Annotated in this window: 47 protein-coding genes (1 of these 47 running past the window's edge); 15 read left to right on the top strand and 32 right to left on the bottom strand. The window is 56.9% G+C overall.

The window, feature by feature from the left end:
- The 6 genes from nudC to ACNKU7_RS11585 form a co-directional block, all read left to right on the top strand.
- Positions 1-731 carry the 3' portion of an NAD(+) diphosphatase gene (gene nudC, locus ACNKU7_RS11610; RefSeq protein ID WP_418297154.1) on the top strand. The gene continues 88 nt to the left of window position 1, outside the view, so 731 of the gene's 819 nt are visible here — the last part of the coding sequence; the start codon falls outside the window, past its left edge; the stop codon is at positions 729-731.
- Between the two features lie 85 nt (positions 732-816).
- Complete coding sequence (locus ACNKU7_RS11605) at positions 817-1467, top strand: cation/multidrug efflux pump (RefSeq protein ID WP_418297153.1); 651 nt, start codon at positions 817-819, stop codon at positions 1465-1467.
- Positions 1468-1491: 24 nt separating this feature from the next.
- Positions 1492-2703, top strand: coding sequence for a protease SohB (gene sohB / locus ACNKU7_RS11600; RefSeq protein ID WP_418297152.1), 1212 nt, complete (start codon positions 1492-1494; stop codon positions 2701-2703).
- Between the two features lie 96 nt (positions 2704-2799).
- Positions 2800-3804 carry a YhdH/YhfP family quinone oxidoreductase gene (locus tag ACNKU7_RS11595; protein WP_418297151.1) on the top strand — a complete coding sequence of 335 codons (1005 nt, stop codon included), beginning with the start codon at positions 2800-2802 and terminating at the stop codon, positions 3802-3804.
- 155 nt (positions 3805-3959) lie between these two features.
- Complete coding sequence (locus ACNKU7_RS11590; protein WP_418297150.1) at positions 3960-5222, top strand: patatin-like phospholipase family protein; 1263 nt, start codon at positions 3960-3962, stop codon at positions 5220-5222.
- Positions 5203-5886, top strand: a complete 684-nt coding sequence (locus ACNKU7_RS11585) for a DUF4919 domain-containing protein (protein ID WP_418297149.1) — start codon at positions 5203-5205, stop codon at positions 5884-5886. The genes ACNKU7_RS11590 and ACNKU7_RS11585 overlap by 20 nt, the downstream gene beginning before the upstream one ends.
- A gap of 85 nt (positions 5887-5971) precedes the next feature.
- On the opposite strand, the gene ACNKU7_RS11580 is transcribed toward ACNKU7_RS11585, so the two are convergent.
- The 5 genes from ACNKU7_RS11580 to ACNKU7_RS11560 all read right to left on the bottom strand — a co-directional run bounded on the left by ACNKU7_RS11580 (position 5972) and on the right by ACNKU7_RS11560 (position 11329).
- Positions 5972-8230 carry an ATP-dependent helicase gene (locus tag ACNKU7_RS11580; RefSeq protein WP_418297148.1) on the bottom strand — a complete coding sequence of 753 codons (2259 nt, stop codon included), beginning with the start codon at positions 8228-8230 and terminating at the stop codon, positions 5972-5974.
- Positions 8231-8296: 66 nt separating this feature from the next.
- Positions 8297-10042, bottom strand: coding sequence for a SulP family inorganic anion transporter (locus ACNKU7_RS11575; RefSeq protein ID WP_418297147.1), 1746 nt, complete (start codon positions 10040-10042; stop codon positions 8297-8299).
- A 93-nt stretch (positions 10043-10135) separates the two neighbouring features.
- Positions 10136-10567, bottom strand: coding sequence for a DUF6691 family protein (locus tag ACNKU7_RS11570; protein WP_418297146.1), 432 nt, complete (start codon positions 10565-10567; stop codon positions 10136-10138).
- Positions 10568-10570: 3 nt separating this feature from the next.
- Positions 10571-11005, bottom strand: coding sequence for a YeeE/YedE family protein (locus tag ACNKU7_RS11565; RefSeq protein WP_418297145.1), 435 nt, complete (start codon positions 11003-11005; stop codon positions 10571-10573).
- A 9-nt stretch (positions 11006-11014) separates the two neighbouring features.
- Positions 11015-11329, bottom strand: coding sequence for an ArsR/SmtB family transcription factor (locus ACNKU7_RS11560; RefSeq protein ID WP_418297144.1), 315 nt, complete (start codon positions 11327-11329; stop codon positions 11015-11017).
- 102 nt (positions 11330-11431) lie between these two features.
- On the opposite strand from ACNKU7_RS11560, the gene ACNKU7_RS11555 reads away from it, so the two are divergent.
- Genes ACNKU7_RS11555 through ACNKU7_RS11545 form a run of 3 tightly spaced genes read left to right on the top strand, consistent with a single transcriptional unit; the run spans position 11432 to position 14569 of the window.
- A complete protein-coding gene (locus ACNKU7_RS11555) occupies positions 11432-12310 on the top strand; it encodes an MBL fold metallo-hydrolase (RefSeq protein WP_418297143.1) in 879 nt (292 codons plus the stop codon).
- A 32-nt stretch (positions 12311-12342) separates the two neighbouring features.
- The gene (locus ACNKU7_RS11550; RefSeq protein ID WP_418297142.1) at positions 12343-12750 is read left to right on the top strand and encodes a protein tyrosine phosphatase family protein; all 408 of its coding nucleotides are present in this window, start codon (positions 12343-12345) and stop codon (positions 12748-12750) included.
- Between the two features lie 25 nt (positions 12751-12775).
- Positions 12776-14569, top strand: coding sequence for a SulP family inorganic anion transporter (locus ACNKU7_RS11545; RefSeq protein WP_418297141.1), 1794 nt, complete (start codon positions 12776-12778; stop codon positions 14567-14569).
- 34 nt (positions 14570-14603) lie between these two features.
- Here ACNKU7_RS11545 and ACNKU7_RS11540 read toward each other — a convergent pair whose 3' ends face one another.
- From ACNKU7_RS11540 to ACNKU7_RS11500, 9 genes are all read right to left on the bottom strand, one after another.
- Positions 14604-15155, bottom strand: a complete 552-nt coding sequence (locus ACNKU7_RS11540; RefSeq protein WP_418297140.1) for a DUF1415 domain-containing protein — start codon at positions 15153-15155, stop codon at positions 14604-14606.
- 4 nt (positions 15156-15159) lie between these two features.
- Positions 15160-15705: a DUF2058 domain-containing protein gene (locus tag ACNKU7_RS11535; RefSeq protein ID WP_418297139.1), complete on the bottom strand. Its 546-nt coding sequence runs from the start codon at positions 15703-15705 to the stop codon at positions 15160-15162.
- A gap of 216 nt (positions 15706-15921) precedes the next feature.
- Entirely contained in the window at positions 15922-16536 is a 615-nt protein-coding gene (locus tag ACNKU7_RS11530) for a YceI family protein (protein ID WP_418297138.1), read from the bottom strand.
- A 285-nt stretch (positions 16537-16821) separates the two neighbouring features.
- Entirely contained in the window at positions 16822-18405 is a 1584-nt protein-coding gene (gene ahpF / locus ACNKU7_RS11525) for an alkyl hydroperoxide reductase subunit F (RefSeq protein ID WP_418297137.1), read from the bottom strand.
- Positions 18406-18632: 227 nt separating this feature from the next.
- Positions 18633-19199, bottom strand: a complete 567-nt coding sequence (gene ahpC, locus ACNKU7_RS11520) for an alkyl hydroperoxide reductase subunit C (RefSeq protein ID WP_418297136.1) — start codon at positions 19197-19199, stop codon at positions 18633-18635.
- A 243-nt stretch (positions 19200-19442) separates the two neighbouring features.
- Positions 19443-24743 (bottom strand): S8 family serine peptidase, encoded by a 5301-nt coding sequence (locus ACNKU7_RS11515; RefSeq protein WP_418297135.1) that lies wholly within the window; start codon positions 24741-24743, stop codon positions 19443-19445.
- 425 nt (positions 24744-25168) lie between these two features.
- Complete coding sequence (locus tag ACNKU7_RS11510) at positions 25169-25753, bottom strand: exopolysaccharide biosynthesis protein (RefSeq protein ID WP_418297134.1); 585 nt, start codon at positions 25751-25753, stop codon at positions 25169-25171.
- A 31-nt stretch (positions 25754-25784) separates the two neighbouring features.
- Positions 25785-28955: an efflux RND transporter permease subunit gene (locus ACNKU7_RS11505; RefSeq protein ID WP_418297133.1), complete on the bottom strand. Its 3171-nt coding sequence runs from the start codon at positions 28953-28955 to the stop codon at positions 25785-25787.
- A gap of 8 nt (positions 28956-28963) precedes the next feature.
- Positions 28964-30073: an efflux RND transporter periplasmic adaptor subunit gene (locus ACNKU7_RS11500; RefSeq protein WP_418297132.1), complete on the bottom strand. Its 1110-nt coding sequence runs from the start codon at positions 30071-30073 to the stop codon at positions 28964-28966.
- 359 nt (positions 30074-30432) lie between these two features.
- On the opposite strand from ACNKU7_RS11500, the gene katG reads away from it, so the two are divergent.
- Positions 30433-32667, top strand: a complete 2235-nt coding sequence (katG, locus tag ACNKU7_RS11495; RefSeq protein ID WP_418297131.1) for a catalase/peroxidase HPI — start codon at positions 30433-30435, stop codon at positions 32665-32667.
- Positions 32668-32823: 156 nt separating this feature from the next.
- Positions 32824-33930, top strand: coding sequence for a MipA/OmpV family protein (locus ACNKU7_RS11490; protein WP_418297130.1), 1107 nt, complete (start codon positions 32824-32826; stop codon positions 33928-33930).
- Between the two features lie 29 nt (positions 33931-33959).
- Here the strand turns inward: ACNKU7_RS11490 and ACNKU7_RS11485 are convergent, their stop codons facing one another.
- Complete coding sequence (locus ACNKU7_RS11485) at positions 33960-34835, bottom strand: DUF72 domain-containing protein (RefSeq protein ID WP_418297129.1); 876 nt, start codon at positions 34833-34835, stop codon at positions 33960-33962.
- A gap of 133 nt (positions 34836-34968) precedes the next feature.
- Here ACNKU7_RS11485 and ACNKU7_RS11480 point away from each other — a divergent pair, with 133 nt between their 5' ends.
- Positions 34969-35544 (top strand): GIY-YIG nuclease family protein, encoded by a 576-nt coding sequence (locus ACNKU7_RS11480; RefSeq protein ID WP_418297128.1) that lies wholly within the window; start codon positions 34969-34971, stop codon positions 35542-35544.
- Positions 35545-35782: 238 nt separating this feature from the next.
- On the opposite strand, the gene ACNKU7_RS11475 is transcribed toward ACNKU7_RS11480, so the two are convergent.
- From ACNKU7_RS11475 to ACNKU7_RS11460, 4 genes are all read right to left on the bottom strand, one after another.
- Positions 35783-36988, bottom strand: a complete 1206-nt coding sequence (locus ACNKU7_RS11475) for a hypothetical protein (RefSeq protein ID WP_418297127.1) — start codon at positions 36986-36988, stop codon at positions 35783-35785.
- Positions 36989-37019: 31 nt separating this feature from the next.
- The gene (locus tag ACNKU7_RS11470; protein ID WP_418297126.1) at positions 37020-37490 is read right to left on the bottom strand and encodes a DUF6942 family protein; all 471 of its coding nucleotides are present in this window, start codon (positions 37488-37490) and stop codon (positions 37020-37022) included.
- Between the two features lie 105 nt (positions 37491-37595).
- Positions 37596-38522, bottom strand: a complete 927-nt coding sequence (locus tag ACNKU7_RS11465) for a glycosyltransferase family 2 protein (protein ID WP_418297125.1) — start codon at positions 38520-38522, stop codon at positions 37596-37598.
- A gap of 554 nt (positions 38523-39076) precedes the next feature.
- Positions 39077-39559 (bottom strand): hypothetical protein, encoded by a 483-nt coding sequence (locus tag ACNKU7_RS11460; protein WP_418297124.1) that lies wholly within the window; start codon positions 39557-39559, stop codon positions 39077-39079.
- A 276-nt stretch (positions 39560-39835) separates the two neighbouring features.
- Here ACNKU7_RS11460 and ACNKU7_RS11455 point away from each other — a divergent pair, with 276 nt between their 5' ends.
- From ACNKU7_RS11455 to ACNKU7_RS11445, 3 genes are all read left to right on the top strand, one after another.
- Complete coding sequence (locus tag ACNKU7_RS11455; RefSeq protein ID WP_418297123.1) at positions 39836-45475, top strand: choice-of-anchor U domain-containing protein; 5640 nt, start codon at positions 39836-39838, stop codon at positions 45473-45475.
- Positions 45476-45507: 32 nt separating this feature from the next.
- A complete protein-coding gene (locus ACNKU7_RS11450) occupies positions 45508-45744 on the top strand; it encodes a hypothetical protein (RefSeq protein ID WP_418297122.1) in 237 nt (78 codons plus the stop codon).
- A 75-nt stretch (positions 45745-45819) separates the two neighbouring features.
- Positions 45820-47487 carry an Ig-like domain-containing domain gene (locus ACNKU7_RS11445; RefSeq protein WP_418297121.1) on the top strand — a complete coding sequence of 556 codons (1668 nt, stop codon included), beginning with the start codon at positions 45820-45822 and terminating at the stop codon, positions 47485-47487.
- A 220-nt stretch (positions 47488-47707) separates the two neighbouring features.
- Here the strand turns inward: ACNKU7_RS11445 and ACNKU7_RS11440 are convergent, their stop codons facing one another.
- From ACNKU7_RS11440 to ACNKU7_RS11380, 13 genes are all read right to left on the bottom strand, one after another.
- A complete protein-coding gene (locus ACNKU7_RS11440) occupies positions 47708-48007 on the bottom strand; it encodes a YkvA family protein (RefSeq protein ID WP_418297120.1) in 300 nt (99 codons plus the stop codon).
- A 152-nt stretch (positions 48008-48159) separates the two neighbouring features.
- Positions 48160-48546: a VOC family protein gene (locus tag ACNKU7_RS11435; protein WP_418297119.1), complete on the bottom strand. Its 387-nt coding sequence runs from the start codon at positions 48544-48546 to the stop codon at positions 48160-48162.
- A gap of 89 nt (positions 48547-48635) precedes the next feature.
- Positions 48636-48899: a hypothetical protein gene (locus ACNKU7_RS11430; protein WP_418297118.1), complete on the bottom strand. Its 264-nt coding sequence runs from the start codon at positions 48897-48899 to the stop codon at positions 48636-48638.
- A gap of 454 nt (positions 48900-49353) precedes the next feature.
- Complete coding sequence (locus ACNKU7_RS11425) at positions 49354-51675, bottom strand: xanthine dehydrogenase family protein molybdopterin-binding subunit (RefSeq protein WP_418297117.1); 2322 nt, start codon at positions 51673-51675, stop codon at positions 49354-49356.
- Positions 51668-52165 carry a (2Fe-2S)-binding protein gene (locus ACNKU7_RS11420; RefSeq protein ID WP_418297116.1) on the bottom strand — a complete coding sequence of 166 codons (498 nt, stop codon included), beginning with the start codon at positions 52163-52165 and terminating at the stop codon, positions 51668-51670. Before ACNKU7_RS11420 ends, ACNKU7_RS11425 begins: the two co-directional genes overlap by 8 nt.
- The gene (locus tag ACNKU7_RS11415) at positions 52162-53475 is read right to left on the bottom strand and encodes a cytochrome c (protein WP_418297115.1); all 1314 of its coding nucleotides are present in this window, start codon (positions 53473-53475) and stop codon (positions 52162-52164) included. The genes ACNKU7_RS11420 and ACNKU7_RS11415 overlap by 4 nt, the downstream gene beginning before the upstream one ends.
- A gap of 246 nt (positions 53476-53721) precedes the next feature.
- Positions 53722-54012: a sll1863 family stress response protein gene (locus ACNKU7_RS11410; RefSeq protein WP_418297114.1), complete on the bottom strand. Its 291-nt coding sequence runs from the start codon at positions 54010-54012 to the stop codon at positions 53722-53724.
- 137 nt (positions 54013-54149) lie between these two features.
- Positions 54150-54353, bottom strand: a complete 204-nt coding sequence (locus tag ACNKU7_RS11405) for a GDCCVxC domain-containing (seleno)protein (RefSeq protein ID WP_418297113.1) — start codon at positions 54351-54353, stop codon at positions 54150-54152.
- A gap of 51 nt (positions 54354-54404) precedes the next feature.
- On the bottom strand, positions 54405-54908 hold the full coding sequence (locus ACNKU7_RS11400) for a GFA family protein (protein ID WP_418297112.1): 504 nt from the start codon (positions 54906-54908) through the stop codon (positions 54405-54407).
- Positions 54909-55014: 106 nt separating this feature from the next.
- The gene (locus tag ACNKU7_RS11395) at positions 55015-55488 is read right to left on the bottom strand and encodes a DUF3291 domain-containing protein (protein WP_418297111.1); all 474 of its coding nucleotides are present in this window, start codon (positions 55486-55488) and stop codon (positions 55015-55017) included.
- 124 nt (positions 55489-55612) lie between these two features.
- Positions 55613-56335, bottom strand: coding sequence for an alpha/beta fold hydrolase (locus ACNKU7_RS11390; protein ID WP_418297110.1), 723 nt, complete (start codon positions 56333-56335; stop codon positions 55613-55615).
- Positions 56336-56453: 118 nt separating this feature from the next.
- Entirely contained in the window at positions 56454-56798 is a 345-nt protein-coding gene (locus ACNKU7_RS11385) for a hypothetical protein (protein WP_418297109.1), read from the bottom strand.
- 193 nt (positions 56799-56991) lie between these two features.
- Positions 56992-57462, bottom strand: a complete 471-nt coding sequence (locus ACNKU7_RS11380; protein WP_418297108.1) for a hypothetical protein — start codon at positions 57460-57462, stop codon at positions 56992-56994.
- Positions 57463-57671 lie beyond the last annotated feature (209 nt).

Below are 57671 nucleotides of genomic sequence, written 5' to 3'. Positions count from 1 at the left end.
GTGCCGGAGGCTTTATTTTCTCCCGGTTGCCATTCGAATCCGGAAAAGATAACCCGATCAGCAGTCATTATCTGGGGGAATGGGCGGGTCTTGCCTGTGGAGTCCATGGGCTGTCCCAAAAACTGCCAGTTGAGGGCGCCGAATGGCAGTCACTGCGAAGCCTGCTTGGGCGGGTGAGCGATGCGGAATTTGCGCTCGCCGGCCGGGCTATGCAGGTGGTCACCTGGGATGCGGATCATCGGTATTGCGGACGCTGTGGTGGCGCGACCGAGTACCACCCAAGTGATCGGGCCCGTGTCTGTCCCCAGTGTGAATTTACCGTATATCCGCGGATTTCCCCCTGTGTCATTATGCTGTTGACCCGGGGCGACGAATGCCTGCTGGCGCAGCATGCCCACCATCGCCATCCCATGTTTACGGCTCTCGCCGGTTTTATTGAACCCGGGGAGAGTGCCGAGCAGGCCCTTATCCGCGAGGTGCGAGAAGAAGTGGGACTGGAGGTTGGAGCCCTGCGTTATGTGGGTAGCCAGTCCTGGCCATTTCCCGGCCAGTTAATGATCGGTTTCCTGGCCGAGGTCACTGGTGGCGAATTGCGTCCAGACCCGGCGGAAATCAGTGATGCGCGCTGGTTCCCGAGAGTGAACTTGCCCGAGGCGATCCCTCCCCAGCAGACATTGTCCGGGCAGTTGATCCGCACATTTGCTGCGGAAGTAAAGAATGAACCAAACTAGATCAGCCTGTGGTTTGCAACCGCAGGTCATGCACAAACTCCTCGGAGTTGAAACTGAAGCAGGATAGAGAGGGAGCTTAATAAAAATGTATATCGCCATTACCTTTCTAATCGCGTTTATCGCCCTTTTACTTGTTTTCTGGGGCGGCAAGGTGCTGTTGGGTGGCACCTGGTTTCTGGGTTTTTTGCGGGGAACCATCGGGCTGGTGTTGCTTGCCGGCGCGTTGCTTATAGTTTTGGTCGCTATGGATGTTTATAGCTACCGCAACCTGGGGAACGAGCACAGTGTTGGAACGGTGTCTTTCGAGCGCCTTGGTGACCAGCACTTTATGGTGAAGCTTGCGGATGAGGATGGCCTTGCCCGCGAGTTTGAGCTCCACGGAGACCAGTGGCAGCTGGATGCGCGCATGCTGAAATGGAAGGGTGCTCTGGCTCGCTGGGGTATTGAGCCCGCTTACCGCCTGGACCGCTTGAGCGGTCGTTACCTTACGCTTCAGGATGAACGGAACAAAGAGCGATCCGTATATGCGCTGGCAGAGAGTGGTAATGTTGTAGATGTCTGGAGCACCCTGCGAGACTTGGGCGGGCGCTTGCCTTTAGTGGATGCAGTTTACGGCAGTGCAACTTTCCTGCCGATGCAGGATGGTGCCGTCTACGAAGTGCGTATCAGTCATACAGGCCTGTTGGCCAAACCGCTCAATCAGCAGGCGCAAGCCGCCTTGAATGACTGGCAATAATTAAATACCGATTTTGGGGGATAAGTGGAGTTTCTCAGTGAATACGGCCTGTTTCTGGCCAAAGTAGTCACCATCGTTGTTGCAATTCTGGTGGTGGTCGGCTTTATCGTGGCCAATCGCGCCCATATGAAGGAACGCCAGCCCGGCCATATTAGCGTTTCGCGCCTGAATGACCGCTATGAAGACATGAAGGAAACCCTTCTCGAAGCGGTAATGGATAGTGGGGAGTTCGCGCACCGCCAGAAGCAGATGGCGAAAGAGAAAAAGGCCAAGGAAAAGGCCTTGGCGAAGCAGCGCAAGGCAGAGCTTAAGGCTGCCGAAAAGGAAAGAAAAAAGGCAGCCAAAGGCCAGCCTGATGCGGTGGCCCTGGAGGGCGCAGTTCCGGAGCAGGCCGAAGCCGATGCCGAAGCTGGGCAAAGCCTGTCACCGCAGGAGCGCACCGACGATTTGTCACTGAAGGGAGAAGAACCGGCCCGTAAACGTGTATTTGTCGTGCACTTTGAAGGTGATATCAAAGCGAGTGCGCTCAGCAACCTGCGCGAGGAGATTACTGCGATTCTGCAGGTGGCTGACAAGAATGATGAAGTGGTTGTATGCCTTGAAAGCCCCGGCGGCATGGTCGCCAATTATGGCCTGGCTGCAAGCCAACTGGCGCGCGTGCGCAGTGCCGGTGTGAAGCTGACCATCGTGGTCGATAAGGTCGCCGCGAGCGGGGGGTACATGATGGCATGCGTGGCCGACCGTATCCTTGCTGCCCCTTTCGCGATGCTGGGTTCTATCGGTGTTGTTGCACAACTGCCGAATTTCCATCGTCTGCTCGAGCGTAACGATGTCGATTTTGAGTTATTCACTGCTGGTGAATACAAGCGCACGGTCACCATGTTTGGTGAAAATACGCCAGAGGGGAAAGAGAAGTTTCAGGACGACCTGGAAGAGATTCATACCCTGTTTCAGCATTTCGTTGCCGAATACCGCCCGCAGCTGGATATCGCCAGGGTTGCGACCGGGGAGGTATGGTTTGGACAGCGGGCTCTGGATCTCCGTCTCATTGACGAACTCAAAACTTCGGATGAATACCTGACTGCGCGTGCGGAAAACTCTGACCTGTATCAGGTGGAGTACAAGGAGCGACAGAATATCGCCAAGAAAATCGGTATTGCTGCGCAGGTCAGTGTGGAGTCGGCACTGTCCCGCCTGTTTTCACGCCTGGCTGCCTGGCGCCACCAGGCTCAGTGATTGTTTAAGGTTTGCCTGTTCAATTTACAGGAGCGGCCAGACACAACGCTACCGGTGTCTGGCCTGGACGTGGCATTCAAGAAAGGGACATGAACAATGAGTGACAAGTGCTTTAGGGCCGTGCAGGTTGAAGAGGTCGCGCCGGGCAAATACGACCAGATCATTGTAGAGCGCACGGTGGCGTCCTTACCTGAAAATCCTGTTTTGATTGCGGTCTCCCATTCGTCACTGAACTACAAAGATGCCCTGTCAGCTTTCGGTAACAAGGCGGTCACCCGGGAATATCCGCATACGCCAGGTATCGATGCCGTGGGGCAGGTTGTTCACGATGCGTCGGGCGCTTTCAATGCTGGCCAGCAGGTTTTGGTGACCGGCTATGACCTGGGCATGAATACCTCCGGTGGCCTGGCTGAGCGCATTGCGGTTCCTGCCGGATGGGTTGCGCCGCTGCCGCAAGGGTTGACACCCCGGGAGGCCATGACCCTCGGTACCGCGGGGCTGACCGCGGCCCTGTGCGTGGAGAAACTGTTGGAGTCTGGCGCGCGGCCGCAAGACGGCGAAGTTCTGGTAACTGGTGCCACTGGCGGCGTTGGCTCAATCGCGGTTGCCTTGCTGGCAAAACTTGGTTTCCGCGTCGCCGCGGTAACAGGGAAGTTGGAGTCGGCCGAGTTCCTCACCTCACTTGGCGCCTGGAAAGTACTGGATCGGGAAACCCTTGCTCCATTTGCTGACAAGGCTATTGCCAAGCCGTTATGGGCCTGGGCTGTCGATACGGTCGGCGGCGAGACGCTGTTTAATGTGGTCAAGTCCCTTGCCTATGGTGGCGGTGTTGCCGCCTGCGGCATGGCATCAGGTGCGCAGTTTCAGGCAAACGTATTTCCTTTCATACTGCGCGGAATCAGTTTGCTGGGCGTTGACAGTGTCGAGCTTCCTCTGGATAAAAAATCGGCAGTTTGGGAAAAGCTCGCTGGTGATTGGTACATTGGCGAGCAGTTGCAGAAAATCGCCGAAGACATCGCGTTGGAGCAGGCCCCTGAGTTTTTGGCGCGATTGCATCGGGGGCACGGGATCGGTCGCTATGTGGTCGATATGAGCCGGTGAACACACAGTCGCTTTTGGCTGCGGTTCCCGCAGGTGAATTTTGGCGGCCGCTGCTATGCTGAATGGCCCGCAAAAGTTATTCTGTTGGGAGTTGTCCGTTTCTTTCTGTACCTGATCGGTAGAACACTTTTCTTTGAGCGAGTCGGTAGCAAACCTTGTCGGCGAAAAAAACACCACCGCCCCAGACCGCAGATGTCGGCGCCCTGGTTCTTTCGGGAGGCGGGGCGCGCGCGGCCTATCAGGTGGGCGTCCTTAAGGCGCTGGCGGAACTCACGCCCGACAGTGAGCCAAACCCCTTCAAAATTATTTGTGGCACTTCTGCCGGTGCGGTCAATGCACTTCTGATCGCATCGCACCCCGGAACCTTCAAGGAAGCGGTTAGCCGGTTGTGTGATCTCTGGATGGGACTCACGGTTGACGATATCTATCGCAGTAGCTGGACCAGCCTGCTGGGTAATATTTCCACGATCACCCTGTCGCTGTTTAATCACGGGGTAGCCCGCCGCAGGCCACTGGCCCTGCTCGATAACAGTCCGCTCAGGCAGCTGGTAAACGACAGCATCCCCTTTGCGAATATCCAGCGCAATCTGGATGAAGGCCGACTGCGCGCGGTTTGCGTCAATGCCATGTCCTATAACCAGGGGGAGTCGGTCAGCTTCTTTCAGGGAAGCGAAGAACTGACAGAATGGCGGCGCTTTCGCCGATGCGGAGAGCGCACGCGCCTGACCGTGGATCACTTGATGGCATCGGCGGCCATCCCGACGCTCTTTCCGTGTGTGAAGATCGGTGATGAATACTTCGGTGATGGCGCGGTGCGGCAATTGGCGCCTATTAGCCCGGCACTGCACCTGGGGGCCAGTCGGGTGTTCGTGGTCGGTGTATCCGACAACCGGTCTCCGGTACATTGGGGCAAGCGCCGGCAAGCGCCCAAGCACTCCCCCTCTCTGGCGCAGATCGGCGGCCAGCTTTTCAATGCGGCATTTATCGACAGCCTGGAGGGGGATCTGGAGCACCTGGATCGGGTCAATTTACTGTTGGGTTCGGTGGATGATAAAGGGTTGATAGGTTTGTCCCCCCTGCGTCCGGTGGAATCCGCAGTCATTGAGCCGAGTCAAAGCCTCGACCGCCTCGCGGGCCGAAAAGTGCGCTATCTGCCCCCGGCCCTGCGCTGGCTATTCCGTTCGACGGGCGCGACGACCTCAGGTGGGGGCGCATCGGCCGCCAGTTACCTGCTATTCGAGAAACCCTATCTCGGAGAACTGGTCGAACTGGGGTATCAGGATGCGATGTGGGAGCGAGATAAATTACGCGATTTCCTGCGCCCGCGGACACAGTTGGTGGAAGTGGAGCACAAGAGTTTATTTGGTATCCGGGTAAAACCGGCAGCGGAAGCAAGCAATGGCAATACACCTCAATAATATTTCTTTGCGATTTGCCCTCCTTGGCTATGCGGTACTGTTGGCGGCCTGTGCCGGCAAGAGTGGCGCACCGTCAGGACAGCCGGATGTGGTATTGCGCCAGAATCAGGAAAGTGAATATCACCAGCTGCTGGAAGAAGCGCAGCAGTTGTCTTTCACCCTCGACTTTAACCGGTTGCGGCGGGCTTTTGTCGAGTCACCCGAATACAACCCTTATGGCGGCGTGAAGCTGAAATGGTTGCCCGAAGCGTACAAGGCCGTTGAGCAGGGCGACTTTGACGGCTGTCTTCAGAATGTTGGCAAGGTGCTTTCCTACAACTACATGAGCCTCGAAGCCCATATGATTGGCGTGGTCTGTAGTGGTCAGAAAGGCGCTTTTGAGATGGAAGACCGCCACCGTTATATGGTGGAGGGCCTGATGGCCTCGATTGAGGGCAGCGGGGATGGCAGAAGTCAGCAAAGTGCTTTTCGAACCATTAGCACCTCAGAGCTGCGCGGTTTTGTGCGCTTGAAGGGGCTGCAGGTGCTGGATCAGTCCATCGTGTACGATCAGCAGGGAATTTACGACAAAATGCAGGTTCGTGATCCTGAGTCCGGGGATGAATACGCGCTGTATTTTGACGTTAGCCAGCAGTTTGTGCGGGATGGTGAGCTGGAAGATTGACTCGCGACATGGCGAACTGTTTTCCGGAAAAATGCACGCTCCAGGCGTGCATTTTTTTTGAGAGAGCGCTCCTGCCAGAGGCGGCTCACATCAGGAATTGCGCCAGTTTGTCCCAATCAAACCGGCGTGTCTGGCGATCGCTGAACAGAACTTCCACGCGGTTATCCTCCCACTTGGTCACTCTTCCATAGCCCAGTTTCTGGTGTCGAATGCCTTCGCCAAGTTGCGGGCGGCGCTGAACAGCCCTGGGTGCATTGATATCCGGGTTGTAATCGCAGGCCTCCAGGTAGCGCAGCCCGAGTCGGGTTACCGGCACTGTAGTGGTTATGGTGTCGGGCTTGTCCTGCAGGCTCTGTCCGAGCAGGGTGCTCAGCGGCAGTTGCATCTCCTCGATAAACAATGACGGTTTCTGCTCCTGTGCTGGTGCGCGCTGGGGTGTGCCTTGCCTGTCTGGCACCGCAGTGGGCGGGGTCAGCAGGTACAGCTGCTTGCGGGCGCGGGTCATGGCGACATACATCAGGCGGCGCTCACTTTCCGTGGAGGCTGGTGTCGAGAAATCCCTTTGCGGCTGGTAGGGCATGTTGTGCACAGAGAGGCCGGGGATAATCACCTGATCCCACTCCAGACCTTTGGCCTGGTGCATTGTGGTGATCTGAATGGCATCCGACGCCGGATCTTCCGAGCTGTCGGTCTGCAGGTGCTGCTGTTGCAGTTGCTGAAGGTGTTCCAGGGCTTCCCGGGGGGGCGTGCGCAGCTGATCGAGGTACTGGCAGAAGGCGAGCACCGTTTGCTGTCGCTCCTCGCCTTGCTGGCGGTTGAAACAGTCTTCAGCGATACCGCTCAGGTAGTCGAGCTCACCGATATGCCTGCGCAGCAGTTCACCGGCCAGGCCTCGCCACTCCTCGATTTGCGTCAGCAGTTCTGCCCGCTGGCGGAGACGTTTGCATTGGGCCTGGCTGAGTGAATCCTCAGGGATATGGCGAATAAGTGCCTTGCCCCAGCCGCTTTCCAGCTTCGCGAGGGCATCACACAGCGGTGTCAGAACGGTTCGCGGGATTCGAATATGTGGTGCGGTAAACCACTCGTACAGTCCCTGGCTGCGGCGCTTGACGGGCTGTGCTGCAAAGCGGCCGGCCGCAATGTTCAGGCTCCAGAATAGCGGGCGCAGCTCCCGTCGGGAAAGCACGGTGTTGCGGCTGCCAGAGCGGTAGGGGATGTTGTTGGCGAGCAGCGCCAACTCCAGCGGTGCCGCCAGAGACCAGAGCCGAACCAGGATCGCGATGTTTTTCAGGGCGTGGCCCTGTTTCTGGCAGCGGCGAATATGTTCCACCAGCCACTTGCCCTCATTCTCGCTGGCAACATGATTCAATTCGGTGGCGGCAGCCGGGTTTCCGGATACGCAGAAGATATCAGCCCGCTCGCGGTTGTTTTCAATGAAATGGTTGGCCGCCAGCGACAGGCTGTGGCCATAGCGGAAGGTGCGGCTCAGCTGATAGACATTTGAGGGCGGGAAGTCTCCGTCAAACAGCTTCAGCAAAAACGCAGGACGCGAGCCGCGCCACTCGTAAATGGTCTGATCCGGATCGCCGATGGCAATGACGTTGCCCGACTTCCCGTACAGGACACGCAGCAGGAAGTGCTGAATTTCATTGATGTCCTGATATTCGTCGACGAGGATGTCTTCGTAAAAACTGCCGTACTGTTCCGCCAGATCGGGCCGAAGGCTGAAGAGTATCGCGGGGTCATAAATCAGGTCTGCGTAGGTGACGGCGCTCTGTTCCTGCCGCCACCGCTCGAAGTGGCGGAACACCTTGAGGAAGTACATATACTCGTCGCCGAGCTTGAGTTGCTGGAAAGCACTCAGGTCACCGGTGAGAATGGTTTTTGTGTAGTCGATAAAAAATTCGGCAGCTTCCGTTTCCGACTGCTTGCGCGCGCGGATGTCTTCCAGTTCTGCAGGAGGGGCACAGGCTTCGATGGCCTTCCATATCTGCAGCTGCACCACCGACTGCGGCAGCGGGGAGAGATTGGCGGGTGCAATATGCCCGCGTGCAATCAGCTGCTGGTAGAGTCGGTAACCGAGGCTGTGGAAAGTCTGTACGGCGGGCACCTGGTGCCCGCAGAGCTGCTGCAGGCGGCGGTGGAAGTCATCCCGCGCGCTGCGGTTATACATGACGGCAAGAATTCGCTGCGCCGGGATGCCCGCGTTGAGGCGGTTTCTGATGTAGTGGAGCAGGGCAGTCGTTTTCCCTGAGCCTGCAACCGCGATGATCTTGGCATGGCCTCCGGGGTGATTGGCTATGGCCTGTTGTTCATCGGTAAGATGGGACACTTCGCCTGACATGGGTATTCCGACCGCTCGCTAAAACACTGGATATATTGCCAGTATTGGCGCGGTGCGTACAGATTTTTATACCGGCTCCGCGGCAGCGTCCGGGTCGTCATCCCCTTTGCTCAGCGCCAGCTCCGCAATGTATGAGGAAAGGAAAATGCGTCCGGTGAGGTGCTCGAGTAACTTTGAGCGGCTGAGTCGATCCAGCACTGGGCCCTTTACCTCGGACATGTGCAGCCGGATTTTGCGATTCTTCAGATCCTTGTTGATTTGGTCCAGGCGCTCCAGCGCGGTGCCGTCGATACGGCTGACCGAGGACAGGATCAGTACCAGTTCGCGGGTATCCGGGTGACGCTTCAGCTCCATCAGCAGTCGATCTTCGACGGCACTGATGTTGCTGAAAAACAGGCTTTCGTCGATACGCAGAAAAAGAAGCTCCTTGTGCGTTTCCACATCGTGCCGCAGTACGTTGCGGAAATGCTCGGTGCCCGGCACCCGCCCGACCACGGCAATGTGTGGCCGGCTGCTGCGCCAGATCAGCGTGGCGAAGGACAATCCGATACCGAGCGCGATACCAACTTCTACCCCGAACAGCAAAACACCGAGAAAGGTGAACAGCATCGCCAGGCCATCGGTTCTGTCATAGCGCCAGTTGTGAATGAACCCCCTGAAGTCAAACAGGCCCGCTGCGGCGACGATAATGATCGCGGCCAGTACCGTCAGCGGCAGCTCACTGAATACACCGGTGAGAAACAGCAAGATCGGGATCATCAGAAATGCAGAGAGCACACCGGCCAGGGGGGAGCGCGCGCCGGCTTCGGCGTTTACCGCAGTGCGGGAAAAACTGCCCGCAACCGGTAAGCCCCCGCAAAAGGCACTTGCCGTGTTGGCTGCCCCGAGCCCCAGGAGCTCGCCGTCTGCGTTGAGGCGCTCGCCGCGTCGTGCGGCCAGTGACTGTGCAATCGAGAGGCTTTCCACAAAGCCGAGCAGGGCGATGATCAGCGCTGGCAACAGCAGCCGGTAAATCAGGCTCCAGTCGAAATCTGGCACAGTGATCTTGGGCAGTCCCGCGGGAATGTCGCCCACGATGTCCAGTTTGTCGCCGAGCTTGAGCCAGTGCACCAGGGCAATGGCACACAGAACCAGTAGCATGGGCATCAACTTGGCCGCCAGGCGGGCAATCTGTTTTGGGGTGCCCAGGCGGAAAAGGGCCATTGGCAGCCAGATTCTGCTCACGATGAGCAGTACCGCGGTGGCAACACCAAAGGCCATGGTCGGCAGGTGTGCCTGTGGCAGGTGTTCCAGGACGTGCAGCAGCTTTACCGATGCGGTATTGCCGTCTGCTTCGACGCCGAGCAATGCGGGCAGTTGTCCGACGATGATCAGTGCCGCCGCGCCCGATACAAAGCCGCTGATTACCGGGTGGCTGAGCAGGTTCGAAAGCAGGCCCAGCTTGAGAAGCCCCATGGCAAACAGAAACAGTCCGCTCAGCAGGGTGAGCATGATTGCCGCGGCTATATATTCTGCGCTGCCTTGAGCCGCCAGGGGTGAGAGGGCAGACAGCGTCATCAGGGAAAGAACGGCCGCAGGGCCGACAGACATGGCGCTGCTGCTGCCGAAAACGGCGTACGCAATCAGGGGCAGCAGGCTGGCGTAGAGTCCGACATGGGGCGGCAACCCTGCAAGCAGTGCATAGGCGAGGCCCTGGGGTACCAGCAGCATGCCGGATACCAGGGCTGCGGTTATGTCAGCGGGCAGGTTTTGGCGGCGGTAGTTTCGCAGCCACTTGGGGATCAGGTTTTTTACCCGCATTGCTCGCGTCAAGAGATTCCGGAGGGATAGGGGATCTCAACAGGATAGTTGCTGGCGCCGAGACGGCGCCAGCCCCGCTGCGGGCAAGGTGGTATGGGTGGCGGGTTACGCCGCCGAAATTTTTCGGCGCTCCAGCACGTGGAAGATCCACATGCCGGCGACCATCGACAGGGTAAAGATCAGGGCGCCAACTTCCAGTGCGCCGGTTGCCACAATGCCTGGGCCCGGGCAGAAACCGGCGAGTCCCCAGCCCACGCCAAAGGCGAGGCTGCCCAGCAGCAGGGGGCGATCAACTTCCCGCTTGTTCGGCAGCTGCATAGGCGCGCCGAGAATGGATGTCTGGCGACGTTTTGCGAGCGTGAACAGGGGAAGCCCTACGGCGATGGCGCCGCCCATGACCAGTGCCAGGGATGGATCCCAGGCACCAAAAATATCCAGGAAGCCCAGTACCTTTTCCGGGTTGGCCATTCCGGAGAGCAGTAGCCCGAAGCTGAAGATCAGGCCGGAGATAAATGCTGAAATTGAAATCTTGTTCATGGCTCAGGCTCCCAGCAGGTGGCGTACAACGTAAACGGTGGCGAAACCGCCGGCCATGAAGGTCATGGTGGCGGCCAGGGAGCGCGGTGAGAGTCGCGACAGGCCGCAAACGCCGTGACCGCTGGTGCAACCGGCGGCATAGCGGGTACCGATACCCACCATAAGCCCAGCGGCGACCAGCATCGGAACACTGGAGCGGATCTCAATCGCGGGCAGGGCGTGAAACAGCCCCCAGATCGCCGGACCTGCGAGCAGGCCAAGGATGAACGCCACTCGCCAGCTGCGGTCGCCCTTGGTTCCGTCAAGCACGCCGCCGAGAATGCCGGAGATCCCGGCTATTCGTCCGTTCATCAGAACCAGCCAGGCGCTGGCCAGGCCGATAAGTACACCGCCAGCAAGGGCGGTGTAGGGGGTAAAAGCATTCCAGTCGATGGTCATGGTGGCAGCTTACTCCGCGCAATAAAGTTGATAGAGCGTTTGTAACAGAGTGAGAACTTTCGGGTCAGCTACTCGATAGTAGACCCGCTTGCCTTCCTTGCGAGTGGTCACGAGCCCTTCCCGGCGCAGCACGCCCAGCTGCTGTGACAGGCTGGGCTGGCGAATGTCGAGGCGCTCTTCCAGATCACTGACGCAGAGCTCTTCCTGGCTCAGCTGGCACAGCAGAAGAAGGCGATCCTGGTTGCCCAGTGAGCGCAGCATAAGCGAAGCGTCACTGGCGGAGGCGCGCATCTTGTCGAGGCTGATGTCGGTTGTGTCCGGCATGCATTGATCCCTGGTCAAACACTCTGTGTGAAAACATTATATTGAAATATATAATATCAGCAAGTATATTGATTTCAGATCTAATGCAACGGGATGTTTTCCATGAGCCAGAGCAAAGTTTTTCCTCAAGTACAGCCCTTCCTTGACGAGATGACGGAAACCTGGAGTTACGTCGTGTATGACCGGGAAGGCGGTAGTGCTGCGGTAATCGACCCGGTGCTGGACTTTGATCAGCCCTCGGGTCGTACGGCCACCGACGGGGCGGAAAAAATAGTCGCCTTTGTTAAACAGAAAAACCTGACGGTCGAGTGGGTGCTGGAGACCCATGCCCATGCCGATCACCTGTCGGCGGCGCCGTTCATTCGCGAGCAATTGGGTGGAAAGATCGGCATCGGCGACCACATCACCCAGGTGCAGGGCATCTTCCGCAGCGTGTTCAACCTGGAAAAAGAGTTCCTGGTGGACGGTTCCCAGTTCGATCACCTGTTTGCCGAGGAAGAGACCTTCCGTATTGGTGATCTGGAAGGTCGGGTCATCTATGTGCCCGGTCACACCCCGGCAGATATGGCATGGCTCATTGGCGATGCGCTGTTTGTAGGCGACACGTTATTCCTGCCGGATGTGGGCAGCGCCCGCTGCGATTTCCCCGGTGGTGATGCGCGTATGCTCTACCGCTCCGTACGTAAATTACTGGAGCTGCCGGAGGAGACGCGCATGTTCATGTGTCACGATTACCCACCAAATGGCAGTCGCCCGCACCAGTGCGAAACCACCGTCGGCGAACAGAAGCGCAGCAATATTCACCTGAAAGATGGCGTTTCCGAAGAGCAGTTTGTAAAGATGCGCACCGAGCGCGACGCCACTCTGGGCATGCCACGGCTGATTATTCCCTCTATCCAGGTCAACATCCGCGCTGGCCAGATGCCCCCTGCGGAAGATAATGGCACCGTGTACCTGAAGGTACCCGTCAACAAACTGTGATACCGGACAAATAAATACAGAGTGAGGTAATTATGGATTTCAAAACATTGGATCAGCAGGTCAGCGTTTCCGAAGAATTGGCGCCGGGCGCTGTCCAGGCCCTGGCCGATGCCGGTGTCGAATTGCTGGTTTGCAATCGCCCTGAACACGAGTCCGAAAACCTGGCGACTTTTGCCGAGCTTGAACAGGCGGCCAGGGATGCGGGGATGGAATTTGCGGCTATCCCGTTTTCCCGGGGCCAGATGCAGCCGTCACACAGCGAAGCCTTCGCAGACCTGTTGAGCAGCGGTAAACGTGTGCATGCATTCTGTCGTACCGGCAACCGCTCCTGCAATCTGTGGGCCGCAGCGCGCTGTACCCAGGGCGCGGACAAGCGTGAGCTGCAAGCGGCTGCGCAACAGGCCGGATACGATATCTCTGGGGTACTGGTGACCTACTGATCGACAACTTGGCGGTATTGAAGAAGTGGCGACAAAACAGCGGGTAACGACGGGTACAGTGGGCGAGCGTGTTGGCGGGGGGATACGCCGCTATCTGCCGATAGCGGGGTGGCTCCCTGCATACTCCGGGGGCGCATTGCGGCGAGATCTGGTGGCGGCACTGGTGGTCACCGTCATGCTGATACCCCAGTCCCTGGCTTACGCACTACTGGCGGGCCTGCCCGCGGAAGTCGGGCTTTACGCGAGCATTGCGCCATTAATGGCGTATGCGGTGTTTGGCAGTAGCCGCACCCTGTCGGTAGGCCCGGTGGCGGTTGCGTCGCTGATGAGTGCGGCGGCGCTGGGCCAGGTTGCGGCGCAGGGTACGGAAGATTACCTGATGGCGGCCGCCGTGCTGGCGCTGCTCTCCGGCGGCTTCCTGGCACTGCTGGGGGTATTACGCCTGGGCTTTCTCGCCAATTTCCTGTCCCACCCGGTGATCTCGGGATTTATTACCGCATCCGGAATCCTTATTGCCTTCAGCCAGCTCAAGCACCTGCTCGGTATTTCTGCCAGCGGTGAAAGCCTGCCAGAGCTGCTTCACGGTATGGCGCAAAACATTGCGGGCTGGAATCCCGTGACCCTGGTACTCGGCGTGGCGGTTGTGCTGTTCCTGGTATGGGCGCGCTCTGGTGCAGTCAAACTGCTGCAACGGCTTTCACTGCCTCGGGATACCGCGTCGCTACTGGTGAAGGCCGCGCCGGTTGTCGGTGTGCTGGCGACCATCGTCCTGGCTGCCGGGCTGGGTCTCGAAAGCAGGGGCGTGCAGCTGGTTGGTGCCATTCCCAGTGGGCTGCCGCAGTTGCAGTGGCCAAACTTCAGTTGGTCGCTGGTCGAACAGCTGGCGCTGCCTGCGGTCATGATATCTGTGATTGGCTATGTGGAATCCGTGTCCGTGGGCAAGACACTGGGCGCCAAGCGACGACAGAAAATTGACATGAACCAGGAGCTGATCGGGCTTGGCAGCGCCAATCTGGCTTCCGGTATTTCCGGTGGATTCCCAGTGACTGGCGGCTTTTCCCGCTCCGTGGTCAACTTCGACGCGGGTGCGGAAACGCAGCTGGCCAGTGTATTTACGGCCATAGGTATCGCCTTGGCGGCGATGTTCCTCACGCCGTTTCTCTACTACCTGCCAAAGGCGACCCTGGCGGCGACCATCATCGTTGCCGTGCTCTCGCTGGTGGATTTTTCCATCCTGAAAAAGACCTGGCGCTACTCACCCAGCGATTTCTTTGCGGTGCTGGTTACCATCATTGTCACGCTGCTGTTTGGTGTGGAAATCGGCGTGTCCTGCGGGGTGCTGGCCTCCATTGTGTTGTTCCTGTATCGCACCTCCAAACCGCACATCGCAGAAGTCGGGCTGGTGGAGGGTACCGAGCATTTCCGCAATGTCGAGCGGCACCCGGTGATGACCATGCCGCAGATCCTCAGCATTCGCGTGGACGAGAGCCTGATGTTCTCCAACGCCGCGTTTCTCGAAGAGCGGATTTACCGGGATGTGGCGGCAACGCCGGAGCTGCGGCACGTGATTCTGATGTGTAGTGCCATCAATGAGATCGACTGGAGCGCACTGGAAACCCTCGAGTCCATCAACGAGCAATTGCGGGAGGCCGGTATCTGCCTGCACCTGTCGGAGGTGAAAGGACCGGTGATGGATGCGTTGCAGCGCTGCGGGTTTCTCAAGGAAATCTCAGGGAAGATTTTCTTTACCCAGTTCCAGGCATTTACCGAGCTGCGGGAAAACTTCCACGGTTGCGACCACACCGGCCCGGCAGCCTAGTGCTGCCGCCAGGGAAGGCTTTCAGGAAAGGCTCTCAGGAAAACAGGTAGGGAAACAGCGCGCGCTTTTCCTCTTCCGTGAGTGCCTCGACCCGCAGGATGTTGTTGTGGGGGATGCTCTCGGGATCCGGATAGTTGCGAAGCCCCCGCTCCAGGCTCTCCTCCCGCAACAGGTGCAGGATGGGGTAGGGGGAGCGGTTAGTCAGGTTTTCCTCGTCATCCGGTTGCGAGTCTGCAAATTGGTAGTGAGGGTGGAAACTGGCGACCTGGTAGATGCCCTCGTAGCCCTGGCGTTTGAGTAGCCACTCCGCCTCGTCGAGAAAAAAGTTGTAGTCGTGAAAGTCTCGTAAATAGGTGGGCAGGATCAGCAGGGTAGTTTCCACTTCCTGTTCCGAGGTGCGATCCAGCACCTGAAATTCATCCAGTAGTTCTTCGAGTAGAACTTCGTTACTGTTGGCTTCGCTGACCACAAAGCGAATCTGCCCTGCGCGCAGGGGTTTGCGCGCGAAGGGGCACAGGTTGAGCCCGACCACCACATCCTGCAGCCATCTCTCGACGTGGGCGATTACCGGGTCGCTGTCAGTCATGGTATTACCACATAAGGTCATCGGGGATTTCGTAGCCCGCGTAGGGATCATCTTCGTCCACAGAGGTATTGTTTTCCGGCGGGGCCACGACCGTATTGGGATTGCGCTCGGCAATCTTTTCCGCGATGACACGTGGCACCAGGTCGAACTGCTCGCCGTCGCCGACAATCTGCAAGCGCCCGGCAACCAGGTGATCCTGAACAGCGGCCGATACGTAGATTTTCTTTACCTTCTTGTCGAAGGTGAAATGATAGGCGATATCGTCCTTGCCTGCTTCGCCCTTCGGCTGCTTGTTGTGTTCGATCATCTGCTTGATCTGCGCGGCGATAGCCTTCTGCCGTTGCGCGGCTTCACGCTCGGCGTTGAGGGCCCGGTCGCGGGCGACCTTTTCTGCCCGCGCGCGCTCAGCGGCCTGCTGGGCCTCGCTCTGGCGGGACTCCCCGGTTTTTTTCGCCACTTTGTCCTGCTTGCGCTTTTCCTTGCCGACTTTTTTGGCGGTTTTTTTGTCTACCAGGCCTGCCTTGAGCAGCTGATCCTGTAGTGAAGCCATGACGGAGATCCTGTCGTTAATAGGGGGTAAGGATTTAGCCGACATTTTAGCGGATCCTGCCGGTGCATGTTAGCCAGCGGTCGTGGCGGGCGAGAGAGGTGGGCGAGAGAGTTGGGCGGATGGTGGCTACAGAACCAAGGCGGTGCAGTCAGTCGGATAGGGCGTGCGGAATAGACCGGCGCAGGATCACGCTGGATCCTGCGCCGTTGCTGTTTGTTACTGCTTGGTGAATACCAGTTTGACAGTAACAGGTACGATCGGGCTGATGCTGTCGAGGCCGGCGATTTCGCGCAATTTTTCAATCCCCTCCAGCAGCTGGAAGTCGCCTGCATTAATTACGATCGGTGCGGTGGAGGTGACCAGCAAGCCGCCGTTTTCAAGACCGGTGACCTGAAGTTGAGCCTTGTGGGTTTTCTGTGCGCCGTGCACGTCCAGGGACAGGTCGGTGGTGACGGACAGGGATTTGCCGGGCGCCAGCGCTTTCAGCTGTTCAGCGTCTACCTGTGCGGTGATCGCGGCGCGGGCGTATTTGGCCGTATCAAACAGCATTTTCTGCATGCGCTCGTTGCGGATCGGAATATTGGTTTCCACACTTGCCAGCTCGATGTCCACATTGGCATTGCCGCTGTCGGAGATCTTGCCGCTCAGGCCCTTGAAGTGATGGGTTTCCGCGATAGTGGATTTTTTTACCGAGACAAATTGGACGCTGGAGTTGCCGCCGTCCAGTTGCCAGTCAGCCAGCGCAGTGAGCGGCAGGCACAGCAGGGAAATCAGGGCGACGGATTTGAATGGCTTGGCTAGCAGCATGGGGTTCTCTCCCGGTAATTCCATGTGGTTCCGTGTGGAAGACGTGTAGTGTGGGCATATCGACCGCTCTGTACGCACCGCGACAAGCGGTTCGAAGAAAGCGGACTGCCCAGTTTCAGGTTTCTAACCCTATCAGCCAGCGCTTCGGGAAACCAGTTGCTTAACAAAAATTAAAAAAAGGCCGGTTGGGGAACCGGCCAAAGCTTGGGATGGTTCCCAGTTGTTGGCGAACGTGGCTCGCCGGGGAGAGAACCGGACATCGCTGGGAGGCCAATACCCGGTTTGGGGATCATGCAGCTGGAGAGGTGATCAACTCGCCATGGACAGTGACTCGCTTTCCTCTGCCGGCACGGAGCTCCGGATCAGGTGGTCGAAAGCGCCCAGGGCGGCCGTGGCACCGGCGCCCATGGAGATCACGATCTGCTTGTAGGGCACGGTGGTGGCATCGCCAGCGGCAAAGACACCGGGGATCGAAGTCGCACCGCGTGCGTCGATTACGATCTCGCCCATGCGGTTCATTTCCAGGCCGCTGTCTTTCAGGAACTCGGTATTCGGTACCAGCCCGATCTGTACAAACACACCGGCCAGTTCCACAGTCTTGCTCGCGCCGCTTATGCGGTCGGTGTACTGGAGGCCATTTACCTTGCTGCCGTCGCCGAGAATTTCGGTGGTCTGTGCATTGGTGATGATGTCGATATTGGGCATGGAGCGCGCCTTGCGCACCAGGACTTCATCCGCGCGCAGGGTGTCAGCAAATTCCAGCACGGTGACGTGCTTGACGATACCAGCCAGATCAATGGCCGCCTCGATCCCAGAGTTACCACCGCCGATGACGGCGACATGTTTGCCCTTGAAGAAGGGGCCGTCACAGTGCGGGCAGTAGGCCACACCCTTGGTACGGTACTTGGCTTCGCCGGGAACCCCCAGTTCTCTCCAGCGGGCGCCGGTGGCGAGGATCACCGAGCGGCTTGCGAGGGTCGCACCACTCGCCATTTCCAATTCAATCATCTGGTTGCGCTTCAGTTGCGCAGCGCGCTGGCCGGTGATGATGTCTACTCCGTACTCATTAACGTGCTGCTCCAGGCTCGCGGCCAGTTTCGGGCCTTCGGTATAAGGTACGGAGATGAAGTTTTCGATACCCACGGTATCCATCACCTGACCACCAAAGCGCTCGGCGACCAGTGCGGTGCGGATGCCTTTACGCGCAGCGTAGATGGCTGCCGCCGCACCTGCGGGGCCACCGCCCAGCACGAGCACATCGTAAGGATCGCGCTCGCTGAGTTCTGCGGCCTTGCGCTCTTCCGCACCGGTGTCCAGTTTGCCCACGATCTCTTCGAGGCTCATGCGGCCCTGGCCAAAGTGTTCGCCGTTCAGGTACACGGAGGGGACGGCCATCACCTGGCGCTGGTCTACTTCTTCCTGGAACAGGGCACCGTCAATCATCACGTGGGTGATGTTCGGGTTCAGGGTCGCCATCAGGTTCAGCGCCTGAACCACGTCCGGGCAGTTCTGGCAAGACAGCGAGATATAGGTTTCAAAGTGGAATTCACCCTTGAGGTTGCGCACCTGCTCGAGCACTTCCGGGTCGGCCTTGGACGGGTGGCCGCCGGCCTGCAGCAGGGCCAGTACCAGGGAGGTGAATTCGTGCCCCATGGGGATGCCGGCAAAGCTTACCCGCGGTGCTTCGCCTACCGGGGCGATTGCCATGCTGGGGGTGCGCTCGCGGCTCTCCTGTTTGAGGGAAATTTTGTCTGACAGCTCGGCGATTTGTTCTGCCAGGCTGCTCAGTTCAGCAGACTTGGCGCTGCTGTCGGCGGACACACTGATCTCGATCGGAGTGACGATATTCTGCAGATAGGTGTCCAGTTGTTTCTTTACGTTTGCGTCCAACATCGGTGTGTCCTGAAATTCTTTGGAGGTTTGGAATTCGTGGTTCTGTTCGGGGTTGTGTTGCGGTCCTGCTACCGGGTACAGCCTTGTGAGACACGCCGTGAACCCATCCCTGGGGGCTCTTCCGCGAGATCCCTCTCGCGGAAGGTCTCACAAGGCTGTACCCGGCATCAGGACCTTCCCGGAAAATTCAGATCACTTAATTACCAGAGATACAGCTCGGTGCTTGGTTAGATTTTGCCAACCAAGTCCAGGGACGGCGCCAGAGTAGCTTCACCTTCTTGCCACTTGGCCGGGCACACTTCACCCGGGTGGGCGGCTACGTACTGAGCGGCCTTGATCTTGCGCAGCAGATCCTGAGCGTCACGGCCGATGCCGCCAGCGTTGATCTCCACGATCTGGATTTTCCCTTCCGGGTCGATCACGAAGGTGCCGCGTTCAGCGATGCCTTCTTCTTCAATCATCACATCGAAGTTGCGAGTGATGGTGCCGGTCGGGTCTCCGATCATCGGGAACTGGATCTTGCCGATGGTTTCGGAAGAGTCGTGCCACGCTTTGTGGGTGAAGTGGGTGTCGGTAGACACGGAGTAGATCTCAACCCCCAGTTTTTTGAACTCTTCATAGTTGTCGGCCAGGTCGCCCAGCTCGGTTGGACATACGAAGGTGAAGTCGGCCGGGTAGAAGAACACTACAGACCACTTGCCTTTAAGATCCGCGTCGCTGACGTCGAAGAAGTCACCTGCCTGGTAGGCTTTGGCGTTGAATGGCTTGATCTCTTTGTTGATGTAGCTGGACATAGTCATTTCCTTGTTGCTTTGCCTTGGTGGTGTAAGGCGTGGGTTGCTTGGTACGGGGGGAATACTATTAGCCGGCATTCCTTAATAGAAATGATCGATTTCAATGGCTTTGATTGTTCTGGCCTATTGGTTGGCCGAATTCGATAGTCGATTTTGGGGCGGGATAGTGCTTCGGCGGGCCAAAAAAAAGCGGGCCCCGAAGGGCCCGCTTATAAGGTTCAGACTAAAGCTATGCGCCTGTTATCAGGCTTGCTTGCGTCTTCTGAACAGACCAGCCGCTGCAAGCAGAGCCAGCAGGTAGTACACAGAACCACCTTTTTTCTTTTTCTTTGTGGGCTCGGGTTCCGGCTCTACCGTGGTTGTGCCACCGGAAGAGCTGCTGGAACTGCTGGAACCGCCAGATGAGCTGCTTGAGCTGGAGGAACTGCTGGAACCACCAGAAGAGCTGCTGGAGCCACCAGAGGAGCTGGTCGCAGCGGCCTCAACGGTTACAGTCACGCTGGTTTCTGCGGTCATGGCGCCATCGCTTACGGTTACAGTAAACGTGTGTTCACCTTCGGTCAGGTCGGTAACCGTCGGAGTCGCAGTGTCCGCACCTTCGATGTTGCCCGGGCCGCTCCAGCTGAAGCTCAGTGCATCGCCGTCAGCATCGAAGCTTGCACTTGCATCGAGCTTCGCGCTCTGGCCTTCGGTGATGGTGACGTTGCCTGCGGCAGCTGCCACAGGTGCGTCAGCAACCGGGTTTACGGTCAGCATGAAGGTTACGCTGCTGGCATCGGTGGCGACGTTGTTGTCGCGCACGGTGACGGTTACTTCGGTTTCACCGGAGAAGTTGGCTTCCGGGGTGATATCGAAAGTAGAACCGGCTTCGTGGCCGTTAACGGTAGCAGTGATGTGCTCGCCGCTGACTTCGATGGTGTTACCCACCTTGTCTGCGTCTACGAACAGTACCTGGATGCCCTCGAGGGTTTCATCCTCGTTCACCACCTGGTCAGCGATAGCGGACAGCGCGATGTTGCCGTTTACCTTGATTTCCTGGGTGGTGGACTTGGTGTCAGCAAACTCCATGGCGTTGTCGAGGTTGACCACCAGGGTCTGTCCAGCGGCAGACTCGTTTACACGGGCCTTGAACTTCACCTGCATGGCGCTCTGCTCAGGACCGCGATAGTCGTAGCAGACTACCAGGTCATTGTGCAGCTTCTGATCCAGGTTGTTGTAGCCGAAGCTCTCTCCGAGGTAGCCGTTCATCGGGCCGCCTGAGGTGAGGAAACCGTCACCCTGCTCGATACCGATGGCGCCGTCTTTGAGGTCACCGCTCAGGTTGTCATAGGCCATGACAATCTCGGGCATGCCTTCACGGAAGTCGATGCCATTACGCATGATCACCTGGAAGTCCACTTCGGTACCGGTGGCTTCATCGACGATATTGTCGTACTCCATGAAGACCAGGTCACCGAGATCCGGACGCTCACTCGCATACTGGTTGGCAATGGTCAGGCCGCGTACTTCATCCGGGGAGTTGAAGTAATCGGCGGTGAAGTTACCGCGCCAGAACGGCATCACACCGGACATCACGAAGCCAGCGCCGGCAGGACGGTGCCAGTTCCATACCCACCAGTTCTCATCCATGTGCAGGAGACCGTTCGGCAGGATGTTGACGAAGCCCTTGTGCGGCAGGCCAAACAGCGGAATCTCCGCACCTTCCATCCAGAACAGCCACTCGGTGGAGACCTGAACAACGTAGTTGGCGTTGGCGCCACCTTCCCACAGGCCTGGTAATGGGCGAATGTTGAACTCCAGCAGGTCGATGTACTTGCCGTCGGAGTATTCGTCGATCATCGGCGTGTGACACATCTGGTCGGTGTCGTTGGTGGTTACCACGTATTCGCGGGCCACTTCACGGGTGCTTGGCTGCAGGCCGGCCAGGCTGATCAGGCCGTTTTCGCTACCGAGGTTCTCGACGTTGGCGGTCGACTCTACCGAGCCTTCTACCAGGGTCAGTCCCTTGGGCAGGGTTGCCTTGATGTCGTAGTTGCGGTCGCTGGACTCCAGGTTCTGGCGTACATCGAGCACAAAGTCGATGACGTCGCCCGGCTTGGCGGTTTTCTGGCTGATATCCAGGTTGACCTCGTCTTTACCGCGCTCAACACGTACGGCAGACAGGCCAATGCTGCCCGGGGCACCGGTAACACCCAGGTCGAAGGCACCGTAGTACACGTCGCCATTGGTCGCTTCCGGCAGGTTCCAGTCCAGGATGATGTCCACTGCGCCGGCGCCATCGCTGGAAGCCGGGGTGGTGATGGTCATGTTGTCCGCGTTGGATTCCGCACCCACCACAGCGTAACCACCAGTTACTTTGCCCGCTTCATGTCTCAGAAGGCCGTCGCCGGCAACCGAGGAGTTATGAATCACAGCCCAGTAGCTGCCGGGTTCCGGATTGTTGATTACACAGAAGTTGTTTACACCGGGGTGGAAGGAGGTACATACCAGCTCTTCCCGGTACTCGTCGGTGCTCGCGAAGTCCGCGCCATTACCGTTGCGGTCGATACCAACCATAACGGAGGCATTGCGATCCAGGTTTGCGGGATCGGTGGCTTCATAGCTGTAGGACTCGACCACCAGCTGCTTGGTGCCTGCCGGTACATCGATCAGCATCCAGCCCCAGCCACTTGCTTCATTCATATTGCCGGGAGACACATTGACGTTGCCGCGTCCCAGGTCAAACTCGTGCACATTGGCCTTGGTGAGGCCGTACTTGCGCACTTCAAATGAGCCGGTTTCGGGCAGCTGCAGACCGCCGATGATTTCGCGACCCTGTTCGCGGTGAACTTTCATGGCAACCTGGTTCGGCAACGCCCCGCGATCAAATGCGGCGACAACCGGCAGGTGGCTGCGAGGCGCAGCGCCACTGGTTTCGGTCAGCACTACATCGCCGAAGAAGAACAGGTGATTGGTGTCGATGGACGGCATGTCTTCAAACGGGGTCTCGGCGGCCGCGTCGAACATGTCTGCGTTCACGTTAACCGTAACCATGATGGTCTGTTCTTCGCCGGCACGCAGTGTGAACTGCTCCGGAGTTACGGTAACTTCAGCGTCAGAGCCATATTTGCTCTCGCCGGTTGCCGTCCAGGTACCGTCTTTGGTCGCCTTCAGAGTGCGAATCCAGGAGCAGGTGGTCTGGCAGTCTTTGTTCACCATGGAAGCGGTATTCAGCCACTCCGCGCGACCGCCTTCAGCCGGGTTGGCGGCCAGGTAGTTCTCGATGGTTTCATTCATCACCAGGCCGGCCTGGGCCGCAGCGGCGATGTTCAGGCTACCAGCGCCCTGACGGAAGGAGTTATCCAGCGCCAGTTTGCGGCCGTAGGCGTCGCTGCCGTATGCCTCACCCGCGGTCATCATCAGCGCCGACTGGATTTCCGCCGGAGTCCAGCTGGGGTTTGCCTGCTTCACCAGAGCCATGGCACCGGCTACCTGAGGAGACGCCATGGAGGTGCCGCTCATGAAGGTCCAGTCGCTGGGGAATGGGAAGTTGGTGAACGGCTGGTCGTCCGCATTCGCCGCGTACACGTCCACACCCGGTGCCGCGATCGCCGGTACCAGGTAGTTGGTGTTAGTGCGGCTCGGGCCGGCGGAGCTGAACGGCGCCATCACGTGGCCGGCTTCCGGATCCGTGGTGTAGGTAGTCACACCGGCAGTGATCTCTGCCATGTTGACCGCGTTCTGGTTGGCATTCAGCCACCCGTACAGATTGTTGCGGTCATTGGAACTGATGTGAATGCCCGGGATTACATACGGGTCGGCAACCAGGGTTTCGCTGTAGCTTACGTTGCCCAGCACAAAACCTTCCGCGCCACCGGCTGCCACGTTTTCTGCCTTGGCAACACGCGCGTTTTCACCGCGGTCACACAGGACGATCACAGGCAGGGTGCTCTCATCTACGTCCAGGGTGTTGGGGTCGTCGGCGAAGTCGAAGGTGTTGGCAGGAAAGGGCTGCTCACACAGCTCAGGAGCCATGCTGGAGTTCGGGTTTTCGTAGTGGCCTGCGTAAACAATGCGACCGCTGATACCCTCGGAGTAGCTGACACCGTTGAAGGTTTTGCCGTTAACCCGCCAGGTCTGGTTGGTACCGCCGGTGAAGTTGCCGATGGTTTTTTCTGCTTCTTTCAGCACGCGATCGTGGGTCAGGGCGCCAACTGAGGTCAGCCACGGAGAGGTGTGGTCGGTGCTCCAGTAAGCGCCGGCATTACCTGCAGCTACTGCAACAGAGATGCCTGCTTCCCGTGCGGACAGGAACGCCAGTTCCATCGGGTCTTCCCACGGGAAGGACTCGGCGCCGCCGATAGAGAAGTTGATCACGTCGACGCCATCGGTGATTGCGTCTTCGATTGCGGCGAGGATGGCTTCTTCTGGACAGCCTGTATAGGTGTCACCAGCGCCACCGTTGCCTGCGTAACACACCTGGTAAGAGATGATGTTGGCGTGCGGTGCAATACCGGATGTTTTCGGGAATGCGAACGGCAGGTCGATGCCGTCAGAAGTAACGGTGTTTTCCGGAGCCTGCAGCGGGGTGTCCATAATGACGTTGCCGCCGGCCGTGCTCGCCGTGTGGGAACCGTGGCCGTGGTAGTCCTCACCGTTGCTCGGGCGACGGTTGGCACGTGGGTTCCAGTACTTGTAAACATCGGTAATGACCGGGTAGGAATGCACACCGATCAGCTTGTCGTTACACAGGGTTGCGTCCGTAGCACAGTCGCCCACGTATACACCTTCACCCAGAGGGTTGGTGTGTTCGTAGCCGTCGCCGCCGACTTCCGCGAAGGCGATGTGGTCGGTATTGATGCCGGTATCGATGATACCGAGGATCATACCTTCACCCTGGTAGGGCAGGCCGCCGGTTACTGAGCCGTCGTGCACTTTATCTGCGCCGAGGAACTCTACAGAGCGGTCAGAATTCAGCTGGAAAATGCGCGACTGGGTGATGCGCTTCACACCCGGCATTTCTGCCAAGCGTGCCGCTTCATCCTGGGTCATGCGAACCGCCATGGCGTTGGTTGCCATGGTGAATTGCTGCTGAACCTCAAAGCGAATGCCACGCGCCTTGGCGGTGCTCACCAGGTCAGACTGGGCGCGGCTCAATTTTTCGCGGTATTGCGCAACAGTGCGGTTGTTTTTCAGGTTCTTGAAGGTGTCGGCAGAACCCTGAAGCGGGGAAATGTCGCTACTGAAGTTCACTACCGGTTCGTCACTCAGCTGGACGATGTAGGAAACCTCGCCGGATACATTGCCCTGCGGTTCGAAAACCGGACGGGTGCTGCCGTCGCGCACCTGATTCACACCAGGCTGGCGGTTCTCGTAAATGCTGCCCTGGATCTCTGCGGTATCCTGCTGCGAACCGCGAATCATGTCGAGGGTCAGTTTGGAAGCGTGAAGCCCGGTACGATGATCCGGTACAGCGTCAACCGCCGCGGTACCACCGGCGACATACAGCGCGGTAATACTGGCGATAAGACACTTGGAAAAGCGTGCCTTGTTGGATTGGTTCATAGTTATTATTTCCTGATTAGGCGGATTACCTGATCGCGCCACTGAAACGCGCTGTTTCAGTCTCCGGCGGCGAAGCATCCACCATTTACCTCTGAGAATATGACGCGATTTTCATCGCGATCGGTTGTTATAGAGGAATTGAAATGGGGTGAATATGGGAGTTTTATTACGCCTTGTAACAGTCTGTCACAATGCACTAATGGCACAAAAGACAGTTATATAAAGTCACATAAGGCGTTTTGGCGGGGTTCGTTTATTCGGGAAATGAATAGAGGGGCTGGCAGTGGTGGCTAAAAAATGCACGCTAGAAAGGCATGATTTTCCGGTAATCCGAAGTTGCCTTGTCCACCAATCTGCTGAAGCGAGGCTTCGGTGCCGTTTTCTACTGCTGGCGCCCGCTCCAAAAGAGCACACTTTGGCTGCTTTTACATCAGGGCGTGGGCGATCAGGGCGGGTACCGTACAGGTCACGATAAAGGCAATGATGGCCAGAAGGCCGTCGTGGGCTACGAGTGCCAGACCGAATGCGGCGAGGGCGATACCCGCAATGGACGCGGAGAAGGGGACTATCTCCATGACAGGGAGCGCCAGCGCGATGGCGGTACACTGGATGGCAATCACGTAGGCGCCTGCGCGATGCACAAACAGCGGCAGGCGAGGCCGCAGCCACTGGTCAACGACGGATGCTGGCCTGTGCAGCCAGCGGAGGACTCGGCGGAATTTTTTTGCCGAAATCGAGCGGCGCAGGAGCCAGTCCGGTAGCCACAGGTGATGACGCAAAAATAGCAGCTGCAAGGACGCCAGTAACACCAGCAGCCCCATGAGAGTAGGGACACCCGGAATGCCAGACAGGGGAGAAAAGAGTATCAGGCCGGCGAGCAACAGCAGCGGCCCAAAAGAGCGCTGCCCGAGTGCCAGGATGATTTGGCCCAAGGTGAAGCGATCCCTCTGCGGAGATTGGTGATCCAATTGCTGCAACAACTGGGTTAGATTCTGTATCTCCTCGGGCATGGCTTGGACAATGGCCTTGGGTTGAGACAGCTTATGCGTTACTGGTCGTCTTTTCCTCACCATGCGGTAACTTCATGCGTTGATGCCAATTCAGCACGAATACCGTCAGTGACGGCAGCATAGTCAGGGTTACGATTGTTGCGCCGATAATACCAGCCATCACGATCACACCAACCCCCCGATAGAGCTCGGTGCCGGCGCCCGGAAGAAAGACCAGCGGAGCAAGACCGCAGATCGTTGTGATGCTCGAAATGGCAATCGGCCGCAGGCGGGACTCAACCGCTTCCTGTACCGCCGCCACCGCACTGGTCTGACCTTCAGCAACATTGGAAACGGCCCGGTGCACGATCAGGATCGGGTTGTTGACCACGGTTCCCATCAAAATCAAAAAGCCCAGCATGGAAATCATGTCGAATGGCTGGTGTATCCCCTCCATCCCCAGTCCACGCAGGATGGTGCCCACCACGTTGAGAATGGCCAGCCCGGCAATGCCGCTGGCAATCCCCAGGGGAATCGTGGTCATGATCAATAGCGGGTAACCCCAATGGGCGAATATGGCCACCATCAGCAGGTAGACGATTGCCAGCGCCACCAGATAGTTGTTGCCGAGGGATGCGCGGGTTGCGTCAAGCTGGTCGGCGGCACCGGAAATTTCCATGCTGACGCCCAGCGGTACTTGGCCCTGGTCTTTGAGGTACTGAACCAATTCGCTGCGGACTTTTTCCACGCCTGTTTCGAGGGCTACCGAGCGCGGGGGAATAATATTCAGCGTGACGGTGCGGCGGCCGTTTACGCGGCGCACGGTCGCCGTATCCACCGTTTCATTGATGGTGGCCAGTTCTGATAGCGGAAGCACAGCGCCTGCCGGGGTATACACAAAGATCTTCTCCAGCGTTGCCAGGGAGGCATCTGGCCCCTGTTCGTTGTAGAGATAGATGTCGATCTTGTCGTCGTCGAGAAAAAACTCATTTACGAATGCCCCGTCGGTGAGTGCGGCCACGGCAAAGCCGATATCCTCCGCGCTCATGCCGAGTTCCGCAGCGCGCTCCCAGCGGGGGCGGACTTCAAGTAACGGTTGAGCCAGTGACAGGCTGGATGGGCGTGTCTGGATGTTAGGTGCGTCGAAAATGGACTGAGCGCGACGGTAAGCGGCCTGTGCAACGCTATACAGGTCGGCCAGGTTAGCGCCCGATATATCCAGGTTCACACTGCGGGTGCCACCGTCGTTACTGCTTATGATGGAGCCGCGTGCCGCAAAGGCCCGCATGCCGGGATAGCTCTCGTACTTGTCCACGATGGCGGCCATCAAGGGGTCGATTTGTGCTGGATCCTTGCTCTCGGCAATGATGCGAATACTTTGCGGGGTAACACGCATGTTGAGGTATTTCATCGCCGGCACCGCAGACTGGCCACTGGCAAACGCAGCCGGTGCGTCATCCACAAAAGGCAGGAAGTAGTCCTGCAGTTCGCCGGCAATCGCTTCCATAGTCTCCAGGTTGTAGCCGGCGGGGGCATTCATGGTGGCGAAGGTCTTGGCTTCTTCGCCTTCCGGCAGGTATTCCGCGGGTGGTGTCAGCAATAACACCATGCCGAGGCTGGCGCCGACGATGATGGCGATGCAGTAGAGACGCCGCGTAGCCGAGTCCAACAACCAGTGGACGCGGTTTACGACTGCCCGGCGAAGCCGGCTATGTGCCATGGCGGCGCCACTGCTGTCCTCGAATACCATGCGCGCGCTGGCGGTGGGGATTACGGTGATCGCCACAAGCATGGATACCAGAATGGAAGCCGAGATGGCGATAGCGATATCCGAATACAGCTGTCCGGCTTCTTCGGCGATAAATACCACTGGCAGGAACACCATCACGGTGGTCAGGGTAGACGCCAGCACGGCGGGCCAGACTTTGCGCACACCCGAGATTGCGGCCTGCGTGCGATCCAGCCCGCGGCGGCGTTCCAGCTCGATACTTTCGAGCACCACAATACTGTTGTCGAGCGTCATGCCGATGGCAAAGGCCACCCCGGCCAGCGAAATCACGTTGACCGTGCGACCGGCAAGCAGCAGGCCAATAAAGGCGGCAATCGTGCAGATGGGAATGCCCACCACACCGAGCGCGGTGATCCGGAAAGAGCGCAGAAACCAGTACATGATAGCGGTGGCGAGGAGGGCGCCGAGGGCCAGGTTCTTCCAGACATTGAACACGGAGGCCTCGACATAGCCCACATCATCAGCGGTCAGCGCCATCTCCATCCCGAGGGGCTCGAGCAGTTCGCGGTTGATGAGAGGCACTTCCTTCATCAGGGCGCGCTTGATGTCGATGACGTTGGAGCCGCTTTCCCGTCGCACCGAAAGGCTGATCACCGGCAGGCCGTTGACATACGAATTGCTGCGGAGCTTGAAGTGATCGAGTTTGACCTCGGCAATGTCACCAAGGCGCACGATGCTGTCACCATCGCGCAACAGGATCAGTGCCCGCAATTGTTTCAGGTCTTCAAAGCGACCCAGGGTGCGCAGCAGGTAGCGGCGCTTGCCGCTTTCCACTTCGCCGCCGGATATATCCCGGTTGCGGACGCTGATGGCCCGGCGCACATCGTTGAGTGTGAGGTTTCGCTCAGCCAGTTGCTCTGGCTGCAGGCGAATCTGAATCTGGCGTTCCGCGCCGCCGTACACGTCGACCTGCGCCACGCCGGGGACGCCGGACATGCGTGGGCGCACGTTGTCCTCCACGAAGTCGCGCAGCATATCCATATCGAGGCCCCGGGGGTTTCCGGGTAGCGGGGAGATACGGTAGTACATGAACGCGTTGGCGGAAAACGAGGTCGCGTAAACCCGCGGCTGATCCACATTGATGGGATAAGACGGCACCTGGGTCAGGGCATTGTTGACGCGTATCTGCGTATCGGTGATGTCTACGCCGAACGGGAATTCCAGTTCGATTTCTGCCGAGCCCAGATCGGCAGTGGCCTGCAGGCGCTGCAAATACGGAATATTGCGCAGGTACTCCTCCTGTTCGATCAGGATTTCCTTCTCAATGTCCTGTGGTGTCGCGCCGGGCCAGCTGGTGCGGATGGAAATGGTGCGCACTTCGAGGTCTGGAATCATCTGCACGGGAATACGGAACGCCGCCAGCAGCCCCAGAATGGTGATAATGAGCACCGCGACGGTAACCAGGATGCCATTGCGGACGATGAACTCAAACATGGAAGAGCCTACCTGGCTGCCTGTTTGAGTATCACGGTCTGCCCCGGCTGCAGGCTTTCGTTACCGCGCACGACAACGCGCTGGCCCGCTGCGAGGCCGGATCGCACCTCCACCAGATCGTCGAAGCTGAGCCCGGTGGTAATCTGCTGCTCGGAGACCGCCACCGGCTGCCCCCACTGACTGCCTTCACCCGCCACCCACACCGTGACACGACCGTCCGGGTAGCGCAGCACCGCGTCCCGCGGCACGGCGATGCCTTGTTCCGCCTGTGTCAGTTGCAGGGTGGCGGATGCCGACATTCCGGGGATCAGTTGCGTACCCGGTGCGTTTTTTTCAGCGATGGTTGTACGCAACAGGAATGTGCGCCCATCGCTGCGGCTGACGGGAACCCGGTGTTCAACCCGGGTCGTTATGGTGCGGCCGTTATCCAGTTTCACCGGGATTTTGGTATCAGGCTGTATCCGTGCGAAGTACCGTTGCGGCACCTGGAAGTCTGCCCGCAATGCATCCGTGGCAACCAGTTCAAACAGTGCCGTGCCGGGCTCCACCCATTCGCCAACGTCGACCTGGCGCAGGCTTACGGTGCCGCTAAACGGCGCGTATATCTGGTGGCGCCGGAGGAGGGCGGACTGTCGTTCTGCTTCCACATGGGCCGCCCGCAGGAGTGCCTCGCGCTCGCGGACTTCTGACGCCAGGCTGGCGACTTCGGTCTCTGCCACATGCCTGTCCCTGACCAGCGCGCGAAGCTCCTGCAGGCGTCGGCGGCTGTCGGTGAGGGTCTCCTGTACCCGGGTGACTTCCGCCAGTGCGGCGTCGCGGCTGATTCTGTTCAGCTCCTCATCCAGCGACAACAGCAGCGCGCCTTTATCCACTTTGCGCCCGACATCCGTATGGATGGCCTGGATCAGCCCGGAAACTTCAGACGACAGCATCGCCTGCTGCAGTGCGTGAATTGTGCCGGATACCGGTACTTCCTCAAGTAACGGCTGTCGCGTGGCAATGACGGCCTCGACGGTAATGGGGGTGCCTGTACGCATCTCGGGGTTCTCCTGCGGCAGCGCAGTAATGCCCCACAAGCAGGTAAGGAGTAACAGGGCCCCGGGAATAAATGCCCGCATGGATATTATTTCTATGTGTGTTGGCGATACAGCTCAAAGCATAGACAGGTGCAACTGCGCGCAGGCGGGATTAACGCTCGCCCGGCCGGGCTGCGACTTTCGATGACGAAAGTGATGCCCGGTGAACGATGAAACAAAGGCATGAGCGAGGGCAGGAACTTTGCGGAAAGTTGGGTAACAGGGCCGGGATATATTCATAAGGAATACCGGACTGCACCATTGGCGCAGTGACGGGCAAATGGCTGGCGTAAAAACCTTGATCTGCGCGCATATCCTCGGGAGATACGTGGATAAGGCGAAAAAATTTCCTATATTTCTCATCGCACAGCGCCATAACAATTCGGGACGGAGACGCGTCAATGGGAATGAACAAACGGTTACTGCCAATCACCGTGGCAGCAATTCTATCGGTTGCAGTCAGCGGGCAGGCCTCGGCCCAGCAGGAGCCCATGCCCGGTGAGCCAAAATCCAATCAGTTCTGGTGGCCGGATCAGCTGGATCTTTCTCCGTTGCGTGATCATGGAAAATCCTCCAATCCCATGGGGGAAGATTTTGATTACGCCAAAGCCTTTAACAGCCTCGACCTGAACGCGGTGAAAAAGGATATCGAAACGGCCCTGACCACATCGCAAGACTGGTGGCCGGCAGATTACGGTCACTACGGACCACTGATGATTCGTATGGCATGGCATGCGGCCGGTACCTACCGCGTTGGGGATGGCCGCGGCGGTGCCGGCGGTGGCCAGCAGCGCTTCGACCCGCTGAACAGCTGGCCAGACAACGCCAACCTGGACAAGGCCCGCCGTCTGCTGTGGCCGGTGAAGCAGAAATACGGCAAGTCGATTTCCTGGGCGGATCTGATGATCCTGACTGGCAACGTGGCGCTCGAATCCATGGGGTTCAAGACGTTCGGCTTTGCCGGGGGACGCGTCGACGACTGGGAACCGGAGCTCGTCTACTGGGGGCCGGAAACCCAGATGCTGGACTACGAAAAGCGTTTCAAGGGAAAGGAGCTCGACCGCCAGCTGGCGGCAACGGTGATGGGGCTGATTTATGTGAACCCGGAAGGGCCCGGCCACAACCTCGATCCCAAGTCTGCGGCGGAAAAAATTCGCCTCAGTTTCGGCCGCATGGCGATGAATGATGAGGAAACCGTCGCCCTGATTGCCGGCGGACACGCATTCGGTAAGACCCACGGGGCGGTAAAGGCCGACTGCGTGGGTAAAGAGCCCGCGGCTGCGCCCATTGAAGAGCAGGGCTTCGGGTGGATGAACAAGTGCGGCAAGGGCAACGCTGAAGATACCTTCACCAGCGGCCTGGAAGGCGCCTGGACCATCACGCCGGCACAGTGGAGCCACAATTTCCTGGATAACCTCTACCGGTTCGAATGGAAAAAATCCAAGGGGCCGGGCGGTGGTACGGTATGGATTCCCACAGACCCGAATGCGGCCAATATGGTGCCGGATGCCCACCTGAAAGATAAGCGCCACGCGCCGATCATGCTGACCACCGACCTTGCACTGAAGGAAGATCCCGCCTATCGCAAGATCTCCGAGCGGTTCAAGGACAATCCCAAAGAGTTGGAAGATGCCTTCGCCCGGGCCTGGTTCAAGCTGACCCACCGGGATATGGGGCCGAAAGCGCGGTATCTCGGTTCCGAGGTGCCCAAGGAGGACCTGCTGTGGCAGGACCCTCTGCCCGTCGCAGATTACAAGATGGTGGATGAGCGGGACGTATTGGCGCTGAAAGGCAAAATTCTCGCCTCCGGGCTGACGGTGCCAGAATTGGTGCGGACGGCCTGGGCCTCGGCCTCTACGTTCCGGGGCTCCGACATGCGCGGCGGTGCCAACGGCGCCCGTATCCGGCTGGCGCCACAGAAAGACTGGCCCGTGAATGACCCGCAAGAGCTGGCCAAGGTGCTCGCCAAGCTGTCAGCCGTCCAGCAGGAATTCAACAAATCCCTGTCAGGAGGCAAGCAGGTTTCCCTGGCGGACACCATTGTGCTGGCGGGAAATGCCGCTATCGAACAGGCAGCCAAAAAGGCCGGGCACAATGTTCATGTACCGTTCAAGCCGGGGCGCATGGATGCCACCGAGCAGATGACCGATGTCGAGTCGTTTAGCTGGCTGGAGCCCAGGGCAGACGGTTTCCGCAATTACTACGGAAAAAACAATTCCGTTCCACCGGCCAAAATGCTGGTGGATCGAGCGGATCTGCTGACACTGACCGTGCCCGAAATGACGGTGCTGGTAGGCGGTATGCGCGCGCTGGGTGCCAACGCCGGCAACACCAAGCACGGGGTGTTTACCGACAAGCCGGGAACCCTAAGCAACGACTTCTTTGTGAACCTGCTCAGTATGGATACCGTCTGGTCCAAATCTTCCCAAGGCGATGGACTCTATGAGGGCAAGGATCGCAAGAGTGGTCAGGTGAAATGGACGGCAACGCCGGTGGATCTGATTTTCGGCTCCAATTCCGAGCTGCGAGCCCTTGCCGAATACTATGCGACCGGCGATGCCGACAGTGTTTTTGTAAATGACTTCGTCAAGGCCTGGTCCAAGGTGATGAACCTCGATCGGTTTGACAAATCCTGACCGCCCAACGGCTTGGTCTGGCTTTGGATACTACGGGGCAGCTTTCGAGCTGCCCTTTTCTTTATTGATCCAGATGTTTGAGGAAGACGTATTACCGGGTTAAATATCAAGCTCCGGTTTCCACCAAAGACCGCTATCAACCTGTTGTGCTCGCTTATGAACATGATCCGAATATGGTTACTTCTGTCGCTTTCATTGCTCCTGTCTTCTGCGATTGCGGATGAAATCGATGTGCGCGTAAGCGGGGCGCCCTCGCAGGGAACGCTGGTATTGCAGGTGTATGACAACCCCAATACGTTCGGCAGTTTCCGCGATCCGGCCCTGGAGCAGCGCTACGCCATTCGTGCCGACGGTGTTTATCGCCTGTCCAATGTACCGGTAGGTGCCGTTGCGGTGCTCGCCTATATCGACACAAACGGCAACGGTGCTCTGGATAAAACGTTCATTGGTATCCCTAAGGAGCCCATCGGATTGTCCAACCGCTATCGCCCCAAAGGCCCACCGAGTTTCCAGCGCGCGAGTTTTGACGTTGCCGCGGGCCAGATGCAGACACTGGATGTCGAGCTTTACCAGGTTCTGGGTGAGGCCGGTCAGTGGGGTGTCGGCATCGGCGTGATAGGGCGCAGCAGTCCGTATGTTGATTCAGACACCAATGTGGTCAAGGTGATACCGGCGATTACCTACTTTGGCGAGCGGCTGCAGTGGGTGGGGCCGCAGTTGCGCTATGGCGTCATTGGCAGTGACCAGTTTCGCCTGGCGGTTACGGCGGCCTACCGGGTTGGCGTGTACGAGGAAGACGACAGCCCGGCTCTGCAGGGGCTTGGCGACCGCGACGATACGCTCATGGCCGGTATTGGCCTGGTCTACGAGGGTCTTAAGGGCACCGAGGTGGATTTTCGCTACGAGCACGATGTCCTCGACCGCATCGGTGGGGGTGCGGCGTCACTGACGCTCTCCCGGGGGCTGCAATGGGGCAATCTGCGGGTGTCCCCGTCGTTGGGCGTCAATTGGCTGAGCAGCGACCTTGCCACCTATGACTTCGGTGTCCCGGCCTCTGCGGAGCTATCGACGCGACCGGCCTACGATGTGGGCAGCAGTGTCAATGTCGAGGCCGGTATAGGCGGCCTGTTCGAGATCACCGAGCACTGGCGCGTGGTATTGAACCTGAGCGCAGAATTCCTCGACAGCGAGATTTCCGACAGCCCGATCGTAGCGGACGACCATGTCCTGAAAGGCTTTGCGGCGATTACCTACACTTTCTGACCCAGCCGTCCCCAGGCATCATCTGTGTTTCAGAACAGCCCCATTTGGGGCTGTTTTTCGTTGAACTGCACCACCGGCGCTTGCGGCAAACGTGCGTGCAGCATTTCGCTCCACAGCGAAACAAGCTGCAGGGCGTCCCCGTTGTCTGGCATATGGAGAAATACGTAGGGACGTAAGTCCTGCTCAATCCACTGTGCCACACGCTCCACCCACGGGGCCAGGTATGGCCTGTTACTCTCCAGGTCGGGATGGCCGATATAGCGGATGACCGCTGGGGCATCTACCGGCAGCAGGTGTACCGGGACTTTGGGCTTCTTGCGCTGGGCATCGCGAATGGACTCACTGTCCGGTAACGCCGCGAACAGTCCGCGACTGTCCAGGCAGACTCTAGCGGCTTTCCGTTCCCGCAGGCCGCGGTTAAGCGCTCTCTCCGCATCACCTTTTTGAAAGAAGGCCTCGTGGCGGACTTCTACTGAACAGGTCAAAGGCGGCGGGAGGTCGTCCAGAAAGTGCCACAGGCTGCCCAGATCCGAGGGGCCGAATGCCGCCGGCAGCTGCAGCAGGAAGGGGCCGAGGACATCCTGTAATGGGGAAATGATTTCCAGAAAGTCCCGGACTTGCTTTTGTGTCCCGGCCAGCCGCTGGTCGTGAGTAATATTTCTTGGGAATTTCAGCAGGAAGCGGAAATCATCCGTCACCTGCGCACGCCACTGCCGACATTGTTCCTGCGTTGGCGTCGCATAGAAGGTGGTGTTCCCCTCCACGCAATTCAGTGCCCGGGCGTAGCGTTCGAGAGGTTTCGAGCCCGCGGGCAAGCGGGTATTCCATGCTGGATGCTGCCACTGGGGGCAGCCGAGGAAGTAGGGCAGGGGCATTGGACTGAATGGGTAAACTCTTTCGGTCAAATTTAGTGCGAACTCACGTCGAGTCAAGTCTCCAAATTCATTTTTAAATCATTAGAATGCGCCCCCTTTCGGCCATTCAGATAACTGTGAACTGGCAATTCATTTTGATCTCAATGAAGTTGACTGAGGATCTATGCACGTATTTACCCTTACAAATGAAGCGACCGATCACGTATGGGTCGGCACTTGCCGGGAGGGTGTTTCTCCTGAAGCCCGCTTCAAGCAGCTCCAGAAGGCGCTGCCACTGGGTATTGACCATCCATTCTATCGGGAGCTGAAGGTATTTGGTCCCGATGTGTACTCAACCGAACTCTTTGCTGTGGTCGAGGATCGCCAGGAACTGGCAGAGATGGTTGAAGAAGCGCTGGACACCTACAACGGCAAGAGCCTGGTGGGCATCACCACCGTACTGCCGGGTACCACCAAATCTTCATTAGCCCCCAAGGCAAAGTCGAAGCCCCGTACCAGCGCCGCGAAAGTGACGGCCATCTCTGGCGCCCAGAGCCGTACCACCAAACCGGTGAAGGAAAAACTGGCCTCAGGCCGCACCGGCAGTGCCGCCCGCGAGCGCGCCATCAAGGCGGGCATCGAAGCAGAAAAGGCGGCGATGGCCGCCGCAAAAGCGAAGAAGATTCAGGAAGAGGCCGACGAAATGAAGGCGATCCTGGCCGGCCTGGACGCGCGGGGTTCAACGCTTTCCCGGCGTTGAACCGCGCAAATTAACCGCTGCTATCTCGCAGTGGGGGTGGGCTTGAGGGCCCACCCTTTAGCTTGCCGCATAGACTCCTTGTCTATCTGAAATTGTGCTTATCAGGCTTACCATCGCAGTGTCGGGTTGCCGATGGGGCCGGGGAAAACATAGCGCTGGTGAGGTTAGGGCGGCAGGCTCGGATCGGCATTGCCGAAATAATCGAGATCGAAGATTTCTCGGCGAGGCAGCCACGTGATTAGTCCGCAAGCGTTTCTTGCCAATGTGCAACCTTGAACTGCCTGATTTCCTGCAATAAAGCCTGTAAGTCATGTTCCGAATAGATGTGGTAGTTAATTTCCCAATGTTCGGCCAATTGTATTTTTGACTGAAGTGACCTTAACCAACCTTGTTGTTCGGGGTAGGTTGGAACAATTACGTCGCGTGCTTGCTCGCCTCCAGGAATCGATAAAGACATTTGTTCGCAATAGGGCTTCCGAACAAAGCTAAATTCCCAGCCGTTTTCCAACGTGATGTCCAGGCTTGACCAGGAAGAGAACTGGTATTTGCTGTCAAGCCAGTGTTGTACGTTTTTATCTCCCGTTGCTTTGGCAATCTTTGTCAGCTGAGCCTGATGCTTCTGGATACTGTTCTCCCGCTGTTGACCAAAACTGGCTTGCTCCTGAATCCACAGGGACATGATGTCTAAACATTGGGGAGTGCTAAAAAAGTCATGGGAAAAGTCGGCGTGTTTAACGGCAGCCAGGTGTTGAAGGTAAAGTGGTGCATCGGGGTCTACTGAGCTTATGGCTTCGGCGGCGGCCACTCGCCATCCGATACTCCAGTGCTGAGCAATTCGCTCAAGTCCTTCACGGAAAAGGCATAAGTTTTTCTGAGCGAATTCAAGTAAGTCCGGGTAGGTTATAAACAAGTTGTTGTAGTGCATCGCATTTCGATTGCTCGCTTCGTCTTGCGCGATGCTAGAGAGCTCTTCTTGTATCTGTTCATCAAATGCACTGCCATGATGCTCAGTGATGGTGCCGTAATTGAACGTGAGTAACTTTAGGCCCGGAACTCGAGGCAGTAGCGCGCGAATGATTGCTTTCGAATTTTCGATCTCATTTTTCACCAGGGCATAGAGTAAGGACCACATCGCACTGTTGAACTCGTGCTGTGCTCTGGCTTCGGGAGAGGCTCGTGGCCAGGCTTCAGCATTGACGATTTTTAGTTGCTTTTCGATGCCATCGTTGGTTAACAATTCTTCTAGGCAAAGCTTTAGTTGAAACTTATTGTGCTGATATAACGCGGTATTGAGGCTTAGGGACAGTTCGTGAAGATCGGATAGGTTCGACATGCTGAATAAATTTTCAAAAAAGTTCTTAATTCTCGCATAGCGCCAAAGCGCCGAAATTACGGTGGCGAGAGCGAAGAGAGTCGAGGAAGAAGCCGCTGAGATGAAGGCCATCCTGGCAGGGGTAGACTTGAGAGTTCGCTCCTTAATTTGCGGAATAAAACCCGCGTCGATTTAATGCTGCCCGTATCTGGCCTACTGTCGCATTGTTGAGCTGTCGGTAGTCCGGATAGGGCGTCAACAGTATTTGTCTTTCAGCATCGATGGCGACCACCGGTGCTTCCTGCAGTGGCACGGGGTTCAGACCATCGATGTCGAAACGCTCCAGATTTTCCTTTCCTCCGATCCAGTGCCAGGCACTGACGTTCATCAGGTGTGGAGCAAAGCACAGGGCCGTGTGCTGAAACAACGCATCGTCCCTGAACGCACGCCACTCTTCCTCTGGGCTGGCAACCTTGGCCAGTAGCGTCACGATTTTGCGCCAATGATTGGAGTTGCACCTGATCAGCTCGCCACTATCAGGTGCTTTCGCCAGTTGCTCCAGGCCATTCGGCCGGTGGGGGAGGTAGAGTACCAGTTTCGGGCTGGGGCTGCCGAGGTATTCTTTTTCAGGCATGGCATATTAGTTGAGGCTGTTGCGTGGGCATAAGAGGCGACCACTATAGCGAAATCAATGGCAGAAAAAACAGGATTAAAAAAATCAATTTTCTGCCTTGCGAAATTATTGATTGGCTTCAAAGGTTGGATTTTCAAACATTTTTTTATTTATATATATTCTTTTTAGCATGCCGAGAATGTACAGGATGGGACGCTCTCTTCTTCGGATGTTATGCAGTTTGTTAAACATGCTGCTTAAGGCTTTGCCGCCTTCCATTTTTGCACTTTCATATAGCTGCATTTGCTTTTTTCTGTTGTCCCTCATTCGGAGAGCCAGGCCTGTTCCATCTAATCTTCTGTCCCATTTCATCTTCCAGTCATCAATGCTCACGCAGTCGAAATGTAATAGTTGAATTAAGTCTGTATTTGTGAGTTTTAAGCCGTGGGATTTTTTGGGGCCATGAATTCCGTGTTTTCCTTTCGTCTTGTTGGAGATTCTCACGGCTGATTTCGACATCATGTGGCCTCTAAGGAATTCCCCTTCAAAAATAGCATTTGAGCAGCCTAGTTTTTTTGCCATTGAAATTTGTTTTTTTGATGGCTTTTTCTTGAATAAGGAGGGGAGGAATATATGGTCATATGTTTCTTTTTCGGCAACAGCCTCGAACAGGGAGAATCGAATGGCATCGGTCTTGTGTCGGCCTATAATTTGCTTTATAGGTTGTGATGTTCGAAGGAGCTCATCGCAATCGATGTGTATGAGCCAGTCTATCTTTTTTAGTGAAAGAAGTTCGGCGCCATGGTTTACATTGATGGTCTGCCGTCTTTCAATTGACTCGGGTCTTTTGCCAATGATTTTATGCCAATAATCTGATGAGCAGCGTACGGCTGTAACCTGTGTATATTTGGAAAAAAAATCTATGCCCTCATCATCAGGGTCGTCAAAGAATAGAATGATGTGGTCTATACCAACGTTCAAATGGTAATTGACGAATAAGTGCAACTGTAAAATGGGTGCCTTTACGGTTGAAATGATTCCGACAGTATTCATACTGCATCCTTGGGTGGCATTGAGTTCAGGTGGGGCAGAATCTTGGTGTTGGCTATCCCTTTTATATTTCTCGCACGATTATTTTCGTGTTTGGCGCGTTGGTGGAAGCGGGGGCCACAAAAGAGCACCTTCCTGATCCTGTATCGGACCGCATTTCGTGACTATCCTTGCCGGGTCGTTGGTGCGTCATAAGGAATGTACCATTTCGTTGCAAATTTACCAATCTCGGGAACACTGAATATTAGTTTGCTAAGTATCATATGATTGGATGGATTATAGCTATTGGAGGTCTGGGAGATTGTATTGCAACGGGATACTCTCCTCCGGTCTCCTGAGCGTTTTGTGGCGTCGACGTCCTTACCCTCAAGTGGCTGCCAGTTGGATTAGATGTCGCTCGAATCGAGGCTCCATGGCTGCGCAAGGGGTTGTTTGCAGCGAGGTCGTGATCGCGGAGCCTTAATACTTTATGTCGAGGCGCCTTATTACATCCAGGACGCAGCGACTTCGCAAAGGGATGTTCTCAGGGGGCTCGCTTAAAGCATGGGGTGTTACTTTTAAAGCAGCGCGCAGGATGACCTCGACTCCCGATAAAACGCCGCGATCAGTGAATAGCGCAAAAATGGCGCACAAGTGGTGAGGTAATCCTTGATCCAGTACTGAATATTATCGGCAAGCTCATCGGCTGCGGAATGCTGCGAGTGATCCGGGTCCGCGCTTTCGGAATTCATTTTTTCGACCAGCGACGAAAATCGGCATTGTACGATGTCCGGGGAATCCTTCTCTTTCGAGTCATCCGTTACGACGATGGTCAGGGTCGAATTCACGGCGTCCCAACCAAAAAGCAGGTATCTGGAGTCATCCCTGATGTTCCGGGGCAGCAGGGTGCACGCTTTGTCTATGCATGCATCGATCGCGCGCTGCACGCCGTCATCTGAGGTTTTCTCAATGGTGGAGGAATGGATTACGTATTCCGAGCGTTGTCCGGTATCGCCTGCCGGCTGGGAAAGCGTTTTGTTTTCAGTCCAGGTTAAGTTCATGTTGCCTCCCGGGATTTAATTCAGGGCTGGAAGTTGGATGCGGCGCTGATTATCGCGCAAAAATTGTTCCGCAAGTATGGCTGAGGCTTACGCAGCCAAGGGAAGGCTCCAGGGCCTGGCTCTGCGAACATTTATGTCATTACGATCTAAGTGTCTCACTTCCTTTTCTGTCCTGTCTTGTTCCCTAACGAAAAAGGTCTAGTTGTGATTTAAATCACATATCAGTTGGCGCATAATTGCACGCCAATAAATAATCAAAATTATGGAATCCCACCCGTGAAAAGGACGTGTTCTTTCGTCAGTGGCCTGTTTTGCCTGCTGCTCCTTATCCCGTTTGGCCACGTTCAGGCCGCATCGATCACGTCTTACCAGCTGGGCGGTGTGCTCTCCAGCGATCCTGCCGATGCAGGTGCCCAGATCGACGGTGACCGGCGCATCTTTGCCCAGGCCGTCAACCCGGCCAGCCCCGGGTTCGTGGTGGAAAACGGCAGCGGCCAGTGGGCATTCCCAAGTAGTGATGGCAATGCCACCAGCAACGTGTTGACCCGAGCCATCGAGATTACCGGTGAGCCAGCGCTGCTCGGGGTACCGGGGGAGGTGGGGTCCTTCGCCATCGGTGCCGGTAACGCCATCGAGGACCTGATCACCAAGCGGTATTACCACCGCCCGGTAATTTTCCTGCAGGTACGCGACCCGGCCCTCAATGCGGGCGTGGCAGTGGTGCCCGCGGCACCGCTGATGGCCTGGAACAAGTTCAAGTTTACGGTGCACACCACCCCGGGGTTCGAGAGTGCCGACCTGGAAGGCGTCACCGTGGACTACTTTGTCGCCGAAGAGGGCTGGCACCGGCTGGTGGATGGCCGTGTGCTGTTGGTCTCCACCGCCGAACTGAAAGACACCGGTTTTGCCGGCAAGACTTTCGAACTGGGGGCCAGCTTTAGTGATGCCACCACAGTTGTGCAGCTGCAGCGGCCGATGTTGAAGCGCTGGACCGCAGGTGAATACTACGGTATTTCCCCCGGTGGGATGTATATGGGGGCAGCGCTGGTCAACGGCTCTGGCAATTTCAGCAGCCTGCACCTGCGCCTGATGCGCGATGCGGATACCGAGGGCTCGTCCAGTGATGTGTTCGCCGGGCGTGTGGGCTTTATGGTGCTGGGCAATGTCACCAGCATGGAGCGGGGCTTCCAGATTGAACGGCTGGGCGTCAGTGTCCGCCATGGCAACCCGCTGCGCGCAGAGTTGAGTTACTTCCACAACCGTTACCACAGTGCGGCGACCAGCCCGCTGCTGAACAAATCCGGTTGTGGGGCGGACGATGATGTCGACGACCTCTGTGTGTTTGCAACACCACCGGTAGATACCTTCAGCCGGGGCATATTCGACACGCCTCGTCTCCCGTACGTCGATGCGGACTTCGAGCCCCTTCAATCAGTGCGGAGCTTCCGCATGGACAAGGAGGACTCCGAGTTCGGCATGAACGCGCATCCGCATTTCGGCTACTGGAAAGCTGAAGTTGCCGACGCGCTGCTGGCGGCTCCCGACAACCATTACACCGGTGGCAAGATCCAGGGTGCCCCGGCACGCATGCACGCCAATATCCACGCGGCACGGGGCTGGGACGATAATTTCTTCCAGTCGTACTGGTGGCTGTGGCTGACGCTCAACCACTATGACACCTGTCTTTTTGACGGTAAGTCCACGGCGTGTACCGATTTTGCGGCGTCGGACCAGACGATACTTGGCAGCAGCCAGATCAACTGGACCGCCTGGCATGAAATGGGCGATTTCTGGGATCACTCAACGGAGTCTTTCATCAAAGAGCATGGACTCCTGTTTCCAGACGATACCAGTGTGAGTCAAAAGATATTTGGCAACACGGATAAGGCCGAAGTGGACAGCCAAACCTGGCAGCACCGGATTCAACCGCCAGTATGGGCTGCCGACAAACTCGCCAGTTACCTCAATTATGAACTTCCGGGCGGTTTGTCGTGGGCTGTCGGCACTGCGTCAAGCAATATGGATCCTCTGGCCGACTTTCTTCAGGAAGCGCCGGATCTCTACAACTGGGAGCCATGGCAGATCCACGGCAGTATGGTCTTCTATCGGACCACCGAATTCTACTATGGGACATCGCATGAATACGGTCCTACCTCCTCGACCAGTTTCTGGTATCCCCGGCCGGAGGGCGCGAGCCGTACCCCCGAAATTTCACCGAAAGCCGCACCGCTGACCGGGCTTTTGCGACCGGAAGACTACCTGTTTGCCAATGTACCCTGGGGCGTGCAGGCCACTGACTTCCGCTGGGTGCGCTCGGCCAGTGCCGACGGTACTGACCCCGTGGTCGTTGCCAACGCACAGTTTGGCTACCAGGCGACCTTCGCCGACCAGGGGAAGTGGCTTGCGTTCTGCATGACCCGCAGCGGCGTCGATACCTGCTCCAAGTGGCACCAGGTGTCCATGGCGCCGGTGGCAAGCGATGTGAAGATTCTGTCGACGCAGGCGGTGCCGGTCAGCGGCTTGATTCTCGCCAGCTCTTACAGCTTTTCCGACCCCAAGGGCGAACGGGATGTCAGTGCCTATCAATGGCAGATGCGCGTAAATAACGGCGCCTGGCAGGATATCGCCGGTGCCACCGAAAATACGTTTGACGGCGCCATGGCTGCAGATACTGATATCCGCTTTTGCGTCACGCCGGCCACGCCCACGGTAACCGGCGTAATCGTGTGTTCGGGATTCCTGACCTACGACGATGACTTTGATGGCGACGGCATCGCCGACCGCCAGGACTGGGACGATGACGGCGATGGCCGGGGCGACGTTTACGATGCCTTCCCCTACGACCCTGAAGAATGGCTGGACACCGATGGTGACGGCATTGGCAACAATGCCGATCTGGATGACGACAATGATGGCCTGAGCGATATCGAGGAAACCACGCTGGGCGAGGACGGCTTCATCACCAATCCGCTCGACGACAACACCGACGACGACGGCTTCCTCGACGGCGAGGACCCCAGCCCCACTGATGCACTTAACCGGGACTGGGCTGATACCGATGGCGACCTGATCCACGACGACGATGATGAAGATATCGACGGCGACGGCGTGGACAACGCGGCCGACGAGGCGCCGTTTGTTGCCTGTGCCAGCAACGCCATCACCGTCACCAGTGATGCCGACAGCGGCCCCGGTACCCTGCGCGAGGCCATGGCCAACCTGTGTGCCAACGACCAGTTCTCCGACCTGAACGTGATCGACTTTGCCGAAGCCATGACCATAACGCTGGAGAGCCCGCTGCTGGTCACCAAGGGCATGAAGATCGATGGCGCAAGCCAGGTGACCATCGACGGCAATAACACCGGTGAACTGTTCCGCGTGCTGATGCCGGAATACCTGCCGGGTACCCAGTTCCTGCACCTGTCCGGCCTGACGCTGACCGGTGGTTATAACAATGGCGCCACCGCGGAGGCCATCGCTGCCGGCTCGGTTGGGTTCGGCAGCGTGGTCAATACCGTCAATGGCCGCTGGACACTGGTGGAGTTTTCCCTGATCGCTGACAACCAGGCCCCGGCCTTTGGCTCGACCTATGGCAGCTATACGCTGGAAAACAGCGTATTGGCGCGTACCTACGGCGACTTCCCGGCGATCGACCTGGTGAACGGTCGTGTGCAGCTGTTCAGCACTACGCTGGTCGACCACGAAAGCGGCACCCTGCGAGTTACCGGCGACGGCGAAGCGGATCTCTACAACAGCCTGATGCTGAACGGGGATTCCGGTACGGCCGCGTGCGACGTCAGCAACTGGATGCTGCGCGCGAACCGCTACAGCTGGGTCGAGGACAGTGCCTGCGGCGTCACCTCAGACGGCTGGGTATTCCTGGCGGACCCCGACAACAACGACTTCCGCCCGATCCCCGGCAGCGCCAGCATCGATGCGGGCGAGACCGGCGATCCCGACGCCTATATGGTCGATTTCCTCGGCAATAAGCGCATCAATGGCATCTTCAACCCGGAGCACCCGGATGGGCCGCTCTATAAGCAACTCGATATCGGTGCCATCGAATACGATCCCTTCGGCGACTTCGATGCGGACGGTGTGGCAGATTCTGAGGATGACTTCCCCAGTGACCCGACCGAGACCACTGACACCGACGGCGACGGTACCGGCGATAACAGCGATGCGTTTGTCGATGACCCGGCCGAGTGGCTCGACACCGATGGCGACGGCATCGGCAACAATGGCGATGACGACGATGACAACGACGGCTACAGCGATGAGGTCGAAACCGCGGAAGGCAGCGACCCGCTGAGCGACGCCAGCACACCGCTGGATACCGATGGCGACTTCCTGCCCAACAGCACCGATAGCGACGACGATAACGACGGTGTGGCAGACGAGGAAGATGCCTTCCCGCTGGATGCCACCGAAACGGTCGATACCGATGGTGACGGTATTGGCAACAACGCCGATGCCGACGATGACGGCGATGGCGTGACGGATGACGCGGATGCCTTCCCGCTCGATGGCGATGAATGGCTGGACTCCGACGGCGATGGTATTGGCAACAATGCCGATCCCGACGATGACAATGACGGTGTTGCCGATGACGAAGAAGTGAATGTGGCACCGGCCGTGACCATTGCCATCCGCCAGAACGGCGAGGCAATGACCACCGTATTTGCCGACGGCGGCCTGGTGCAGCTGGTTGCCCATGTTACCGATGAAAACCCCAACGACACCCACGTGTACGACTGGAGCCTGACCGACAGCAATCTGGTGCCCACCGACGGTTACAGCAGTGAAGTATTCAGCTTTGACCCGTCTGCGTTGTCGGAAGGCGTTTACCCACTGTCCGTGATCGTTGTCGACAGTGGTGAAGGCACACTGGGCACGACCGCCGAATCACTGGTGCACGTGCTCGCTACTGCGCCGGTGTTTGTGGCCGGTGACGATACCGATGGTGACGGCATCGTCGACAGCGACGAAGGCATTGTGGACGGCGATATGGATCGCATTCCCGATTACCTCGACCCGGTGACTGATGCGCATTTGCTGCCCGCAGACGGCAGTGGTGCGCTGTTGCAGGTGGAAGAGGGGCTTCAGCTGATCCTTGGCGATACCGCGTTTGCTGCCGGTAACGCACAGGCACTGGTCACCCTACAGGATCTTGCTGATCACGGTGGTGCAGCGGGCGGCGTCGGTGCACTGACGGAAGACGCCGGTTACGAGTATTTCGGTGGTGTATTCGACTTTATCGTTGCCGGTATTGAGATCGGTGCGAGTGCCCAGATCGTGATCCCGCAGGCGGCAGCCATTCAGGCTGACGCCAGCTACCGCAAATACGTCAGTGGCAATGGCTGGCAGGCGTTTGTGGAAGATGCCAACAACAGCCTGGCATCTGCACCGGGTGCACTGGGCGATTGCCCGGCACCGGACGATGTGGCTTACACCCCGGGGCTTACCGAGGGACATTACTGCGTGCAGCTGACCATCGAAGATGGTGGCTCCAACGATGCGGACGGTGTGGCGAATGGCAGTATCAAGGACCCCGGCGGTGTCGCAGCCCCGATCCCGGCACCCAACGTCAGCGCTGCAGCGACTGCCGTGGCCGACAGCAGCTTTGCGGCGGGTGATGGCGAGAAAGTGGTATTCGGGTTCGCTCTCACCAGCGACTCCACCGATGCCGAAGTGAGCCAGCTCACCATCGCCGCCAGTGGCGATATGAGTGAAACCGGTGATATCGGCGTGGTGCGCCTGTATCGCGACGACAACCAGGACGGCATTGCTGATGCCGGTGAGCAGGTCGGGGAGGGCAGCTACGACAGTGACGACGGCAGCATCACCTTCGAACTGCTGACGCCTTACCAGCTGCCGGTTGGCGAAACCCACTTCCTTGTCACTTATGTATTTTGATGCGGGCTGATATGAAACAGATTCAGAAACTAATGAAAAAGTCTCTTGTATTAGCTGCTTTTGCACTAATCGCCGGTTGTGGAGGAGGTTCCGGAAGTAAGGGCAGTGACGACTCTGGTAATGGTGGTGACGGTGGCAGCAGCACCGTTACCAAAACCTTTACCGTCAGCCTCGAGCAGGTACAGGTAAACCGGGTCAGCAATGGTGATCCGGTTGAGATAGATATCAATGAGGTATCGAATAGCGGTTCAGTGACCGTCAGCGAATAAATTTGGGCGGAACAGGCCGCCTGCGAGTCCTCGGCTTTTGTGCCGAAAATGCATTAACAAAATGGACGCACAATAATGATGAAATCCAAATATCTGCGTGGTGCCATCGCCACCGCTGTGCTGGTCGCTTTCGGCGGCTGCGGCGGTGGTGGTAATGGGGGCAATGAACAGCAGGAAGATGAACAGCAGGAGCAGGTCGCGGATACGATTGCCCCTGGCATCAGCAGTACACTACCTGCCAGCGAGGAGGCCGGTGTAGACCGCTTTGCGGTGATCACCGCGTTTTTTGACGAAGATATTCTTTCCAGTACCGTGGCAAATACCAGCTTTTCCCTCGTCGGTAACGGCCCGGTAGACGGCACCGTAACCTTCGACAGCGGAACCAATGAAGCCACCTTCACGCCTGACCAGCCACTTTCGATCCTGACTCACTACACAGCGACACTCGGCACGGGTATCACGGATCTCGCCGGCAATGCCCTGGGTAGCGAGTACAGCTGGCAGTTCACCACTGCCGACGGCACCCTGGCCACCGCCGCGGATCTGGTCCACAGCGAAACGGCTGGCCTGCTCAAACCGCAAGTCATCTACCACGACAACGGCGATGCTATTGCGGTCTGGTCACAGGCTGCGGATGACATTCAGCTATGGGCCAGCCACTTCAGCGCCGGCAGCGGCTGGGGCGCGGCGGTACAGGTGTCGACGGGCAGCCCGCTCCAAAACTTCGATTTTTCGCTGGCCGCCGATGACAGCGGCAATGCGCTGGTGGCCTGGCAACAGCTAGGTGCCGGGGTCTGGGTGAGCCACTACGACCGCGACACCGCCACCTGGGGCTCGCCAGTGAACCTGAACGATAAAACCACCGGTGGCGGCGCCCAGGTTGCGCTGGACAATAGTGGCAATGCCATTGCCGTCTGGAGCGAGGGGATCGGCATGGTCAGCGATATCTGGGCCAGCTACTACACCGCCGGTATTGGCTGGGGCAGCCCCGAATTGATCGAGCAGGGCGCCGGCTTCGCGTACGGGCCCAGCCTCGACCTGGATGACAGCGGCAACGCCATTGCCGTATGGCAGCAGGACGACGGCAGCGAGATGAGCATCTATGCCAACCGCTTTGTCAGCGGTGCCGGCTGGGGTACTGCCGCCCCGCTGATGGACGGTGCCCCTGAGAGCTGGGGTGCTGCAGTCGCCATGGACGACGACGGCAATGCCATCGCCATCTGGATTGAGGACAATGGCTCCCGCGATCTATGGTCAAACCGCTATGACGCGGTCGATGGGTGGGGCAGCGCGGTGCTGCTGGAAAACCACAGCGAGAATGTCGGCGATCCGCAGCTGGCCATGAACGACAGCGGCACGGCCATCGTCGCCTGGGCAAAATACAATGTCGATACCAACATCGGCAGCTATGCCAGCAAGCGCTTTACTCCCAGTGAGGGCTGGGGCCCGGAGGAAACCTTCGAATACAGCGGGTTCAGTTATTACTATTGCGACCTGGCCATCGACAATAGCGGCAACGCGCTGTTTTTCTGGGAATACGATGACGGTAACAACGGCACCCTGTGGATGAACCGCTACACCGCCGACGGTGGCTGGGCGACCGCGACCGAGCTGACGTCCATGGGTGACGATTGGGGGGACTCGAGCCCGGCCGTGTCGGTCAAGAGCGACGGTGAGGGCATGCTGATCTTTATTGGGGGTTCGACCACTGACCAGCAGGTTTGGACGCGGTTGTTTCAGTAACGACCAAGAGTTAAGTCGCGCACCGGGTGAAGCGTCCGCTTGTTCGGTGTGTGTCCACATTCCGACCCGGGAATCCACCTGCAGCAGCATGTTTTCTGATGTGTGAATGCGCTTAATTTATATCTTCGCCAATAACTTAAAAAGCCCCGCTCGAGAGAGCGGGGCTTTCTTGTTTCAGCTAGCGGCCTGTATTCGGCGACTTGTTCTCTGTGGCGGTTCGTTAGGCGTTGATGACGTTAATTGCCCACCGTGAGATGGCCCACAGTACCGCGAGCCAGATGATTACGATGACTACAGCCGCCGAATAACTTACAGGTTTCTCAGAGGCTGTTTTGGCTTGCTGCTTTGCAGACTCGATGACCTCAGGTGGAGTCAGGCGCACGATAAGCGCGAGACCCGCAGGGATAAGAATCAGGTCGTCCAGAAGCCCGATGACCGGGATAAAATCCGGGATTAAATCAATGGGACTTAATGCGTAAGCCGCCACCAGCATTGCCAACAGGCGCACCAGAAATGGCATGCGCTCATCCCTGGCCGCAAAATAAACCGTCAGGGTGAGTTCCCGAAATTTTCTCGCCTGTTGTTTGAGGGAGTGAAGCTTCATGGGTATGGTTGATTACAGTGCGCAGGAGCTGGTTAGGCTGTGTACTCCGGCATCAGCGTTGGCGGGCCTCATTGCCCCGCAGGCGGCTGCCACAGCTCCACCTTGTTTCCCTCTGGATCGATTACCCAGGCAAACTTGCCATACTCAGAGTCATCGATCTTTTCAAGTACATTACAGCCTTCCTGTTTTAGTACAGCGACCAATGCGTAAAGATCATCAACGCGGTAATTGATCATGAATGGGGCGGTGCTGGGAGCAAACTGGTCACCATCTTCCGTACCAATGGACCACACGGTAGACCCGCCTGTAGGCTTGCCTTCAGAGTCTGCCCAGTTAAACGCAGTCCCACCCCACTGCTGGACATCTATCCCGAGATGACGCTTGTACCAAGCCAGTAGAGCAGGGGTATCCTTTGCCTTGAAGAAAATACCACCAATGCCAGTAACTCGCTTCATGTGACGCTCCTAAGTCCATTATTCATGTTTGATGCTACCGCTGCCCAAGGGCGCAGGCTAACGATGGCGTAGTGCCGTCAATGGGTTCTCTAAGTTGTAGCTGTATGCTCTTCAAGGTCATTAAGCTTTACCCATTGAATAAAGCCGCGAATATTAATAATCAAAAATATAAAGTTACCTACAGCCATTCCAAGGCTGTCCATCCACGCTAACCCAAGAAATATCCATATCAAATTGGAAATGGCGAATACAATAAAACCCCATTTGTTTTTATTGCCCAACATGTAGGCTGCAAGCAGGCTAAGCCCAATTCCGATCCAGTCAACCAGGTAGTATTCGAATAAATTTTCCATAAATCTCAATAAATCTCTTAACTTGAGAGTGAATATCACCACACAAACAGCTTCCTTTCATTTGTACGATGCTCCTTCAGTGGTGCGGTACATTCGTCTCAAATTGCGGTATTGAGAGGTTGGTGAATTATTCGGAGAAAAGGTGAAACCTATGCCAGGTTTGAGCACTTTGGCACGTTGTGGGATATCACCATTGAAGTCCCTTTATGCGGATGGTGGTTTGCGCACTGCCAATACATAACTTGGGACAAGTGCTGTGCAGCACTGACCCGGGTTATACCCTAAATCAGGATCCAATTCAGCTATTAATTCTGATCGAGAATAGCTATTTAGAGTCACAGTGTGCTTCGTAGCGGCATCGCGATGAAGTCAAATTGGGGAAAGCGATACGGACGTTAAAAGTATTTCCGCTTTCTATTTTTCGGCCAGTATTAAAGTTCATTCAGGTGTGCATTTACCGTGTCTCATTTGGCGGCTGATCAGCTTTGGCCTTGAGTGCCTGCAAAATATCTTCTGCGCGTATCGGCAGTGTGCGCATGCGCACCCCAACCGCGGCAAAGATTGCATTGGCAATGGCCGGGCCGACGACCGTGGTTGCCGGCTCACCCAGCCCGACCGGGTTTTCGGTACTGTCGACAAACTCCATTTCGATTTCGGGCACGTCGCGCATGCGCAGCGGTGTATAGCTGTTGAGATTGGTATCGGCCACCTGGCCTTTCTCAAACCGCGTGCCTTCGTGCAGGGCGAGACTGACGCCCCACAGCGCCGCGCCTTCCACCTGCGCGCGGGCGCCATCCGGGTGCACTACCGTTCCGGCATCGGTCACCAGGGTCAGTTTTTCCACCGTGGGGCGACCCGTATTGCGGTTCACGTGCACACGGGCCACGCAGGCAGTCCAGGTGGGCATATTGCGCTCCTGGCCATAGGTGGTCGCCACGCCCAGTCCGGTGTCTACAGGCATGTGGGTTCCCCAGTCTGAAATTTCCCGCACACGACGCAGTACGTTCGCCTGCCGGCTGGCGCCGCCCACTGCATTGGGCGCAGACCCGGCGTTTTTACCCTCGGCCCTGAGCTTTTCCAGGCGGAAGTCGATGGGATCCTGTCCGGCTTTGTGGGCACCTTCATCCATAAAGCTTTCCAGTGCCCAGTTAACCCAGCCTGAGCCCACAGAGCGCAGCCACCCCGGGCGGAAGGTGTCCTTTGCGAGGTCGTTGGAAATGGCTCGCAGTCGATGACCACCCACGGAATACCAGTGCAGCGCACCCTGGATCGCGAAGGGATCGTACTTGCCGCCGGAGACACCATCGGCGAGGAAGGAGGGTGCCATAACTTCTGTAGGCCAACCTGCAGTGGCGTGGTGCTCCATGCCGATAACGTTTCCGTCGCCATCAAATGCCATACGCATCCGCTGTACCGAGGGTGAACGCAGGGAATCGAAGCGAACGTCGTCCTCACGGGTCAGCACCATTTTGACCGGCTTACCCAGTGCCTTGGCGGCGAGTGCTGCGGGCACCGCATAGTCGCCATTGAGCCGGCGACCAAAGCCGCCACCCAGCATATAGGTTTTCATCACCACCTGGCTTTCTTGCACACCCAGTGCTTTCGCCAGCGTGGGCAGGATCAGCGATTGCCACTGGTTGCCGGTATGGATTTCCCAGATGCCGTCTTTTTCCAGGGCCAGCGCGTTGACCGGTTCCATCTGGAAGTGCAGGGCACTGTGGGTGATGTATTCCGCTTCGATGGTTTGCTCGGCCTGCGCAAACGCATTTTCCACGTCGCCGTCGTCCACCACCACGACACCGGCGTCGCCATTCTCGATCAGCGCGCGACCACGATCGAGAATGGCCTGCTCATCCACATCCGCAGTCTTGCCCAGCGCCCAGTCCACGGCGATCTTCTGCGCTGCCCGATTCGCCGCATGAAAGCTGTCGGCGATCACCATCGCCCAGCCGGGGACCGTGTCGGAAGGATCTTCGAGCACGATGGTTTTCTGATAGCCGGGAATATCACGCGCCGCACTGTCGTCGAAACGTTTGACGCTGGTGCCATAGCGGGTTGGCGGGATGATTGGACGCGCATAGACCATGCCATCAACGTGGGCATCGAGACCGTATATTGCCTTGCCGTCGGACTTGTCTGGAATATCCAGTGCCTTTGTAGGGCCGCCGATCAATCGACGTTCGGCAGGGGCTTTCACCGGCATTTTCTTCAGTTCGTCCTCGCTGAAGCTGCGACTGAGCTTGCCGCTCTGTACCAGCTCGGCGTAACTGATCGAGCGATTGCCGGCGATTATGTGACCGTTGCGCGCGCGGCACTGGTCTGCGGGCACACCGAGTTGGCGCGCGCCTTCCTCGATCAATGCGGTGCGGCCGGCCGCGCCGGCCTGGCTCAACGGTATATAACTCTGCCACACCGACCAGCTACCACCTGTGACCATGTATCCCCACTTGGGGTCGCTGTCCACGTAGTTGAGTGAGACCTGTGCCCAATCGGCTTCCAGCTCATCGGCGACAATGCGGGCGAGGGCGGTGCCGATGTGCTGACCCATTTCGGCCTTGGCGATATTTACCACAATATGGCCGTCTTTCTGGATCTGGAACCACACCGTGGGCTCATAGGCGCCTTGTGCAATGGCGCTGGTGGGATCCGCGAGGCTAAGTGGAGAGCGTGCGAAGGCAAACGTCAGTCCGGCGCCCGCCATACCGACAATAAAACCGCGCCGCCCCAGATCAGGCGCGCCTTCATCCTTAGCGTCGCGTTGCAGAAACTTAAGCATGATCCGCCCCCGGCATGTTTTCAGTGGCATCGGCACGCATGCGACTGGCGGCCAGTTTGATGGCCTTGCGAATACGCACATAGGCCATACAGCGGCACAGGTTGCCACTCATCACCTGGTCGATTTGCTCATCCGTGGGGTCGGGGAAGTCTTTCAGCATGGCCGCTGCCTGCATAATCTGGCCGGGCTGGCAGTAACCACATTGGGGCGTCTGCGTTTCTACCCAGGCCTGGATCAGCGGGTGCCCAGCGCCCTGTGACAGGCCCTCGATCGTCGTGACCTTGGTCCCTGCAACGCTGCTCACCGGTGTAATACACGAACGCACCGCGCGACCGTTAACGTATACGGTGCAGGCACCACACAAGCCGATGCCGCAGCCAAATTTGGTGCCGGTGTGGCCGATATCGTCGCGGATGACCCACAGTAGCGGCGTATCCTCCGCGACATCCACAGCCACTGCCTCGCCATTGACCTGGAACTTGATGCTCATTGGTTCTCTCCCAGCCGTGACGTGTTGTCATTGCCCAATTGCTGGCGCAGCGCTTTCAGACGCTTTTCTACATCCTTCCACGGTGGTAAATCCGCGCGCTGGCGCAGGAAATCCGCAAGGCTCGCAATGTCTTCATCCTTCAGCACCGCAAAATCCGGCATCACGATGCCGGGCGTGCCCTCACTGGCCGGTACACCCTGCAACAGCACACGCAGCAGGTTGGTGGGGTCGCTGGCAGTGATGGCACTGTTCAGGCTCAGTTCTGCACGCAGCGCAAGGGGCGCGCCCGCAGCATTGAAGTGACAGCCGGCGCACGCCGTGATGTAGAGATGCTCCCCATGGCTGCGTACACGATGGGTACGCTGCTGCGCGGCATCCATCATTTGGCGCGCTTGCTCGCTGGCCGCATTGGTGTCTTGCGGCCCGCCGAGTGAAGCCAGATAGATAGCGAGCGCACGGATATCTTCGTCCGGCGCCTTTCGTAATCCTTTGTGAACCACTTCGCCCATCGATCCCACAGCGACACCCTGGTAGTCCGTCTGCCCGTCGCGCAGATAGCGGTAGAGTGAATTGGTATCCCAGTGTACTGGCACCGGCTGCTGGGCGTTCAGTGCTGGCGCATACCAGTTGTCGATCAGCGCGCCGGCGTAGGCTCTGTCTTTTTGTTCCGCGCCGAAGGCATTGCGCGGCGAGTGGCAGGCAGTACAGTGGCCGGCGCCTTCTGCGAGATAGGCACCGCGGTTCCACGCATCACTCTGCTGCGGATCGGGCTGCAACGGCTTCCCATCGAAAAACAGCAGTTGCCATCCCCATTGCAAAAATCGCAGATTGAAAGGAAAGTGCATCGCGTTTTCAGGTGGCGTATAGGCAGCAGGCTCGCGGGACATCAGGTACGCGTATAGCGCATCCAGATCTTCATCCGACAGGTTTTTGTAATGTGTATAGGGAAACGCGGGATACAGATAGTTGCCATTACGCGCAACACCTTTGCGCATCGCCCGTACAAACGCGTCCCGCGACCAGCGCCCAATGCCGTGCTGCGGATGTGGCGTGATATTGGTGGAATAGAGCGTGCCGAACCCGGTAGAGAAGTCCCGGCCGCCGGCATAGGGTTCGTCTTCGTCCGTGGTATGGCACGTGGCGCAGTTACCAATGCCGGCCACTATTTCGCCGCGCGCTACTTGCTCAGCGCTGAAAGAGGAGGGCGCTACGGGATCTACTTCAGCAATAGAAGGCTGGTGTGTCAGAAAGAATAGTGCGGCGAGGATGATCGCTACTACAACAAGCGCAGCAGTCAGGGTTTTTCCCATATCGAAGCCTCTGGCAGTCAATGGTCACTGCACCGCGGTTATTCTTGGGGGGGTAGCGCTGGCACAGTGCTGGGGGAATTCAGAAAATCAGTCACTGTATAGCAGTTTGCCAGACAGGCTTCGTTGTTATCGCCCGCTAAAACCATTGTTGGCGGCAGCATCGTCAATTGTCGGGTTATTCGATACGACGATGCGCCGCTTGCGGAGTTTACCGGCCATTCCATTCATCTGATTGCCGGATCGCCACTACTTCTTAAATTTAGACGCCGCATCACTGAACGCTTGTTTCAACGAGTCCCAGGCAGAATCCATGCCCTCTTTGACCGACTCCCAGGCGTCTTCACTGGCGTCTTCTATTTCCGCTAACTTGGCTTTTCCTTCGTCAATCTTGCTGTCCAGCTTTTCAATCTGCTCGTTCAAATCTCGTTTGCTGTCGGCACTCGCTTCCGAGGCCTTGGCCTTAAGCTTGTCCAGCTCCGCTTTCCACTGATCCAGCTGAGCCTCTTTTTTCTGCTTATACAGTTCCTTGTCGTTCATTGCCTCTTCCTTGTCCAGGGGGTTCGCCATACCGGGAGACAGTGTAGCAATGATCCGCACCGTGCCATCGCTAGGGCCACGAGATATCCTGGGTCCGAAGTAGCCTCACTGTTTTTTTGAGTGCGCTTGTATGTTGGCTACCCACAACAGCTTTTTCCTTGCTGAATTGGCGGACACCTTACAGTGCCATATGAGCAGAAAACGCAGCAATCACCAGGTTTTGGTTTAAGCAGCGTGTGGCACTGCTCACACTCATAAAAGAAGATGCAACAGTTTGTGGGCATGACCTCAGTCTTCTGATGTTGGCACTTGGGGCACGTAATAATCGACTCAAGAATCATGTCTACCCTAAACCCTGTTTTACAAATAGTAACGAAAGAATAAATACCGCATCATCCCTCGGATGAGTTGCCTTGCATGGCTTTAATGGCACGCTTGTACCTCACGATACTCGGCTCTGGCCAGTACTTACTTCTTTGATAGTACTCTTCCATAACAGGCACAGAGTTATCGAGTTTCACCCAGGTTTGCTTTGTCGACGTGAATATGTGTATGTCTGGTGGACAGGCGTCAGGGTTGTCGAGTGTCCCTACACGAATAAAGCGCACAGCATCTTTTGCCGCACCGTAATTACTCCAAAGCGCAGTTTTACACGAAGGGCAACGGCTAATTGTTTGGCCAATGCCGCTGTTACTTGGAACATCATTTTTTTCTGGGTAGCCTTGGATTAATTGAACCTTATCAGATTCAATAAGTGCATTGACTGCAAACGCCGAGCCGGTTTCCCTTTGGCACCAGGTGCAATGGCAGCAATGTACGAACATTGGATCTGCGGTCAGTGCATACTCGATTTCTCCACAAGTGCACCTGCCCTTAGTTCTCTTTTTCTCATTCATTTGCAATTTCGGCCATTTGGGTGGGAACCTATAAGTCGTCTCACGGCGCCCAGGAGGGCCGGAAACTTGCTATCGTTGATTATGAGGAGGCTGGACATTCGCCGCCCTAAGTTTGGGCTGGCACAGTGGCGATTTTTTCAGGAGCCGGGAATGCCTTTTTGAAAGTAAATGCCTCCGCAGTTGGGCCATTCTCCCGAAGGACATCAAGCTTTTTCGCTGCTTCTTCGATTGACGGAATATGGCCGACAGGTACCCACCAGAGCACCATGTAGGCCTCACTCATTTTTTGAAACCACTCTTTCTTCCGGCGCATGATCTCGACGTGAGCAGATCGATAGACATAATCATGCAGAGCCTTGTCCGACTCCCAGACGGAGAGATTCACAATCTTTTCGGGGCCAAAATAATCAATGCCAGTAGCATCCCCATCCTCAGTTTGAAGTCTCCAAACGAATCCAGGGGAAGTTTCTGCTAACGCATTGATTCGATCCAAATTCGCGACAAAATCCACAAGCTGCGGAGAATCAATTGGGGCTGCCAGCGTAGCAATGTTGAGTTGTGCAATCTGAAAATTACTCACGGTTTCCTCCCTGGAAATGCTTGACGTCGCCAGCAGGAGCCACTTACATTTCACGCGTTGTGCGAAAAAATGGGAGCGTGGCGAGCGCGTATAACGTGTGATATCGGCCTGCTGTGCATTTCTATCAAGCGGTGCCCGGCTGGGCTTCGATCTCTTTAAAAATACTAATGAATTCCGAAAGCCCTTCGTCTTCAGCTAGCCCCGCATGACTGGCTTGAGGAGAAATACGAAATTCCGACCTGGGTAACTTCTCTGCCAGGTCGCGAATACTCTCAATAGGAGCATTTTCATCTTCTTCACCGTGGTGGATATACACGATTGGTGAATTCTGAAATTCAATAGACTCCCATGAACCAAGCAGAACTTTAAAATCGGACCACGCACCATGGGCTAGATCTTTTGAAAGCCTCAATGAGGTTAGGAACACCATTGCGGAGCTATAGTTGCCAGTTTTATAAAGCTCCAAGAGCTGTAACGTAGGAGGTGATTTAACTTTCTCTACGAAAATGGTCGGAGTACCCATAGATGCTATAAGATAGCAAGAGCGAACGACATTAGCATTCTTAGTCGAGAAATGGATTGCGAATGGACCGCCTCCGCTCCCACAAATAACATGGCACTTGTTGATTTCGTGGTTTTTTAAATACAGTGTCGTTCTTTCCGAACATTGGGCGAATGATGGATTATGATCAAATTCATCGTGCCAAGGACGGGTGGGGCAAATCAGCCGAATACCAAATCTACTCGCAAGATCAGAAAACTCTTGGCCAGAATCACCTTTTTGTGGCGTTCCCATAAAGAAAACGACTGGTACACCTTCGGAATCTCCGAATTCATGGACTTTCACATTTTCTCCTCGAAGTGCTAACGCCGTGCGCAGCCGCCGCCGGAATGGAGCCGCTTTGTGCTAGCGTAGCGTACAGTACAAAGCGAGCGGAGTGTAGGCGGTCGGATGCAGCAACTTGTTAGGCACTTTCCACCACCCATACTATGTAAGTAGCGACGAAGATTAACGGCGAAAATACGATAATGCGACAGCTAAGGATGAATGCACTGTTAAGTTTTCTGTAAACGCCACAACTTTCGATATCGGCACTACGAAATAGTAGTAGTGCAAACACCGACAATACCCAACTCAATGTTGCCGCTGGGAAAGCTGTTTGCATAAAGAGCATGATGCTAACCGCCCCACCATGTTCTGCTTCCTGATTAATAGCCTCATCAAGACGAATAATTGGGGCTACAGAAAATGCTAATGCTCCAATAAAACTGATAATTGAGATGGAGCAAAGTATATACAGTGATCTCATATTGACTTGCTGCCTAACGCCCAGCACAGGCGCAGCCAGCGCGGAGCGCCTTTTGTGTTAATGTTTGAGTGCCAGCGAGTAACACAAATAGTCCGTAGCGGTGGCTGTCGCTCTGCCGCTGCTTGTTCGGCACGCGATTTTCAGGAAGTATTCTGATATCACTGGGCTGCCTACTACCCATTCATTGAGCTATTCATCTACTCTGGAAATATTTATCGCCTTTCAGAAGCTCTTCAGACAAGATTTCGTTTATGGCTGCATACATAGATTCTAAGAATTTTTTATAGTTTGGAGGATAAGAGCACGCGCCTAAGCTATAGTTTGATTTATCTGAAATCACTACCGACAAACTTGCGTAGCCCCCGTGACACCATTCATCTTGATAATCATTCTCCCAGCTTAACACGCCATACTTTTTAAGAAGATTAATTAATAAGGTTCGATCTTTATTCTCTAACTTGACTGTTCTCCAGTCGAGAAAAACTGCAGTGTCTTCCTTCTGTGGATACACAATTACAAGCACTTCATTTCCTGCAATGCTGACTTGCTCTAAGACCTCGATACCATCATTGATGTACAACAGCTCATTGAAAAACTTAAGTTCTTCTGCCTTCGCGGAAACTACGAACACCCAACTCAGCGATAGTATTCCAAGCCACTTCATATTCGTATGCCTAACGCCCGCAACAGGGGCGGACAATGCTGTGCATGTTTTGTGCAAACTTTGGAGCGCAGCGACCGCACAAAATATGCACAGCGTTGGCCGTCCCTTTGCTTGCGCTTGTATGGCCTAATCCCCCAAATATTCGGTAAGGTGAGACCCGTAACTTACCACCATAAGTTACCGGCCCGGCAGCCCGATGAGCGATAGGT

Origin of the sequence: Microbulbifer weihaiensis (genome assembly GCF_048323715.1) — a bacterium.
GTDB lineage: Bacteria > Pseudomonadota > Gammaproteobacteria > Pseudomonadales > Cellvibrionaceae > Microbulbifer.
This window is presented reverse-complemented; position numbering and strand designations above follow the sequence as displayed.

Bases quoted from the DNA above. Each gene is read 5' to 3' on its own strand.
- ACNKU7_RS11580 (WP_418297148.1), bottom strand. From the start codon at position 8,230: ATGTCAGGCGAAGTGTCCCATCTTACCGATGAACAACAGGCCATAGCC.
- ACNKU7_RS11510 (WP_418297134.1), bottom strand. From the start codon at position 25,753: ATGCCCGAGGAGATACAGAATCTAACCCAGTTGTTGCAGCAATTGGAT.
- ACNKU7_RS11430 (WP_418297118.1), bottom strand. From the start codon at position 48,899: ATGGAAAATTTATTCGAATACTACCTGGTTGACTGGATCGGAATTGGG.
- ACNKU7_RS11470 (WP_418297126.1), bottom strand. From the start codon at position 37,490: ATGCCTGAAAAAGAATACCTCGGCAGCCCCAGCCCGAAACTGGTACTC.
- ACNKU7_RS11530 (WP_418297138.1), bottom strand. From the start codon at position 16,536: ATGGAATTACCGGGAGAGAACCCCATGCTGCTAGCCAAGCCATTCAAA.
- ACNKU7_RS11480 (WP_418297128.1), top strand. From the start codon at position 34,969: ATGCACGTATTTACCCTTACAAATGAAGCGACCGATCACGTATGGGTC.
- ACNKU7_RS11475 (WP_418297127.1), bottom strand. From the start codon at position 36,988: ATGGCCTTCATCTCAGCGGCTTCTTCCTCGACTCTCTTCGCTCTCGCC.
- ACNKU7_RS11505 (WP_418297133.1), bottom strand. From the start codon at position 28,955: ATGTTTGAGTTCATCGTCCGCAATGGCATCCTGGTTACCGTCGCGGTG.
- ACNKU7_RS11440 (WP_418297120.1), bottom strand. From the start codon at position 48,007: ATGCCATTTCTGGTGCGCCTGTTGGCAATGCTGGTGGCGGCTTACGCA.
- ACNKU7_RS11565 (WP_418297145.1), bottom strand. From the start codon at position 11,005: ATGACCATCGACTGGAATGCTTTTACCCCCTACACCGCCCTTGCTGGC.
- ACNKU7_RS11435 (WP_418297119.1), bottom strand. From the start codon at position 48,546: ATGAAGCGAGTTACTGGCATTGGTGGTATTTTCTTCAAGGCAAAGGAT.
- ACNKU7_RS11605 (WP_418297153.1), top strand. From the start codon at position 817: ATGTATATCGCCATTACCTTTCTAATCGCGTTTATCGCCCTTTTACTT.
- ACNKU7_RS11490 (WP_418297130.1), top strand. From the start codon at position 32,824: ATGAACATGATCCGAATATGGTTACTTCTGTCGCTTTCATTGCTCCTG.
- ACNKU7_RS11445 (WP_418297121.1), top strand. From the start codon at position 45,820: ATGATGAAATCCAAATATCTGCGTGGTGCCATCGCCACCGCTGTGCTG.
- katG (WP_418297131.1), top strand. From the start codon at position 30,433: ATGGGAATGAACAAACGGTTACTGCCAATCACCGTGGCAGCAATTCTA.
- ACNKU7_RS11465 (WP_418297125.1), bottom strand. From the start codon at position 38,522: ATGAATACTGTCGGAATCATTTCAACCGTAAAGGCACCCATTTTACAG.
- ACNKU7_RS11460 (WP_418297124.1), bottom strand. From the start codon at position 39,559: ATGAACTTAACCTGGACTGAAAACAAAACGCTTTCCCAGCCGGCAGGC.
- ACNKU7_RS11415 (WP_418297115.1), bottom strand. From the start codon at position 53,475: ATGGGAAAAACCCTGACTGCTGCGCTTGTTGTAGTAGCGATCATCCTC.
- ACNKU7_RS11380 (WP_418297108.1), bottom strand. From the start codon at position 57,462: ATGAAGTGGCTTGGAATACTATCGCTGAGTTGGGTGTTCGTAGTTTCC.
- ACNKU7_RS11405 (WP_418297113.1), bottom strand. From the start codon at position 54,353: ATGATTCTTGAGTCGATTATTACGTGCCCCAAGTGCCAACATCAGAAG.
- ACNKU7_RS11585 (WP_418297149.1), top strand. From the start codon at position 5,203: ATGGCAATACACCTCAATAATATTTCTTTGCGATTTGCCCTCCTTGGC.
- ACNKU7_RS11595 (WP_418297151.1), top strand. From the start codon at position 2,800: ATGAGTGACAAGTGCTTTAGGGCCGTGCAGGTTGAAGAGGTCGCGCCG.
- ACNKU7_RS11570 (WP_418297146.1), bottom strand. From the start codon at position 10,567: ATGAACAAGATTTCAATTTCAGCATTTATCTCCGGCCTGATCTTCAGC.
- ACNKU7_RS11400 (WP_418297112.1), bottom strand. From the start codon at position 54,908: ATGAATGAGAAAAAGAGAACTAAGGGCAGGTGCACTTGTGGAGAAATC.
- ACNKU7_RS11555 (WP_418297143.1), top strand. From the start codon at position 11,432: ATGAGCCAGAGCAAAGTTTTTCCTCAAGTACAGCCCTTCCTTGACGAG.
- ACNKU7_RS11425 (WP_418297117.1), bottom strand. From the start codon at position 51,675: ATGCTTAAGTTTCTGCAACGCGACGCTAAGGATGAAGGCGCGCCTGAT.
- ACNKU7_RS11515 (WP_418297135.1), bottom strand. From the start codon at position 24,743: ATGAACCAATCCAACAAGGCACGCTTTTCCAAGTGTCTTATCGCCAGT.
- ACNKU7_RS11410 (WP_418297114.1), bottom strand. From the start codon at position 54,012: ATGAACGACAAGGAACTGTATAAGCAGAAAAAAGAGGCTCAGCTGGAT.
- ACNKU7_RS11550 (WP_418297142.1), top strand. From the start codon at position 12,343: ATGGATTTCAAAACATTGGATCAGCAGGTCAGCGTTTCCGAAGAATTG.
- ACNKU7_RS11450 (WP_418297122.1), top strand. From the start codon at position 45,508: ATGAAAAAGTCTCTTGTATTAGCTGCTTTTGCACTAATCGCCGGTTGT.
- ahpF (WP_418297137.1), bottom strand. From the start codon at position 18,405: ATGTTGGACGCAAACGTAAAGAAACAACTGGACACCTATCTGCAGAAT.
- ACNKU7_RS11540 (WP_418297140.1), bottom strand. From the start codon at position 15,155: ATGACTGACAGCGACCCGGTAATCGCCCACGTCGAGAGATGGCTGCAG.
- ACNKU7_RS11535 (WP_418297139.1), bottom strand. From the start codon at position 15,705: ATGGCTTCACTACAGGATCAGCTGCTCAAGGCAGGCCTGGTAGACAAA.
- ACNKU7_RS11385 (WP_418297109.1), bottom strand. From the start codon at position 56,798: ATGAGATCACTGTATATACTTTGCTCCATCTCAATTATCAGTTTTATT.
- ACNKU7_RS11500 (WP_418297132.1), bottom strand. From the start codon at position 30,073: ATGCGGGCATTTATTCCCGGGGCCCTGTTACTCCTTACCTGCTTGTGG.
- ACNKU7_RS11560 (WP_418297144.1), bottom strand. From the start codon at position 11,329: ATGCCGGACACAACCGACATCAGCCTCGACAAGATGCGCGCCTCCGCC.
- ahpC (WP_418297136.1), bottom strand. From the start codon at position 19,199: ATGTCCAGCTACATCAACAAAGAGATCAAGCCATTCAACGCCAAAGCC.
- ACNKU7_RS11420 (WP_418297116.1), bottom strand. From the start codon at position 52,165: ATGAGCATCAAGTTCCAGGTCAATGGCGAGGCAGTGGCTGTGGATGTC.